This window comes from Pseudoalteromonas rubra, from assembly GCF_005887095.1.
GTDB classification, from domain to species: Bacteria; Pseudomonadota; Gammaproteobacteria; order Enterobacterales; family Alteromonadaceae; genus Pseudoalteromonas; species Pseudoalteromonas rubra_E.
In genome coordinates, this window is sequence record NZ_PNCI01000019.1 from 115344 (window position 1) to 173014 (window position 57671).

Genomic DNA, 57671 nt, shown 5'->3' on the forward strand with positions numbered 1-57671 from the left:
CCCCAGTGTTCATTCAGCGTATTTAATACTTTTTTGGCTGGGATCATAGCTTTCCAGTGTGTATCAATTTTGTGACGGTATCAGGTAAGAAAATTGTCATAATGTGTAACTACTCGTGGCACAGTGTGCTGCTAAGTGATAGACTCCGCGCCGAAAACGTTACCCTTCACAATTTTTACTTTTGATTACAGGTTGTTTACGCATATGGTCACGCCCATTATCCTAACCCTGATAGCGGTCGCTTTTGTGCTTATCGTTATAGAGGATATTATCCATGTAAACAAGGCCAAAACGACCCTTTTTTTTGGCACTTTATGTTGGATTATCCTATTTATCTCCCCACTTCATGGCGAAAGCTCAGAAACTATACAACATCAGCTCGACCACAACATTCTTGAAATCGCCACCTTGTGGTTATTCCTGATGGCTGCGATGACCTTTGTTGCCTATCTGAACTCTAAAGGTTTTATTCAAAACATCGTCCATCGGGTAATGCCAACCCAGATCAGTGAACGCAAAATGATGTTCCTGGTAGGTGGCTTTGCTTTCTTGTTTTCTTCGATTTCTGACAATATTACCGCAACGCTTATCTCGCTGGCGGTGGTGATGTCGCTGAAACTCGATCCGAAGAAGCTTATCAAGTATGCCACATTGATCATCTTTAGTGTTAACTCGGGCGGCGTGTCTTTGATCACCGGTGATGTGACCACACTGATGATTTTCCTGGCTGGTAAGGTGACCATTCCGGACTTACTATTGCTGGTAGCCCCTTCAATTGTCAGCGTACTCTTGCTTGCGACGCTGTTGTCAATGGGTATGAAAGACCAGCTGGTATTTGAAAAGCAAGCGCTGCGCCGGATCGAAAAAACAGACATCACGATTGCGGTGATCTTTATGACGACCGTACTCACCACGCTGTATCTGAGCGTGCAATATCAGGTTCCTCCTATGCTGACTTTCCTCTGTGGTCTGTCGGTGATGTTTTTGATGGCGCAGTTTTTGATGCGCAAGAAAGACGTCAATAAAAAGATCATCGATTATATTCGTGAAATTGAGTACGACACCTTGCTGTTCTTTGTGGGTGTACTCTTGCTGGTTGGGGCGCTAAAAGAGGTGGGTGTCCTGAATATGTTTACTCAATTGTATGAATTCATTGACCCTCAGTACGCCAGCTATCTTGTCGGCCTGATGAGTGCCGCGGTTGATAACGTGCCACTGACAGCCGCTTTGCTCAAAGCAGACATCGTTATGAGCCCGCAGCAATGGCTAACCTTTACTTATGCAACGGGTGTGGGCGGCTCTATGTTGATCATCGGCTCGGCGGCAGGGATCATAGCAATGAGTAAAGTAAAGGCTCTAACCTTTACGAGTTACTTAAGAATGAGCCTGTATTTGTTAATTGCCTATACGGCAGGTTATGCCGGTGCTTTCTTTATGGGGCAATTTATTTAATCTTTAATGACAGGGTCAATTTAGTACTTGACACCTAGACGTCTAAAAGATACCTTTTTCAAGCCCGCTCAAAATGCGGGCTTTTATTTTGCCGGGATTCAGTTAAATTCCGGCAAAATAAACAGAAGAGGCGCGATGCTTAGGTAGCTGATGTGAGGTGACGATAACCCGTGACCATCAGTGAGGGAGGTACTCGCCGAGGAAAACCATGCTACGTCGGCATGATTTTTCGGTCCTGGAGGTTGAATCCTCGGGACTGTCACCGTTTTCAGGTGGAGAGCTTCTGGCAGAGGTCATTTCTTTATGGTTAGTCCATCCTATTGCCAAGTTCTCCTTATTGATGTTGATCGCCGCGTGTGATCCCAAGGAGATAAAATGAATTCCCAGTATGTCGTTGCTAAATTTGGCGGCACCAGTGTTGCAAACTTCGAAGCCATGCAGCGATGCGCCGCAATTATCCATGACAACCCCGATGTTCGTGTGGTCGTCGTCAGTGCCAGTGCCGGTGTAACTAATCACCTGGTGACTCTGACACAACAAAAAGTCGATGCGGCTGAGCGCGAGGCGCTGTTTCAGTCTGTGATGGAGATCCAGCAGGACATTCTGGCATGCCTGACACTCGATACAGACCTGGAAGCGGGCTTTAACGACACAAAAGAGGCTTTTTATGCGTTGGCTCAATTGCCCGCACTGGATGCACAGCAATGTGACGAAATGTTGAGCTTTGGAGAGCGGTTTTCTTCCTATTTGTTCACTCAGGTTCTCAGAGATTTAGGCGTTACCAGCAGCCGCTTTGACGTACGCCAGGTGCTCAAAACTGATCGTCAGTTTGGGAAAGCCGTACCCGATGTGGCTGCAACACGCGACGCAGCCATGGCCCACCTGACACCGCAGCTTTCACAGCAGGTAGTCGTGACTCAGGGCTTCATAGGTAGTGACAACCAGGGCCAAACCACCACATTAGGGCGGGGCGGTTCAGATTACAGTGCAGCGCTACTGGCAGAGGCCATTGCGGCACATAGCGTACATATTTGGACGGATGTTGTGGGTATCTTCAGCACCGACCCGCGTCTTTGCCATAAAGCACGGCCGATTGCTCGGCTGAGTTTTGATGAGGCTGCCGAAATGGCCACCTTTGGCGCCAAAGTATTGCACCCGGCCACCATCTTGCCGGCCAGTCGCAGTGGCATTTCGGTGTTTGTTGGCTCGAGCAGAGATCCCCATGCCGGTGGCACCTGGATTGAAAAGAACAACCGCTCTGAGCCGGGTATTCGCGCGGTCACACAGCGCAAGAACCAAATCTTGCTGACCCTGAAAAGCCCCGAAATGTTGTTAGCCAGCGGTTTTCTGGCACGCATCTTCACTATTTTAAGTGCACACAATATCTCGGTTGACCTGGTTACTACCTCGGAGATTAGCGTTGCGTTGACGCTTGACAATGCTCCTAACGCCACGCGCCCGGAGCTGGCGCAGGCTTGTCTGGACGAGCTGGGTGAGTTTTGTCAGGTCAGTGTAGAGAACAACCTGACCCTGGTGGCCATGATTGGCTCTGAAATTCAGTTGCGCCATGGTGAAGCGAGCCTGATGCAGGTACTGGCTGATTTTAATATTCGCTTGATCTGCCATGGGGCGAGTCGCCATAACCTGTGCTTCCTGGTTGAGCAAAGCGAATCGGACGCCGTGGTTCAGGCTATCCATAGCCGTTTGCTTGAAGCCGCATAAACCTGGCGTATGCCAAGTCTGACTGGACACATTATCAGGAACGGGTAATACTCGCTCTGAGACCAAAATTACTTACTCACAGGTGTGTCCATGGAATATCAGGAAATTTATCAGTTCTGGTTTGTTGAATGTCAGGAGCAGGACTGGTGGCAAAAATCGACCCAGTTTGATAACAAAATTACAGCCAGATTTGCACAGTTACACCAGCAGGCCATGGCCGGGGAGCTGACCGAGTGGCGCAAAACGGCGGTCGGGGCGCTGTGCGAGATCATTGTACTGGATCAGTTTTCCCGCAATATGTTCCGTGATACACCCGCTGCCTTTGCCAGCGACCCGCTGGCACTGTGCCTGGCACAACATGCCATTGAAAAGGGCTTTGATCAACAGCTGGAGAAAACCCAGTGCACCTTTATGTATTTACCTTTCATGCACAGTGAGAGCCTTAAAGTACATCAGCAGGCAGATGCCTTGCTTAAGTCATTACCGAATTACGAGTTTGAGCTGGCGCACAAAAAAATCATTGAACAGTTTGGCCGTTACCCCCATCGCAACGCCATTTTAGGCAGGGAGTCGAGCCTCGAAGAATTGGCTTTTTTGCAAACGCCCGGTTCGAGTTTTTAAGCCAGGTTCTGAGGTGTTTATGGGTTTGCTACACCATGTCTGTAAGCACAATACCGTCCTGATTTGAGCGCGCAAATGCGCGCCATTTCTGGCTGTTCCGATTTGCTCTAACTGACACTCGCAATTTGTTTACAAGTGCGTATAATCGCCAGTCTACAACAATAATTAACTTGGCATTCGATTATGGCTCAAGTGCGTGAAGGTTTTCAAAGCCGTCTGGGCTTTGTGTTAGCGGCAGCCGGTGCGGCAGTCGGACTTGGTAATATTTGGGGGTTTCCCACTCAGGCAGCGAACCACGGTGGTGGGGCGTTTCTGCTGGTCTATTTTATCGTTATTTTCTTACTGGCATTACCGGCTTTGTACACCGAGTTGTATTTGGGCCATCAGGCACAAGCCAACCCGGTTAAAGCATTGAAACAAGCCTGGCAGGAAAAGCAGCCTAAAATTGGCGCATCTGCGGGTTACATCGGCCTTGCCGGTGCCATTGTGATGCTCAGTTTCTATTCTATTGTAGCCGGCTGGATGTTGGCACATTCGCTCGAGCCGCTTGCACGTTTAGTTGGCTGGGATGAAGCCAGTGCTTTTCTGTCCGGTGATTCGACCTTACGGAATTTTATCTTTACCCCACTGATGCTGTTGCTGACGGCCGGCATTATTTTACAGGGGGTGAAGTCGGGAATTGAAACCTGGTCACGTCGACTTATGCCAGTGCTACTTATGCTGTTGGTGGCGCTGATTGCGTATATGGGTACGTTAGAAGGTGCTGCTGCCGGGTTTAAAGCGTACCTTGTGCCTGATTTTAGCAAGATTGGCGATCCTGAATTGATCATTGCTGCCATGGGTCAGGCGTTTTTCTCATTGTCTCTGGGGGTTGGCTGTATGATGATTTATGGCTCTTACCTGAGACCAAATGAGAACCTACCAAAACTGACCTTTAGCGTTGCGATGTTGGATACTGGTGTTGCTTTCCTGGCAGGGCTTTTGATCATTCCAGCTTTGTTTATTGCCCAGAATAACGGTGTGGAAGTGTTCCAAAATGGCAAACTGGTCGGTGAGGGCAGGCTTATCTTTGCCATTTTGCCTGAGTTGTTTGCAACCATGGGCGAGATAGGTTTGTTCGTCGGACTGACGTTCTTTGTGCTGATGTCGATAGCCTCACTGACATCTACGATTTCATCCACCGAAATCCCGGTGTCATTCTTGGTTGAAAATCATGGCTTTAAGCGTGGCCAGGCAACCTGGCTGGTGACCTTTGTACTGTTGATAAGCTCAGGCGCTATTATTCTTAATTTCGACTGGCTGTTTGGCCTGGTGATCCAGATTTTAACCCATTATCAGTTACCACTGATGGGCTTGTTCTACTTTATCACTGTAGGCTGGGTATGGCGTCGTGGTAACCAGCTGGCACTGGAATGCAGTGGCAAGATGTACTGGTTTGCCCAGTATGTACGCTTTGTTTGTCCGGTGCTGATGACAGCCGTTTTTGCTAATGTGGCTTTCTTTAAGTAACAGCAGTTGTTTGAATACAAAAAAGCCTGGCGATGCCAGGCTTTTTTGTAGATGTAAATCAAACCTGATTTTCCAGCGCTTGTCCCGTGCGAATGGCGTTGAGGTTAGTCACTGTGGTGTGGGCAATCTCGGTTAAGGCTTCTTTGGTGAAAAAGCCTTGATGCCCTGTGATAAGTACATTCTGGAAGCTTGCCAGGCGCATAAAAACATCGTCCTGAATGACTTCATCGCTGCGGTTTTTAAAGAACAGTTCAGACTCCTGTTCATACACGTCCAGGCCAAGGTAGCCGAGCTTTCTGGATTTCAAGGCGCGAATACAGGCCTTGCTGTCTACCAGCGCACCGCGGCTGGTGTTGATCAGCATCACGCCCTGTTTCATTTTGTCAAATGCCGCGTCGTCAATCATGTGATGCGTGGCCTCTGTCAGTGGGCAGTGCAAGGTGACAATGTCACTTTGCTCAAGCAGCATATCCAGAGAAACCTGAGTATAAGAGCCTTCTCCGATATTTGGATCGTAAACCAGCACGTGGGCGCCAAAGCCATTGAGAATAGCAACCAGTGCCTGGCCTATTTTCCCGCAGCCAATGATACCGACAGTCTTATTGTGCAGGTTAAAACCCAGCAAACCGTTGAGATCAAAGTTATCTTCGCGGACCCGGTTGTAGGCTTTATGGGTTTTACGGCTCAGTGTCAGCATCAGGGCAATACAATGCTCGGCCACGGCTTCAGGGCTGTAGGCTGGCACACGTACGACTTTAATGCCCAAGGCGTGAGCCGCTTCGATATCGACATTGTTAAAGCCAGCGCAGCGCAGTGCGATACTCTGAACGCCCAGCTCAGCCAGTTCGGCCAGCACATTGGCATCAACCTGATCGTTCACAAACACACAAATGGCATCAAACCCTTGCGCCAGTGCAACGGTTTTATCGTTCAGTGCTTGCTCAAAAAACTCAAACTCAATATCAGGAAACTGGTTCAGTGCATGCTCAAAAAATGGCAGCTCATACTTTTGCGAACTGAATAGGGCGACTCTCATTGGACACTTGACTCTCTATTATCGATTTTAAGGTTTCGGGTTTTGTCCTGGGTGCATAGCGGGACAACAACACGCCCTCTGAGTTTACTAAAAACTTAGTAAAATTCCATTTAATCGCGCGGTTTTGCGCTATTCCTCGGGTGTTTACCTTGAGGTAATTAAAGAGTGGATGGGCATCTGGGCCATTGACCAGGACTTTCTCTGAAATATGAAAACTGAGATTAAAATGCGACTGGTAAAACTCTCTGAGCATTTCGTTTTCAAGCGGTTCATTGCGGCCAAATTGATGACAGGGAAAAGCAATGATTTCGAGTCCCATCGGATGGTACTTTTTATAGAGCTTTTCCAGCGCACTGAGTTGAGGGGCAAAGCTACACTTGCTGGCGATATTGACAATCAATACGGGTCTGCCTTGCAAGGACCTGAGTGTCAGCGTCTCGCCATTCAGTAGTTTCACGCTGAAACGATATATGTTCTCCATCCTGTCAGGCTCCTTGATGTTTTTTCTTTTTAATCAATTGATTCATAGCTGGTATTTTTCATTTGCCATGCTTAGATGGCTCAGGTATAACAACTCCATCTTTCTAGCTTAACAGCCAAATAGGACAAATTTATGTCAGTCAAAGTCGCATTCATCGGATTGGGGGTGATGGGATACCCCATGGCCGGTCACTTACAGCAGGCCGGTCATCAGGTCACTGTATACAACCGCACGACCGCTAAAGCACAGCGCTGGGCCGAGCATTATCAGGGAACATATGCCCCGACACCTAAGGAGGCCGTAGCTGGTGCTGAATTGGTTTTCATGTGTGTAGGTAATGACGACGATCTCAGATCTGTGGTGTACGGTGAAGAGGGCGTTTTGGCGGGGATGGCTGAAAATACAGTATTGATTGACCATACGACCACGTCTGCAAAAGTAGCGCGTGAGGTTGCCGAGCGTGCTGCTGCTCAAAACGTGGCGTTCCTGGATGCGCCTGTATCAGGTGGTCAGGCCGGGGCAGAAAATGGCGTACTGACGGTCATGGTGGGTGGTGAGCCAGAAGTCTTTGCGCGCGTGCAGCCTGTCATGGCGGCATTTAGCCGTTTTAGCCAGTTATTGGGTGAGGTGGGTTCTGGCCAGCTGTGTAAAATGGTCAATCAAATCTGTATTGCTGGTGTGGTGCAGGGGCTGGCTGAAGGGCTGCACTTTGCCAAACAGGCAGGACTGGATGGTGAAAAAGTGGTAGAGACCATTGCCAAGGGGGCAGCGGGGTCATGGCAGATGGAAAACCGCTATAAAACCATGCTTGCTGGCGAGTATGATTTTGGTTTTGCCGTCGACTGGATGCGTAAGGATTTAGGTATTGCACTGGACGAAGCGCGCAGCAATGGTGCATCACTGTCACTGACCGCTATGGTTGATCAGTATTATGCGGATGTACAGGCGCTGGGGGGCGGTCGCTTCGATACTTCCAGTTTGTTGACTCGCCTGGATGCAATTCACGATAAAAAATAGTTTGTTTATTGGACATTAAAAAAGGCAGGGCGCTCAGACGACCTGCCTTTTTTGTTTATGTGTTCAGTTAAGCTTTTTTAGACAGCTTTTCCAAATCCATGTTTTCTTCCAGATCTTTGGCGGCATCGGCGTCGTTAAACACTTTGATATCCAGCTCTCCTTCGGATTTAGCGACCACACAGGTGACCATACAGTCGCCGGTCACATTCACCGCGGTACGAGTCATATCCAGCAGTCGGTCTACGCCCATAATGATGGCAATCCCTTCTACTGGCAGGCCAACCTGGTTCAGAACCATGGCTAACATAATCAGACCTACGCCAGGCACGCCCGCGGTACCAACCGAGGCAAGTGTGGCAGTCAGAATAACCATCAGATAGTCGCTCAGAGTTAGATCAACAGCGAATACTTGTGCAATAAACACGGTTGCCACACCCTGCATAATAGCGGTGCCATCCATGTTGATGGTTGCGCCCAGTGGGACTGTGAAAGAGGCCACAGAGTTATGTGCACCAAGTTTTTTCGTCGCGGTTTCTAACGTTACTGGCATAGTGGCACTTGAACTTGAGGTACTGAATGCAAACATACACGCATCTTTCATCTTGGCCAGGAAAGTAAGCGGACTCAGACCGGTCAGCACTTTGAGCAAAATACTGTAGTTAACAAAGGCGTGGATCAGCAAGGCAGCAACCACCACCAGGAAGTACTTACCAAGTTCTACAATCAGGTCCATTTCAATGGTGGTGAACAACTTGGCCATCAGACAGAATACACCGTAAGGGGCCAGGTTCATCAGCAAGGTAACCAGCTTGAGTACCACAGTATTCAAATCTTCAAACACTTTGGCGCAACGTTTACCCGCATCGCCACTCAACGCCATGGCAATACCAAACAGCAGAGCAAATACAATCACCTGGAGCATCTTACCGCTGGCCATTGCATTGATAGGGTTGGTCGGGAACATGCTAATAATGACCTGTGCCAGCGTTGGTGCTTGCTGTGCATCGAAGGTCGCCGTAGTCGGAATTGCGACGCCTCCACCCGGGCTAACCAGCAGGGCAAGAGAAATAGCCACAGTAATTGCGATGGCAGTGGTAGAGAGGTAAAGCAAAATGGACTTACCACCCAGACGACCCAGCTTCTTAGGATCGCTCAGGCTACAGGTACCGACCACCAGAGAAATAAAGACCAAAGGAACAACTAGCATTTTCAAACTGGCGATAAAAATCTGCCCACCGATGTGGAACAGTCCGTCTACGAAAAAGCCTTTGATTGGCAAATCGAACAGGCCCAGAGGAATTGCAACTTCGGGCTTATCGCCCAGAATGGTTTGTATCAACAGACCCAGAATAACACCCAAAATCATGCCCAGCATGATACGGGTAGTTAGGCTCATTTTTTTGTTTTGTGACATAGCCTTTGACATCGTCCTAACACTTACATTTTACAAAATCGCTATAGCCTAACAGGATAGTTGAATATGAACAGAAAAAATCGATGACAGCCGCTAAAAATTTGTGATTTTACATCCACAATTGGGTTAACATGGTGAAAATAACTCAAAATTATTAGATTGCTAGGGAGAATCGAAAATGTCTCTGATGCGCTGGTTTAGTATTACTTTGCTCAGTTTGCTGATGATCGCCTGTGGTGGCGGTGGTTCGATTGAAAAAGACACCTCGGGAGGTGGCGGTACAAATACAGATTATGAACTGGTACTGAGTACAAGTTCAGCAAGTGGCGGAAGCCTCAGTATCAGTAACCCCATCACAATCACAGCAAAACTCACCAATGATGGTGCACCCGTTGCCAATAATCTGGTTAAATTTACTAATGACGAGTTTTCTGACTTCGCCTCTGTGAGTTCACAACTGACCGACAGCAATGGTGAAGCGAAAGTGACGATTATCGCCAATCGGTTAGGCGGGGCGGGTACCATTTCAGCCACTGCGGACGTGGGTGAAAATACCGTGAGTGGTTCAGTACCTTATGCCGCGACTGGTGATGGTGGTATTCAAATCGCGATGACGATTACCGGCTCAGATGGTCAGCCGATCAATGCGACTAATCCAATTAGCGGTACAGAGATTGCGACAGTCACCGCAGTCCTAACCGACAATGGCACGCCATTGAATGGACAGGTACTTGAGTTTTCTAAAGAGGCCGACAGCGAAGATCTACTTGTTACGAATGGCAACTCAAATGTACAGACTGACGCCAATGGTGCGGCACGTTTACTTGTCCAGGCAACGGACAAAGTGGGAGCAGGCTATGTTCAGGTTACCTATAACGAAGACATCAACGCCCGTATCGGATTCGAGTCAGCAGGTAACCCCTTTTACGATAAAGAGGTTTACGACCTGCGCGTGCAATTGGTTAACGCCGCTGAGCAAGCTTCCAGTGACTTGTCACTGGCTAATCCGTTGACGGCACAAATTCAGCTCACTTTGAATGAACAGCCCGTTGCAAACGCTGAAATCGCGGTTTCTGTTGAAGCCAGCGCGCGCTTTGCAAAGCCAACCGAGTCAGTCAGAACAGATGCGAATGGTCAGGCAGAAATTCAAATTTTCGCGACAGAAACAGCGACGGTTGATCAACAACTTGATGCGTTTACGGCAACTTACTCAGTGTCCGGTGATGAAGCAGCCAGAACCGTTGCCAGCTACGTTGGAGCGGGAGATGGTGGTCTGCAAATGACGGTCTCCGTGGTTGACTCTGCAGGAAATGCAATCACCAAAGAAAATCCCCTACTTACGGAAAGGGAGGGAAAAGTAGAAGTGAACCTCACACGAGATGGCGTGCCTGTCGCAAATGAGCTGGTTACTGTGGGAGAGTTAGTAAGATCAGTGATTGATGACGAAGCTGCACTTACTAATGACGACGGTGATGCGATTTTTAAACTCATTGTGAATAACTCCAAAGGTTGGGAAGAGTTTGATGTATCTTACGCCGGGCGAGCGTTAGCAACAGGCAGGTATTACTCTCAGGGCATTGTAGCGGGTGAAGGAATACAGCTTTTAGTCAGCGTCGTCGACGATGAGGACAATGCCATTAACCAGGAAAATCCTCTTAAGCCAGGTACGGTCACACGAGTGGTCGCAACTTTAACTAGAGACGGTAAAGCAATTGAAAACGAGTTGGTGACCATTTCCGGAGGGACTAAGGCGGTTACTTCCCCTTCTGATGGTGTGACGATCACTGATGGCAATGGCGAGGCCGTTGTTACGCTTATTCCAAATAAAATCATCGGGTGGGATCAGGTTTCTGCCTCCTACGGTAGTGGTGGTGCCGCTGTGACAGAAGTGGCGAGATACTACTCTGACGGTGACGAAGATTTTGGCGAAAGTGGTTACAAACTGCTTGTTTCAAGTTCGAATGCACAAGGCGCGTCAAATTCAGTGTCCGCTGCCTCACCTCTGACGCTGTCGGTTAACCTAACACTAGACAGTGATGCAGAAGAAAATGCGCGCATCCAGTTTACCGTTGATCAGTATGCTGACCTGGAAGACCCATTCTCAGGTGATATAGTAAAAACTTACTCGACACTTACAGATAATACCGGTAACACGAGTATCAGACTTGTTGATAACTCTACGTCTGGCGCGGGGTCAGTAACCGTGTCATTTATTGAAAACGATGCCGTGGTTGTGTCTAGTCGCCTTAACTTTATTAGTGCCGGTGATGGTGGTATCAAGCTGTCTGATATTTCTCTCGTTAACTCATCTGATCGTGATCAGAATATTGATGCAAGTACGCCGCTTAACGACCAAACAACAGGTATTGCAATTGTGACACTGACTCAAAATGGTGTGCCTCTGGCTAACAAGCCTGTGTTATTCACGACGGATAGCTTAGCAACCCTGAACCCAGCCAGCGGCTTAGTTCAGACTAACGCAAATGGTGTTGCAGAAATCACGGTATTGCCTACCGTAACATCTGGTTTGGGGCGTATAAATGTTGCCTATGAATTAAATGGGGTCACATATACAAGCGATGAGCCGAAATATTTTAACTCTGCCGGTGCGAGTAATCAAAATGAAGGGGATTACAACATTCAAGTCAGATTGCTGACTGGCTGTAATTCAAATTGGGATGAAGACAGAGAAACGGCGAAGTTGAACCCGTCTGAACCGTCAACAGGTTGTAATATCATTACTAACCTTGAGTCGACGGAAATTCCCGATATTTATGTCAGTATCACTGAGCGTCAGGATACTTCGAAAAACATTGCTAATGCGATCGTAGATATCACAACCAGCGTAGGCCAGGTGTTACCTTCTTCTGGCAGGGTATTAACTGATAGCCAAGGTGTTGCATTACTTAAGTTTCAACCGGGCAATGGTAGTGGTGCTGGCACCATTACTGCGTCGTATAGCGGAGAAACCGGCTCCCGTAACTTCTCTATTGGTCTGCAGAGTCTGTATTTAGACTTATCTGCGCCGCATGGTACTGATGAAGCCACGGCACTTAAATCCGGTGGCTCTATGGTCATTACCGCCAATGTTTATTCGGATGAAGCAAAGCAAAACCCGTATACGTTGCCTGTTGATGTAGAATTTAGTTCGACCTGTGCTGATGAAGGCACAGCAACAATTGATGCACAGGTGAGATCTATCAATGGCGTTGCCAGTTCAACGTTCAGGGCAAATGGTTGTAATGGTCTTGACACTGTGGTGGCGACGATCACATCTGGTGGTGGCGTAAATCAACCTGAGTCCGTTCAATTCAGAGTCTTGGAAGCTGAAGCGCAGGCTATTGCTTTTGTTTCCGCATCAAATGCGTTTATTGGTCTACCTCCTGGTATCGGGGGAGTACCAACAACTTCTGTACTAAAATTTAAGCTGACAGATACAGATAGTTTGCCATTAAAGCAAAAACGGATGGACTTTAAGGTCTCAGATCAATCCGGTGAAGCTTTGCTCGTAAACTATAGTAGCAGCACTGATAATGAAGGGGTTGCGCAAACTACTATCACATCAGGGATAGTGCCGGGGGCTCTGGTCGTTGAAGCCTGCTATGTCAAAGATGAGCTGTATAAAGACTTGCCGGACGGACAAAATGTAACGTGCTGGCAGTCGCAAATCGATCTTTGTGCCTCTCTCTCTGAATCTGAGCTCGACGAAGGAAAGTATGGCTGTGTCAAAGATGAAACATTAACCCTTATCCCAATTGCAGACCAAATCAATGCGGTGTCTTCTGGCGTTGTCTTGTCATCAGGTGTGCCTGATCAAAACAGTTTCGATGCCGCACCGACTAAAAATAATCTTAATGCATTGGACAACATCGGTGTAACAACGGATATCAATGTGTATTTTGGTGACCAGTTCAATCAGTTGTCGGGTGATAATATCGTTGCCAATGTGCTCGCAGAAGCGGGTGTAGTTGGTGCCATTGGCGGACCAGCAAGTAGCACCTATGAATGTCAGGCTGTTGACGGTTTGTGTGTTGTTCAATGGAGACGCCAGGGAGATATTCCGTTTAGTGACGGAAAATGGGGGAATACCCTCGATAGGGTTTGTGATACATATTTTGGACAGACTGCACCATGTATTGGCGGGTACCCCGCGAACAACTTAGATGGCAATCCGATAGTGCGAGGGGGTAGAGTATCTATTCTCGTTACTGCCAAGGGCCAGGAGAGCTTTGTTGATAAACCCAGTTCAGATGGAATAGAAAGAAGAAATGGTCGATTCGATCAGGGGGAATTCTATACCGCATTCGATTTGCCAGAAGCCTTTATTGATAATAATGAAGACGGCAAGTTCAGAAACTGTGACGAAAATGGGGAGAACTGCCAACCGGTGAGCTGTGACCTGCCTTCTCAAGATTGTGAACCCGGTAACAGCACTGGCGGGCATTTCGAAACCTTTAGTGATATCAACAACAACGGCGTATATGACAAAGCTGATGGTATTTATAACGGCCTGTTATGCTCTGAAGAGGCGATGAACGCTGATGGTGGTCCGTATTGTACAAGAGACTTAATAGAAGTACGTAAGACGTTTGAAATTGTCTTGTCGGGTAACATACCTTATGTCAGATTTGCGGTTCCCAAGACATATATGAATCCCGCCTACGCAACGGATCCGGTTGCTAACCCCGTCAGTTGTGATGGGACATCTGAGGCTTTGCTTATTGGGTTGGCGTCTCTCGAAGATTCGAATAGTGCTGATTACTGTGATATCGAACAAATAGACCTTACTCATGCTAACGTTGGTGCAACCACTTTTATTCCCGTACATATTTTCTATTCGGATATTAACGGCAACACGTTACCGGCTGGCACCACTATCACCATTACAACAAACAATGGTGAAGTCGGTGTGGGTAGCCTGACAGGCACTATTACCGACTCAACTGCAAGTGGTACGCTAGAGGCGGTCGTTTCGATTTCCAGAGAGGCAGCATCTAACAGCAGAACCGTCGGAAATATGACTGTCACCTTTACTATTCCATCAGCCAGTGATGATGGTGAATCTACAGTTCATACCAGAACGTTGAGCATTATAGACGCTGGCTAACAACGTCAAAACAAGGGCCAAATTATTGGCCCTTTTTCTTTAGCCCTTGAAATTCCTTTCATATCCGCTATATTCGCCCTTTCCATCAAGCAATCTATACGCCTGGGTAAATTAGCAACAACAATTGTTCATAAAATCACTGCTTGGCGAAAAGATCGAACGAAAAGCTTGTAACAATAGGTATTTGTGGATATACCTATATTTAATCGCGCCCAATGAAGGGCAACAACCAGACAGAAGTCAAATAGGCAGCTATGGGCAAATCGCTAGTAATCGTAGAGTCTCCCGCAAAGGCAAAAACTATCAATAAGTACCTGGGTAAAGACTACATTGTGAAATCCAGTGTTGGTCATATCCGTGATCTTCCAACCTCAGGCGCAGGTAAAACTAAAGGCCTGGCAACAAAATCTCCCGCTGAAGTGAGAAAGATGTCGCCAGAGGAAAAGGCTGAATATAGAAAGAAGAAAGATTACGCGAACCTGGTTGCCCGGATGGGAATAGACCCGGAAAAAGGCTGGGAGCCGCACTATGAAGTGCTACCTGGCAAAGAAAAAGTCGTACAAGAACTGGCTAAGCTCGCAGAAAATGCAGACACCATCTATCTCGCAACCGATTTGGATAGAGAGGGAGAGGCAATCGCGTGGCACCTTGAAGAAGTGATCGGTGCTGATGCAAGCAAATATAAACGTGTTGTATTTAACGAAATCACCAAAAATGCCATCACACAGGCGTTTGAGGCACCAGGGCAGCTAAACACTGACATGGTTTATGCGCAGCAGGCTAGGCGCTTCCTCGACCGCGTTGTGGGTTTTATGGTATCTCCTTTGTTGTGGCAAAAAGTCGCGCGCGGATTATCAGCCGGTCGTGTTCAGTCTGTGGCCGTTCGCTTACTGGTAGAACGTGAGCGTGAAATTAAAGCGTTTATTCCGGAAGAGTTTTGGGATATTCATGCGGACACAGCGTTAGCGGAACAAGACGTCCGCTTTGCCGTGACCAAGTATCAGGGTGAAGCTTTTAAACCACTGAACGAAACGCAAGCTAATAAAGCCGTTGCTGAGCTGCAAAAAGCACAGTATCAGGTTGTTAAGGTTGAAGAGAAACCCAGTAAGAGCCGTCCCAGTGCACCTTTTATTACCTCAACCATGCAGCAGGCGGCAAGCACCCGTCTGGGCTACGGGGTGAAAAAGACCATGATGCTGGCACAACGTTTGTACGAAGCGGGTTACATTACCTATATGCGTACAGACTCAACCAACCTGTCTAATGATGCGGTTGAAATGGCCCGTGGGTATATTCTGGATAACTTTGGCGACAAGTATTTACCTGGCGCGCCAATTAAATACAGTGCTAAGGACAATGCTCAGGAAGCGCACGAGGCGATCCGTCCTTCTGATGTTAAAATCCTTTCCGGACATGTTGAAGGCGTTGATGCCGATGCCAAGAAGCTCTATGAGCTTATCTGGCGCCAGTTTGTCGCTTGTCAGATGACACCAGCAGAATACGACCTGACCAATATTACTGTAGGGGCGGGCGATTACACGCTTAAAGCACGCGGTCGAGTGTTGCGTTTTGACGGTTGGACACGTGTGCAGCCAGCAGTACGTAAGAAAAACGAAGAGGAACAGGCACTGCCAGCTGTTGCGGTAGGTGATAGCGTGCAGTTGCAGGCGCTGGATCCAAAACAGCACTTTACTAAACCGCCGGCACGCTTTAGTGAGGCGAGCTTGGTTAAAGAGCTTGAAAAACGAGGCATTGGCCGCCCATCTACTTATGCGTCAATTATCTCGACCATTCAGGATCGTGGTTACGTGCGAGTGGAAAACCGCCGTTTCTATGCTGAGAAAATGGGGGAGATTGTCACCGACCGGTTGATAGAAAACTTCGACGAACTGATGGACTTTGATTTTACCGCCAAAATGGAAAATCGTCTGGACGAAATCGCTGAGGGTGATCGTGTTTGGACTCAGGTACTTGATAAATTCTACGCCGATTTCTCTAACCAGCTTGAACTGGCTGGTAAAGAGGAAGCCGAAGGCGGCATGCGTCAGAATGTCATGGTTGAGACCGACATCGATTGTCCAACCTGTGGTCGTAAGATGGGGATCCGCACGGCTTCTACCGGGGTATTCCTGGGTTGTACCGGTTACAACTTACCGCCAAAAGAGCGCTGTACAACGACCATGAACCTCATCCCGGGTGATGAAGCGGTTGATGCGGATGTAGAAGACGCAGAAACCGAAAGCCTGAGACAGATGAAGCGTTGTCCTAAGTGCGAAACCGCGATGGATTCTTATCTGATTGACGAAAAGCGTAAGCTACACGTCTGTGGTAATAACCCGGGTTGTAGTGGCTACGTGATTGAGGAAGGCAGCTTCAAGATTAAAGGCTATGACGGGCCGGTCATCGAGTGCGACAAGTGTGGCGCAGACATGCAGCTTAAGTCAGGCCGTTTCGGTAAGTACTTTGACTGTACCAGTGAAGCCTGCAAAAACACGCGTAAGCTGCTGAAAAGCGGTGAGCCTGCGCCGCCTAAAGAAGATCCGGTGCACTTACCTGAACTCCCGTGTGAGAAGTCAGAAGCTTATTTTGTGCTTCGTGACGGTGCATCGGGTATTTTCCTGGCTGCGCATACCTTCCCTAAATCCAGGGAAACGCGTGCGCCCAAAGTGGCTGAGCTTAAACGCTTCAGAGATCGCATTTCGCCTAAGTTCTATTATCTGGCGGATGCGCCAGAGCAGGATAGTGATGGTAATCTGGCCGTAGTAAGGTATTCTCGTAAAACCAAATCGCAATATGTGATGACGGAAGTCGAAGGAAAAGCCACAGGCTGGAAAGCGACCTACGAAAACGGTAAGTGGGTTGAGGAAGAGAAAAAGCGTAAGAGCGCTAAGTCCTAAATAACCAGTTTGATTACCCTATGATTGAAAACAAAAAGGCCAGCAAAAACTGGCCTTTTTTGATCTTTGAGTATTAGATGTCGACTTCTGTCACGGTCACGTAGCCGCTGGCAGATAGCTCCTCGTTAACACACTGCAAAACGTACTGACGTAGCGCATCGGTTGCAACTTCGTCATCCTGAGCCCATTCAACACACATTTGTGTCAGCTCTGCAACTAGGCTAGCTGGTGCACTTTGTAGTTGCGAGTCATCTGCAGCAACTGAGGTTGAAGTTAAAGTAGCGGCTAAAACGCAGCTCGCCAGGGCTGAAAATAGTTTCATTGATGTTTCCTTTTGTGTTTAGTGTAACGTTTCGTCACAGTGAATTTTTAAACTAAAACGCAAAAAAAGAACAACGAAATAAATCACTCTTAAAGATAAGTGAATGTGATTTGAAGATTAATCAGCTGTTTTTGATTAGGGAACTGCCGACATAACAATGATATACTCGAGTACATCTGACTTATAGAAGACCCGCCCGGGCACTGAAAAGGACGGTACAATGAAAAATAATCGCGGACGATTCCGCATGCTGCTCAGACACAGCCTGATTGCTGTTGGCCTGCTCAGTGGCACAGTCAGCCATGCCGACACAGCTGGCCTGACTCCTTGCTATGCCAAGGGACTTGCCGATCAGCTGCTGTGCGGCAGTGTGGAGCAGCCCTTATCGGAAAATAACAGTGAACAGATCAGCATACACTATGCAGTGATCCCAGCTATTAAACAGGTCCATCCAACAGAAGCCATTTTGGCATTCGCTGGCGGACCGGGACAATCCGCCATTGACGTTGCGGCCGTCTTTGCACGTGTCTTGCGTTATGCTCGCGAAGAGCGGGATATTATTTTGGTTGATCAACGTGGTACCGGTAAATCTAGTTTGCTTCAGTGTGACATGGATCCTCTTGAGGCGCAGTTTGCCTTTAATGACGATGCGCTGCCCATTTTTGAATATAGTCGTGAAGAAACCCAGAAGTGTAAAACTAAGCTTAATACTGATCTCAGCCACTTTACCACAGCTGCGGCAGTCAAGGATTTTGAAGCGGTACGCCTCGAGCTGGGATATAAAAAGCTTCACCTCTTTGGGGCGTCTTATGGTACGCGTATCGCACAAGAATATATGCGTCGCTACCCAGAGGCTGTGGCGAGTGCGACACTCGATGGCGTGGTACCTATGCAGCAAAGTCTGATTGCGATAGGCGAAGCCATAGATGACTCATTACAGGCGATATTCTCAGAATGTGCTGACAGCGCTGAATGTAACCGCCAGTATCCGCAGTTGGCGCAACAGTATCGGACGCTGCTTGACGCACTGATAGCGCAACCAGCGACGGTACAGGTACCACATCCCAGAATGCACAACCTCATTCCGCTGGTGTTGACACAAAATAAGGTACGTTCGGCCATTCGTATGGCGCTGTATAGCCATACAACACGTGCTCTGGTGCCGCTGGCCATCAGCGAGGCGGTAAAAGGCAATTATTTACCTTTGGTTGGACTGATGGGCAGTGATTCCGCATTTGGCTCGCTGGCGATGGGCATGCACAGTGCAATCGTTTGCGGCGAAGACTGGCCTGCACTCACCGCGCAAACTCGGTCGCGTTTTGCCAGCAGTTACTTTGGGCGTCTGATGATGGAGTCACTCGATGCCAGTTGTCCGATATGGCAGGTCAGCGCGGTCAAAAAAGACTTTTATCAGCCGCTCAGTACGGACATTCCAACCTTATTGTTGTCTGGCGGACTCGATCCCGCAACACCTCCAAGCTGGGCCGAGCTGGCCATGGTTAATATGACTAATGCACGTCATCTGATCGCTGATGAGGCAACGCATGGCGTGGCAGGGCAAAGTTGTGCCGATAAACTGGTTGCTGAATTCATCAGTCAGGGTGACCCCGACAAACTGGATGACAGCTGTTTAAAAAAGGCGACCGTCAGACGTTATTTTATGAATCCCAATGGCCCCGCAGTGGCAAGTCAGGAGCCGTAACATGATCAAAGTACACAATCTTAAAAAACAAATCGCCTCAGTGGACGCGATGGATGGTTTGAGCTTTAGTGCCGAAAACGGCCATATCACCGGGTTACTGGGTCCAAACGGGGCAGGTAAAACAACCTGTCTGAGAACCGTGTTTGGTTTGCTGCAAGCTGACGACGGGTACGCTGAGATCGATGGAATAAAGGTTCACGAAGATCCGATGGCTGCAAAACAACAGCTGGGTTTGTTTCCGGACCCATGCGGTCTCTATGAACGCCTGACACCCAGAGAATATATTGAGTTTTATGCGCAGTTGAGTGGCATGACGAAAACCGCGGCAAAAGCGGCGACTCAACGTGTTATCGAGCAGTTGAAAATGACAGACATTGCCGACAGGCGCTGCCAGGGCTTTTCTCAGGGTCAGCGAATGAAAACAGCACTGGCTCAGGCAATCGTACATCAGCCGCGCAACATCATCCTTGATGAACCGACTCGCGGGCTGGACGTAATGAGTACCCGTGTGCTCAGAGAGCTATTGCTGATGCTCAAAGAGCAGGGCCATTGTGTGCTGTTTTCAAGCCATGTAATGCAAGAGGTTGCAGCACTGTGTGACCATGTAGTGGTGATGGCAAAAGGTAAAGTGGTTGCACAGGGCACACCGGAACAGCTTTGTGAGCAAACTGGTAAGGCAAGTCTGGAAGAAGCGTTTATCGTGCTGATAGGCAGTGATGAGGGGATCGCGGCATGATGAGACAAGTCAATATCTTATTCAAAAAAGAACTGCTAGATGCGTATCGTGACAAACGTTCAGTGATGGCGGGGTTGTATTATGCGTTTGGTGCACCTATCGTAATGTGCCTGCTGTTCTCAATCTTGTTGCAACAAATGGCGTCGCCTGAAGCATTAAAAATTACCATCAAGGGAGCGGAACGTGCCCCGAATTTGGTTCAGTATCTGGATAGTGCTGAAATTAGTCACAGTGACGCGGACGATGTTAAGCCCATTCGCCTGGAGATAAGTGAAGACTATCAGCAGGATATGGCCCATGGCTGTAGTGCAACCGTAGTGATTGTTGCTGATAAGTCAGACAGTAAGCTGATCAAATCCGTGCGCAGGCTGGAAACCGCGCTATTGAGATATAACAGCGAAGTTGCGGGACTGCGTCTGGTCGCTCGCGGTATCGATCCTGGCCTGATGCGCGCACTGGACGTGCAGACGCACGACCAGGCTACCCCAGATGCTAAAGGAGGATTGTTTCTTGGCATCGTGACTTTGTCCATCATTATTGCAGTGTTTTACTCCGCAATGAATTTAGGCATAGACACCAGCGCGGGCGAGCGGGAACGTAATTCACTGGCGTTGCTGCTGAGTCATCCGTTAAGCAGTATGCAGATTGTATTGGCTAAAGTCGCCGCGATTGCCACTTTCTCTATTCTGGGATTAGCTCTGGTACTGGTGGTGTCTAAGTTCGCTTACGCTATGGTGGCCTGGGAGCAGCTGGGCTTTAGCATTACTCTGGATATTCGTTTTATTCTGGTGAGCTTGATCATCGGAATACCAATTGCCCTCATGTCGGCCAGTATGCTGATTTTTGTGTCCTTCATGGCTAAGTCATTTAAAGAGGCACAGTCATACGTCACTATGGTACTCATGGTGCCGGTTGGTCTGAGCATGATGACCAGTTACGATATCGCGACAGAAACTATCCAGTGGTTGCCGATTGCTGCGCAGCAATACGCTATGATTGAACTTATCAAAGGTAATGCGCTGCCATATGCGCCATTGGGCGTGGCGTCGGTTTTTACACTGGCATTGTTTGCGCTGTTTACTTACCTTAGTAGCAGAATGCTGAAAAGTGAAAAAGTGGTGTTTGGTTTATAACTCGCCCGAGCTGTTTGGCAATCATATCAAGCCGGCGAATATTAACCGGCTTGATATACAAGATAAAACACTGGCAGGCAGCTCAGTAGCCCGACAAAAAATATTTTGAAAAAGCCGTCTCGATTTTCAGTCAGGTGGGCAAGGCCAACGCTGTCTTGATCAGCCTGTTCGAACGGCTTGAAGTATCTGTATATCTTCATAATCAACAAACCAACAATAAACGGCACCACCACTACAGTAACCACCAACAACACTAAATACCAAGCTTCCGGTACTGTATTTCTCATGTTGTGTGCACCTTTACTATAAAAAAAGGTACGTTAGCAAAGATACATCTCTGTCTCAACCTACTTTCAGGTAATAAGTCGTAATGGCAAAAACGGCATTTTTAGACTCTACTGACCAAGGGGGCAATCAAGCGTCCGCATGCGCAGAGCAAATCAAGTTAAGGAGCAAGCAAATGTCACACGTCACACTAAAAAGAGTCAGGGGTTTAGGGGGAGAAACACTGTCTGAATATCGTACACGCCAGATGGAGGAGCAGCGCTGGAAATTTGTCAGGCAAGGTGTATCTGACGAAGATCTGAATAATAACTTTGAGTTTCTCAATGGTGCGGTACTTAATCGTGAGGCTAAAGAGCAACTACTACAGACGACTACCGGGCTGTTTGGCCCAATTCGTACTGGTACCATTGTACATTTAGACCCAAATGCCGATAACCTGGTGGTACCCAGTGAGCGGGCGCCATTGAATCCTGACGGCGACTTGATCACCCGACTGAACCAATATCATCATGACCGTACGGGTAAACCACCTGGGGCTGAAAACGCGCTTGCTGTCAGTGGCTTTTGGACAGCTGCAACTGATGGAGCAGGTATTGCTGGACTGGATGGCGCCTCTAACGTGTTCGGCAGTACGGGGCAACTGATTCTCAACCCAGCCTGCGCCGGAGAGTCGGTAGAACTCAAGTTTCCACTCTTACAGTTTGGTTCAACAGAACAGGAGCGCAACACTTATCTCGAAACGTTAGCGTATTATGGTGGAACCCTGCTTGAGCCGGGTGAAATGTTTGAATTGGGTTTTACCCAGGATTTATGGGGTATTCAGTACGATCAAAAACTACCAGAGTATGTCACGGAATATGAATTCAGCCCAATTAAAGGGGGTGGATTGTTTGTGGAACATCACCCTTTTCCACATATCTGGTTACCAGCAACAGGGGTCGATCCCGCGTTCAATGAGCCGACTGTGTCCAGAATATTACTTGGCCGCCGACTTGATAATACTCGGGAGGATGGATACTACCGAACAGTAACTACGGAGCAGTTCCATTTTACTGTATTTGAAGTACCGAATAATGGCAGTGCATTGGCAATTCGGCCTCAGTGTATTCACAACGATAGTTTTACGAAAGGCGCGCAGACAGTGTTCCTGGGGAATACCGCGGCAAATACTGTTGCGTTGCGCCAAAGTATGCCGGTAACTCAGATGGCTGTTGGTGGGACCCAAGTCGATAAACTGTCAGACTAGGCATATTTAACTGTCCCGGGTCTTTATACTGCGGTGTTTAACAGAAGCGGCTCACATATGTGGGCCGCTTTTCACTGGTGCTTGCATTGGGCTGTTGCCGAACAGACGCTGATAACAGCGCCGTGCATATTCGTCTGTCATGCCCGACAGATAGTCTGCCAGTACGCGCATTTGTGCAGTCTCGTCCTGTGCCAGTGCGTAGTGAGCCTGAGTGGTATGAGGCAGTAAGCGCAGGGGATCGCTCTGAAACGCCCCGAACAGGTCAATCAGCATATTTTGACCGCTGAATTCGATTTGCTGCATTTTCGGGTCGCGGATAAGCCTTGCAAAAACAAAGTGTTTGAGCACACCCAAAATGGCCTCAAACTCATCAGACAACTTGACGGTGTGGTGCAGTAACGGGTCATTGAAATTGCTGTTCTGAATACTGAGTTCACAGTTGACGATAAACAGGTTCACCAGCTCGCCAATTACGTCTTTACGCAGAGACTCATCGTGGGAGAACAAGCGTTCACTGATACTGTCGAGATGATTATCCAGCCAAGGAGAGGAGATTTTTCGCAATTCGGGCAGAGCATAACGCTGCCATTCTCGTTCACTCAGGGTCTCCGTGGCTATGGCATCTTCCAGGTCGTGTACGGCATAGGCAAAGTCATCAGCATATTCCATGATGGCACTGTCGAGTGACTTAAAGCGGGTTTTCGCTTTATATTCGTTGACCGGTACATGGCTTTGCAGCAAGTTCTTGTCATCCTGATTAAATGGCGCCAGGATCCAGTCCAGGACATCTTTGTCACAGTGGTAGATCCCTTTGGCAGGCAGCCATTGCTGGGTGTAAATAAAGCGCTGATTGGGGTCGGTATGTGGAATGGCCAGCCTTAACTCATCGATAATAGCAGGGTACTTAATAAAGCCGAGCAAAGTTCGGCGAGTGAGGTTCATACCATACCCTTTGGAGTAGGGTTCCAGTTTGGTGACTATTCGTAGCGTTTGTGCATTGCCTTCAAAGCCGCCATGATCACGCAGCAAATAGTTGAGAGCGATTTCTCCGCCATGACCAAAGGGAGGGTGCCCGATATCATGTGCCAGACAAATGGTTTCCATCAGGCTTGAAGACGGAAACCAGGCAAAATCAGGATGTTGTGCTCTCAGGTGGCGTAATAACCCCGTGCCTATTTGAGATACTTCAAGAGAATGCGTTAAGCGCGTCCGGTAAAAATCGTTGACGCCTATACTCATTATCTGTGTTTTTGACTGCAGACGTCGAAAAGCCGCGGCATGAATGATCCTGGAACGGTCAATCTGCCAGGCTGAGCGATTGTCATTTGGGCGGTACTTATTTTGGTCCAGCTGTCGTTGCTGCCATGGTGACTGGCTCATAGATGTCCTTCAATTACGCTAAGCTATACTCAGTATATCTTTGCTGTGTCTGGGGATAAACGAAAAAACCAAATTAAAGCTCTGAATGAATTTGGGTTTAGGAAGCCCTGTCGCCACGATGAAATGCAGAAATTCGCGTTTAGTGGTGAGTTTTGTTATCATTATCCGCTAATTTGAAAATGAAAGAGCAAAGTACAGCAGGGTCATTCTGTTAGGGATTTTCAGAAAACCTGCGTAGTTACGCCAATTTGAGGGTGTTTTCAGCACTTTGATTTGGTAGTTGGTACTAGTGTGAGGAGAATCATGCGTTTACTAGTTAAAGTTATTATTGCCGCGATTTCAATATTCGCGATCCTGTATCCATTTATCGCCAAGCCCCCAGTTTCCCCAGAACCCTCACCCGAGCCAGAAGTCGTCGTGACGGAACCTCTGGTTAAGGAAGTGGAAAAGCCTTTGCACAAGGTTAAGCTGCCGGAATTTGGCAAAATTCGTGATATTGCCACTAAGAAAAAACGGTTTTTTGATTTTATCAAGCCCCATGTTGAAGCGGAAAACGAGCTGATCTTACAGCAACGTGCCAGTATAGAAATTGCCCTGATGATGCTGCAGTTTGAAGAGCCACTCAGTGATATTCAACAACAAAGGATCGAGCAGGTGTTTAAGCTCTACAGGATAGAGGATGACACCATCTCCATTGAGAACCTAAAACGGGCACTGCGTCGGGTAGATATTATCCCTAAAGAATTGGCGTTAATGCAGGCGGCCAATGAGTCGGCCTGGGGCACCTCGCGGTTTGCGCGTATTGGCCTGAACTTTTTTGGTCAGTGGTGCTATCGCAAAGGCTGTGGAATGATCCCAAAACGCCGTAACGATGAAGCGGTGCATGAAGTCGCGGCCTTCCAGTCGGTGCGGGCGTCGGTCAAATCGTATTTTAGAAACATCAATACGCACGATGCGTATAAAGAGCTAAGGGCCACGCGTGCGCAGTTACGTGAGCAGAAAAAGCCCATTGAAGCCACGGCGTTGACCGCAGGACTCTTGTCATACTCAGAGCGGGGCGTGCATTATATTGAAGAACTTAACGATATGATCAGACACAACAAGGCTTATTTTGATGAAGAGTAGGATGTTAGCGCTTTTGCTGGGTATGGCAGGGGTTGCAACTGGCGCACAGGCTCAAGAAGAGTTTGTGGTTTCGTACGATGGCTTTTATGACCGTCTTAAGGTAGTTGAAAAGGGCGAGTTTGAATTTGCCAGGGTAAACTTTTATCTGGTAGATATTGCGTCACTGGCACCTTGTCAGCTCAAGGCTGGTAAAATTGTCACTGAAACCAGTGAGCAACCACTCAATTATACCCAAGAGGCCCAGCTGTTACTGCCGTTTAGTGAAAAGCTCGACAAAGACAAAGCTGTGATTGTTGCAAAGCCACTAAACGCTCAGCATGATTGTCAGATTAAATTTCAGATTGAATCTGAGTACTTTACTACTGCGCACTTGACCAGGCAGCGTTTGTATCAGCTGCATCATGAGTTTGACGAGCTGTTGTCGGATCTGTCCGGCTTCTTTGTCAGCAAACTGATGGGCTTTTTACTGCCACAGCAAAAGGGGGTAAAAGTGACGTTTGCCAGCGAACCTAATCTGTCATCACCCGGGGTCAGCTGTCATAAGCAGGTCTGCTATTTTGAAGTGATGGATGACTGGGAGAATGATGCCGCACGCTTTAATACGCTGAGTGAAGTCGTCTCGGTGACGCCCTGGATAGAAAAGTAATTGTTCGGTGATTGCGTAGCAATTTCACTTAATTACGCAAATTGGTATGACCCCAAAAGAGTCAAATAAAAAAGGCTTCGCATTGCGAAGCCTTTTTTCTCGTTATATTTAACGTAGCGCCTGAATACGTTGCTCCAGTGGCGGGTGAGAAGCGAACATCTCCGACAAACTCTTACCCGATGCGATACCAAAGGCCATCATAGACCCTTCGAGCTGGGACTCGTGGTTGTGGCGCAGACGCTCCAACGCAGCGCGCATTTTATGTGCGCCTACTAACTCGGCTGCGCCTTTGTCGGCTGCAAATTCACGTTGGCGGCTGAAGTAGGCAACAATCACCGAGGCCAGGATGCCAAACAGGACCTGGAAAATCATATCGAAAATGATATAAGTCCAGCTCACACCGTTGTTTTCTTCGTCACCGTTAAGAAAGCCGTCAACCAGATTCGCCAATACTTTAGCGATAAAGATCACAAAGGTATTCACTACGCCCTGAATGAGCGTGAGCGTGACCATATCGCCGTTGGCAACGTGAGAAACCTCGTGTGCCAGCACGGCTTCAGCTTCATCCTGAGTCATATTGTGTAGTAACCCGGTACTGACCGCAACCAGGCTGTTGTTTTTGCTGGGGCCCGTTGCAAAGGCATTGATTTCAGGACTGTCGTAAATGGCAACTTCGGGCATTTCAATACCCACTTGTTTCGCCTGATTAGCAACGGTTTGTACCAGCCAGTGCTCACTTTCATTGCGGGGTTGCTCAATGACATAGGCCCCGGTAGATTTCTTAGCGATCCATTTCGACATAAACAGCGAAATAAACGCACCACCAAAGCCGAACACTCCGGCAATGAGTAGCATGCCGCCATAACTGCGGTTAGACAGACCTAACACAGACATGACGATTGACAGAACAATCCCCAGCACCAGCATGACTGCCAGGTTGGTGATCAAAAATAGCACGATTCGTTTCATTTTAACCTCAAGCTTATACTCAACTTATTGTTTGCAGCCCACAAACTGGGATCAGCTTGTACAAAGTGGGCTATGTTACTTGCATACGTTTGCCTACACGCGCCAGGTGGGATCCATTTCCTTCAGCAAGGCGTTTTACCATAGGTTTAGTTGCAGTATTTTTAGCTTCCAAAGCACGCTTTGTATATGAAGGTAAATCACCATAATTACAAGTCACAGAGTAAAAAATTAGTGTGACAAAATTTGCACAGGGTACCGTGAGCGGGTGCCTCCCTTGCGTTCATCTGCGCAATTACCCACAATAGTAATTATCAGGGTCATATAACGGTCATTATGCAAATAGAACATTTTGAGATCATGCAGTTTTTGTCTGCACATCCCCCATTTAATGATTTACCCGAGCACGCACTTAAGCAGCTTGCTTCTGAGGTTGAGGTTGGCTACTACCGTGCTCGTAGCGAAATACTGCACTACGGGGAGTCAATCTCAAACTTGTATGTGGTACGGGCCGGATCCGTGGAGGTTTACCGCAGAAATGGTGAGCTGTATAACCGAATTTCAGAAGGCGGGCTGTTTGGTCAGCGTGGTCTGTTGATGAACCGCAAGGTGCGCTTTCCGGTAATGGCCCTGGAAGACACCTTAGTGTACTGCATTCCCGTGACCCTGTTTGAAGCATTTTGTGACGAGCATGAGGCATTTGCCGACTTTTTTGAGGCCGATGACAGCGGTGGACTGATCCAGGCGGTGTCAGATCAGGCAGATAACAACGACCTGACCACGGCCAAAGTCAAAACGTTGTTGCTCAGAGAGCTTGTATCGGTTGAGCTGACCTGCACTATTCGTGATGCCGCGAGACTGATGACCGAAGAACAAGTTTCAGCCTTGTTGATTTACGATCCGAGTAAACCGGTCAACGATGATCCCGAAGATGATGACGGTCAAATTGTGGGGATCCTGAGCGATAAAGACTTACGCATTAAAGTCGTGGCGCAAGGTTTAAACACAAATCAACCTGTCGCCAATATCATGACTCGGGAGCTCACCATAGTCGATTCTAATGCGTATGTCTTTGAGGCCATGATGATGATGCTCAGAGACAACCTGCATCATCTGCCTGTGGTTCATAAACGTCGGCCTATCGGTGTGATTGCCTTGTCGGACATCTTACGTTACGAGTCGCAGAGCAGCTTATTGTTTGTCAAAGGGATTATGGAGCAACAAAGCGTTGAGGACCTGGCACAATATGCGCAGTCGCTGGCCAGTGTATTTGTGCGCCTGGTGAACGAAGATGCTAACTCACACATGGTAGGCACGGCGATGTCGGTGATTGGCCGTACCATTAAACAGCGGTTACTGGAACTGGCCGAGGACACATTGGGTGAGCCCCCCGTGCCTTATTGCTTTATTGCATTGGGCTCAATGGCACGGGATGAGCAGCTTATCGTGACCGATCAGGACAATGCGCTGATCCTGGATGATGCGTTTGAGGCGGATAAACATGACAGCTACTTTGCCGCGCTGGCTAAGTTTGTCTGCGACGCTCTGGCACAATGTGGCTACAAATTGTGTGATGGTGGCATTATGGCAACAAACCCGCAGTGGCGCTTAACTGCCAGTGACTGGCAGGCTCAGTTTGAAGACTGGATGGATAACCCCAAACCCGAAGCCCTGCTACATAGCTCAATCTTTTTTGACCTGGATGGGGTGCATGGTCACACCCAGCTTGCCAGTCGCCTGAGTGAATTGGTGGCAAAAAAAGCAAAAAACACGCCGCGTTTTTTAGCCGCCATGGCAAGCAACTCTTTGCGCAGAACACCTCCGCTGGGCTTTTTTAAAGATTTTGTGCTCGAGCAAGATGGAGAGCACAAACACTCGCTGAATATTAAGCGCCGTGGCACTGCACCGCTGTCCGATTTGGTGCGTGTGCATGCCCTGGCCATCGGCTCGCGTAAGCAAAATTCGTTTGAGCGACTTGAAGACATAAAAGACGCCCAGTTGTTACCGCCGGGAAAAGTCGAAGATCTTGAAGCGGCGCTTGAATATATCGCGATGATCCGGATCCGCCACCAGGCAAGGCAAATAGAACAAGGAAAGCAGCCTGATAATAATATATTACCTAAGCGGCTGTCAGAGTTTGAGCAGCGAAACTTGAAAGAAGCGTTTGCGGTACTGGACAAAGCCCAGAGCTACCTCAAGATCCGCTACCAGAATAAAGCGATGCTAAAATAATGGCAGTACAAGGTGACATTTTATCCTGGCCAAACCGTTTTGCACATTTGGCCCGCCAGAGCAATGATGAACGTTTGAGAGCGTTTTACAACGCAGGCGTACAGGTACCTGAAACACCAGTGTCACAGGCGCGCTTTGTGGCACTGGATTTTGAGACCACCGGGTTGGATCATGAAACGGATGATATTGTCAGCGTAGGCCTGGTGCCATTCGATGCGCGGCGGATTTATTGTCGTGATGCAAAACACTGGATCATAAAACCTGCTACGCCACTGCATACCGAGTCTGTAGTGGTGCATCAAATCACGCATTCTCAGGTCAGTGACGCGCCTGATCTCGATGACATCCTCGAAGAGCTGCTTGCTTGTCTTGCCGGTCGAGTGATAGTGGTACATTATCGCCATATTGAACGGCTGTTTTTTAATCAGACTCTAATACAACGACTGGGAGAAGGGATAGAATTTCCATTGATTGACACCATGATGATCGAACACCAGGTTGAAACTGCCCGGCAAACTTTCTGGCAACGCTTCACGCGCCAGCCAATTTCTTCTATTCGTCTGGCTGACAGCCGAAAACGATATGGTTTGCCATATTATATTGCCCACCATGCGCTGAGTGATGCACTGGCGACTGCTGAATTATTACAGGCTCAGCTGCAACACCACTACACGCAAAACACAGAAATAAAATCGCTGTGGGTATAGCTGTTCTCCTAAGTTGAGTGTGTGACCAAGACAAAGAAAAATGGCATGTTATTAAACATGCCATTTTAGGATGTACTCTGGTCAGCGTTCAGCCAACTGTTTATGTGCTGGCTTTTTCTGTACGCAAGCCCAGGATAAGACTCAGGCACATCAGCAGGAGTACCACAGTAAAAGGCAGACCAGTTGAAATAGCGCCCGCCTGAAGTGCTTGTATTGCTTCTGTACCGCCGATCCACAATAGCGCCGCAGCGATAGCGCCTTCTACCGTGGCCCAGAACACCCGCTGCGGGATAGGGGCATCAATTTTACCGCCGGCCGTAATACTGTCTATGACCAGAGAGCCTGAATCCGACGAGGTGATAAAGAACACCAGCACCAGTACGATGGCGACAAATGACAAGAGATCGCCCAGAGGCAGTTGTTCAAACATTTCAAACATGGCCAGTGGCACCTGCGTCAGGCCATTTTCGCCCAGTGCGCCAATGCCAGATTTCACCTGATCAATGGCGATACCGCCGTATACCGACATCCACAAGGTAGTGACCAAAGTCGGGATCAGCAGCACAGCAATGATAAACTCACGAATGGTACGGCCTTCAGAGACGCGGGCAATGAACATACCAACAAACGGTGACCAGGAGATCCACCAGGCCCAGTAAAACACAGTCCAGCCCTGGAACCAGGCTTCATCGTCACGACCGTGCGGGTTACTTAATGGAATGATGTTCTCCACATAGGCCATTATGGTGGTGGGAATATTACCAAGCGCGACAGCAAAGCCGGCCAGCATGACAAACAGGAGCAGAGCAAAAGCGATCAGCATATTGGTGTTACTGAGCACTTTAACGCCCCCTTCAATGCCACGCACCACGGAAATGATGGCCAGCAAAGTGACGCCCACGATCACCATGATCTGTAATCCCAGACCTGCCTCTATGCCAAATACATGTTGGATCCCGGCACTGGCTTGCTGTGCGCCAAGGCCTAGCGAAGTGGCAAGACCAAATAAGGTGGCCAGCACTGCCAGAATATCGATAACGTGTCCGGGCCAGCCCCAAGCTCTGTCGCCTAACAGAGGATAGAAAATAGAGCGGATAGACAGCGGTAGCCCCTTATTATAAGCAAAGAAAGCCAGAGAGAGCGCGACAACGGCGTAAATCGCCCAGGGGTGCAAACCCCAGTGATACATAGTGGCACCCATGGCCAGCTCAGCAGCTTCAGGTGTGTTGGGGGTGACATTGAGCGGCGTTTTGAACCAGCCAGTGTAGTAGGCTACCGGTTCGGCAACGCCCCAAAACATCAGCCCTATACCCATACCTGCGGCGAACAGCATGGCCAGCCAGGAGAGGGTGGTGTACTGAGGTTTGGCCGAGTCGCCACCAAGACGGATTTTACCGTAGGGAGAGAGCACCAGCGCCAAACAAAATAGCACAAAGAAGTTGCCAGACCACATAAAGACCGCATCGAATGCGCCGATGATTTTCCACTTCAGGCCGTCCAGTGTTGCCTTTGCCGACTCGGCATCGCTTACTAAGATTGCAATAAGAAATAATAAGATCAGGCCGGCACTCACGCCAAAAACCGGGTTATGAACATCAAATCCCCATTTTTGTACGTTGTCCTGACCCACGGTATAGTCAGTGTTATCGATACTATACTTATCGTGATTGTCTGCCATTGTTACCTCATAGTTGAGAAATGAAATGGCAAGGTCTTAATACCCGGCTTTGATGCAAACTGCATGCGATGGGTTTATGTTAGTTACAGCGGTAATGGGCACGCCAATGGTTTGCCATTACGATCGTCTTTGTGTTTAACAGACGTTTCGATGTAATTAAGATAAACCAACCAAAACGGGGTATGTGTACCACCTTGCCGTAAAAGTCTTAGTTTATAAGTGTAAGCGCTAGAATATAAAAGTAAATGAATGGGCTATTAACTGAATAAAATCACACCAGTTAAGGGGTAAACAGGCAAAAAAAATCCCTCTTGCGAGGGATTTTGGGTAACTCAGCGCCTTTGGCACTGGGAATGAGGTCGGTACATAGTTGGTATTATAGTGTCAGACCGTGCTTGTTTAGCTGGCAAACTGCATTTCAGGAATGTCGCCATTTACAATAAGCTTACCTGCAGTTTTGCTGATAATTTCGTCTACACTAACACCCGGTGCGCGCTCTAGCAAATGGAACGCGCCATCTTTTACTTCAAGCACCGCTAAATCTGTGACGATTTTTTTCACACAGTTCACGCCGGTGAGCGGCAGAGTACAAGACTCCAGTAACTTTGAATCGCCGTGCTTGCTGGCATGGGTCATGGTTACCACGATATTCTGTGCGCCAGCAACCAAGTCCATTGCACCACCCATGCCTTTGATTAACTTCTTCGGGATCATCCACGAGGCAATATTGCCGTTCTGATCCACTTCAAATGCACCTAGTACAGTCAAGTCTACATGACCACCCCGGATCATGGCAAAGCTTTCGGCACTATTAAAAATAGCCGCACCTGTGGCTGCTGTCACGGTTTCTTTACCCGCATTGATCATGTCTGCGTCGACCTGGTCTTCTGTTGGGTATGGACCCATGCCCAGCAGACCGTTTTCGGACTGTAGCATGACTTCGATACCCTGAGGCACGTAGTTGGCGACCAGAGTTGGAATACCGATACCCAGGTTTACGTAATAGCCGTCCTGAAGCTCTTGCGCCACGCGCATTGCAATTTGTTCACGAGTTAAAGCCATGGTGATCTCCTTACTTACGGGTTGTGACACGTTCGATGCGTTTTTCAAAGTTGCCCTGAATAACGCGATTAACATAGATCCCCGGGGTGTGGATCTCACTTGGCTCCAGTTCGCCTGGCTCTACGATTTCTTCTACCTCAGCAACGGTAATTTTACCCGCCGTTGCAGCCATTGGGTTAAAGTTCATCGCGGTGTGGCGAAATACCAGATTGCCATAGCGGTCAGCTTTCCAGGCTTTAACGATGGCGAATTCGCCGGTGATAGACTCTTCAAGAATGTAAGGGCGACCATCGAATTCTTTGACTTCTTTGCCCTCGGCAATCGGAGTACCATAGCCAGTTGCCGTGTAAAAACCTGGAATACCCGCACCGCCAGCGCGCATTTTCTCTGCCAAAGTACCCTGAGGGGTCAATTCAACGTCGATAATACCGTCTAACAACTGTTGCTCGAACAGGGCATTTTCACCCACGTAAGAGGCAATAATCTTTTTGATTTGACGATCATGGAGCAAAATACCCAGACCAAAGTCGTCGACACCACAGTTGTTCGACACGACGGTCAGCTCTTTGGTTTGTTTGCGCTTGATTTCTGCAATTAACCCTTCTGGAATTCCACATAATCCAAAGCCACCTGCAATAATGGTATCGCCATCTTTCAGGCCCTCCATTGCTGCTTCATAGCTTGAAACTACTTTATCGAAACCGGCCATTAGCCCACTCCTAGTTGTTCGTTGTTTTTCAGTTGTTATGACTGACAGCTGTTTTTCAGCGCCAGAGACACCTTGCTTACTGGCGCCTTATCCAGCGCCTCACAAATCTGCCAGCCCGCTTTTGCCAGTCTTTCTAAATCAATTCCACTGTCAATGCCAAGTCCTTGCAGCAAGTAAACAACATCCTCAGTGGCAACATTTCCTGACGCACCCTTAGCATAGGGACAACCACCCAGTCCGGCAACGGCGGAATCTATGGTCGCAATGCCCAGCTCCAGTGCGGTATGTATGTTTGCCAAAGCCTGACCATAGGTATCATGAAAGTGCACGGCAAGGCGCTCGGCTGGGATATGTGACAGTAATAACGTTAGCAGCTGCCTGACCTGATTGGCTGTACCCACACCTATGGTATCGCCAAGACTGATCTCGTAGCAGCCCAATGCCAATAATTGTTTACACACCGCCAGAACCTGCTCTGGTTCGACCTCTCCCTGATACGGGCAGCCAACCACACAGCTTACGTAGCCCCTGACTTTGATGTTGTTTTTTTGTGCAAGCTCAACCACAGGGCGGAAGCGCTCAATACTCTCTTCAATGGAGCAGTTGATGTTCTTTTGTGTAAAGGCTTCGCTGGCAGCGGTAAAAATCGCAAACTCGTCGACCTCGTTGGCAAGCGCCAGCTCGGCACCTTTGAGGTTTGGCGTAAGGGCGCTGATCTCTACACCATCACGACGCACAAAGCCCTGGATGACGTCACTGGAGTCGGCCATTTGTGGCACCCATTTTGGCGAGACAAATGCCCCAGCCTCAATGTGTTTCAAACCGGCGTCGGCCAGTGCATTGACCAGCGCAATTTTCGCGCCGGTCGATACACTGGACTCATTTTGCAGGCCATCACGTGCACCAACTTCAACTATTTTGACCTGAGCAGGATAGTTCGCCATTTCAGGCCTCCTCAACAATCGCAAGCATTGCGCCGTGGCTGACCAGCTCGCCTTCGTCGAAGCAATAGCTGGTGAGCGTACCATCAAACGGCGCATTCAGGGTGTATTCCATTTTCATTGCCTCGATGACAACCACTGGATCGCCTTTGCTTACCTGAGCGCCAACACTTTGCAGGTGTTTCACGACCGTGCCGTTAAGTGGCGCGGCCAGTGGTGCTTCCTGATGTTCATGCTCGCTGATGTAGTGCTTAGATTTAAGCGCCACATCAAACTGGTAAGGACCAAACATAACTGTGATTTGCTCTTTGGTGATCACCACATCTGCCAGCAAGCGCTTGCCATCCAGGTTGGCGACCAGGCTGTGACCATCCAGGCGTACGTCCATCGTATGGTCGAGATCCTGATAAAATACCTGCCACTGATTGCCACTGGCTTCGGCTACCACCAGGTGGTCGGCAAATGGCAGTACCTGACGACGCGGCTGGTTGAGCTTAAAGCCCGACAGCTGCCACGGCGAGGTGACTTTCTCTGCCTGCTGATGCGCCAGATAGGCCGCACTGGCCAGACAAACCAATAAGTCATTGGGCGCCTGAGATGCCGTCAGCGTTTCGGTCTGGGTGTCAATAAAGTGGGTATCCGGTGCTGTGGTACTGAATGCAGGGTGGCCTGCCAGGTGGTGTAAGAAAGCAATATTGCTCTTCAGACCTGCCAGATGTACTTCAGCCAGTGCACTGCGTAATTTTAATAGTGCAGTGCGGCGATCTCGACCATGCACTATCAGCTTAGCGATCATCGGATCGTAAAAGGGGCTGATCTCATCACCTTGTTGCACACCGGTATCGATACGCACACCGTCTTTGGCTTGTGGGAAGCCCAGATGGGACAATACGCCAGAGCAGGGCATAAAGTTTTCCTGCGGATCTTCGGCGTATATGCGCGCTTCAAAGCTGTGGCCGCTGAGTCGGATCTCATCCTGGGTCAGTGGCAGTACTTCATTGTTGGCGACGCGGATTTGCCACTCAACCAAATCCTGATCGGTCACCATCTCCGTCACCGGGTGCTCTACTTGCAGGCGCGTGTTCATTTCCATAAAGAAGAACTCGTCACCACAGAGCAAGAACTCGACGGTACCGGCACCGCGGTAGTTGATAGCCTGGGCACAGCGCACAGCGGCTTCACCCATTTCACGGCGCAGCTCTGCACTCAGATCCGGGGCAGGAGCTTCTTCTATGACTTTTTGATGGCGGCGCTGCAATGAGCAGTCGCGGTCGCCCAGATACACGCAATTACCATGGCTGTCGGCAAATACTTGCACTTCAACATGGCGCGGCTTATCGACAAAACGCTCCAGCAGCACCAGATCGTTACCAAAACTGGCTGCGGCCTCACGCTTTGCACCTTCAAGAGCATTGATAAATTCGCTGGCTTCGCGCACTACGCGCATACCTTTACCACCGCCACCGTAAGCCGCTTTTATAAGCACCGGATAGCCCACTTTCTCGGCTTCCTGAGCCAGGAAATCTGTATCTTGCTGCTTGCCGTAGTAGCCGGGCACTAAGGGTACATTGGCCTCGGCCATGATCTCTTTGGCGCGAGTTTTTGACCCCATGGCTTCAATTGAGCTAGCCAGCGGACCAATAAAGGCGATATCGGCCTGCTCACAGGCCTGAGCAAAGGCTTCGTTTTCAGACAAGAATCCGTAACCGGGATGGATACAATCCGCACCGGCACGCTTAGCAACGTCCAGAATGCGCTCAGCAACCAGGTAGGAATCTTTACTTGGCGCCGGACCTATGTGATAGGCTTCATCCGCCTGTTGTACGTGCATGGCATTGGCGTCTGCATCGGAGTAAACCGCTACGGTGCTCAGACCCAGGCGCTTGGCGCTGCGTATCACGCGACAGGCGATTTCGCCACGGTTGGCTATCAGAATTTTCTTTAACATAGTGTACTCCTTACTTGCTGGCCGCGTTTTGCCAGCCGGGGGCACGTTTGTCGAAAAAGGCGCTCAGACCTTCTTGTCCTTCCTCGCTTACTCGGATCTCAGCGATCCGTTTTGCGGTGTGTGCAATCAATGTGTCATCGATGGTATGGCCAGCCACTTCGTCTATCAGTGCCTTGGCACTTTTGACCGCCACCGGACCATTGTTCAGCAGGGTTTCTATAAAGTGAGATTCGGCACCGGCTAAGTCTTCGGCTATTTCGTGGATAAGACCCATGCTCAGTGCTTTGTCTGCAGTAAAGATCTCAGCACTGAGGAAATAGCGACGTGCCTGACGCTCGCCAATGGCGCGGATCACATAGGGGCTGATCACGGCGGGGATAAGCCCCAGCTTGACTTCGCTCAGACAGAACTTAGCATCCGGGGTCGCAACGGCGATGTCACAGCAGGCGATGAGGCCCAGTGCACCACCAAATGCAGCGCCCTGAACCAGACAAACCGTTGGGTGTGGGCTGTTTGCCAGCACTTTCATCAGTTTGGCCAGCTCCATAGAATCAGCGACATTCTCGTCGTAGTTATTACCAGCCATGGATTTCATCCAGGCCAGGTCGGCGCCTGCAGAGAAGTGCTTGCCATTGGTTTTTAATACCAGTGCACGAATATTCAGCTCGTTGGCGTATTCAATGCTTTTGATTAATTCGGCAATGACCTCGGCGTTGAAGGCATTGTGTTTTTCCGGGCGGCTAAGCTCCAAAATGGCGACTTTGCTCTTGGTGATATTTAAGGTTACTGACATAGGGCCTCCTTACATCCGGAAAATGCCGAATTTTGAATCCTGCTCAGGTGCATTGACAGCCGCTTCAAGCGCCAGACCAAGAACCGTGCGTGTGTCGGCAGGATCGATAATGCCATCGTCCCACAAGCGCGCACTGGCGTAGTAGGGGTGGCCTTGCTTTTCGTATTGCTCGACAATTGGCTTTTTGAACTCAGCCACTTCTTCGTCGCTCATCGACTGGCCTTTGCGTGCCAGACCGTCCTGACGGACTTGCGTCAGTACACCGGCAGCCTGCTCGCCACCCATGACCGAGATACGGGCATTGGGCCACATCCACATCATGGTGGGTTCATAGGCTCGGCCGCACATGCCGTAGTTACCGGCACCATATGAGCCACCGATCAGCACGGTAAATTTTGGCACGTCTGCACAAGACACAGCGGTAACCATTTTAGCGCCGTGTTTGGCAATACCTTCTGCTTCGTATTTTTGACCTACCATAAAGCCTGTGATGTTCTGCAAGAACAGCAGCGGAATGTTGCGCTGGGCACAGAGCTGAATAAAGTGCGCGCCTTTTTGCGCCGATTCTGAGAATAAAATCCCATTATTAGCGACTATCCCAACCGGATGACCATAGATTTCGGCAAAGCCGGTAACCAGGGTTTCACCAAAGTAGCGTTTAAACTCGTCAAACTGTGAGTCGTCCACGATACGGGCGATGACTTCGCGTACGTCAAACGGCTTTTTAAGGTCCGTCCCGACGATGCCGTATATCTCACGGATATCGTATCGAGGCGCTTTAAAGTCTTTCAGAACTGGGCGAACAGGACGTTGGTGGTTGAGGCGGGAGACACATTGGCGGGCGATAGACAGCGCGTGCTCATCGTTTTCCGCATAATGGTCAGCAACCCCGGATACTTTACAGTGCACATCGGCACCACCGAGGTCTTCGGCGCTTACTTCCTCACCGGTTGCCGCTTTTACCAGTGGCGGACCCGCGAGGAAAATCGTCCCTTGTTCTTTTACTATGATACTTTCATCGGCCATCGCTGGCACGTATGCACCACCGGCGGTACACAGGCCCATCACCACGGCAATTTGCGGGATGCCTTTGGCAGACATACGCGCCTGGTTATAGAAAATACGGCCAAAGTGCAGTTTATCCGGGAATACTTCATCCTGCTCCGGCAGGTTTGCACCGCCTGAGTCAACTAAATAAATGCAGGGCAGGTGGCAACGTTCTGCAATTTCTTGTGCGCGCAGGTGCTTTTTCACCGTCAGCGGGAAATAGGTGCCCCCTTTAACAGTCGCGTCGTTCGCCACTATCATGCACTCCACGCCTTTTACCCGGCCAATACCGGCCACGACACCGGCGCAGGGAATATCCTGTTCATACACACCATAGGCGGCGAACTGAGAGATCTCTAAAAACGGAGAGCCCTCGTCAAGCAGGTGCTCAATGCGGTCACGGACAAATAACTTGCCGCGACTCTGGTGGCGAGCGATCAGTGCTTCACCGCCGCCCATAGACAATGTGGCGACCTTATCATTGAGGTCGGCAACCAGAGACGCCATAGCGTCCTGGTTTGCCTTAAACTGCGGATCATGACTATTAACAGTCGAGTTTAGTACTGTCATGCTGCCTCCTTAGCGGCTTTCGGTGAACAGCTCACGACCGATCAGCATACGGCGGATCTCAGACGTGCCGGCGCCTATTTCATACAGTTTGGCATCACGCAGTAAGCGTCCGGTAGGATACTCATTGATATAACCGTTACCGCCCAGCAACTGAATTGCATCAAGCGCCATTTTGGTTGCCAGCTCGGCGGCATACAGAATTGCACCTGCGGCATCTTTACGGGTGGTCTCACCGCGGTCACAGGCTTTAGCCACTGTGTAAACGTAAGAGCGCGCCGCATTCATTTGCGTATACATGTCGGCGATTTTGCCCTGTACAAGCTGGAATTCGCCGATAGACTGGTTGAACTGCTTACGCTCGTGGATGTAAGGCACAACCACATCCATACAAGCCTGCATGATCCCAAGTGGGCCACCGGCCAGAACCACACGTTCATAATCCAGACCACTCATCAGGACCTTAACGCCTTCATTATAGTTACCCAGAATATTCTCTTCAGGCACTTCACAGTTTTCAAACACCAGCTCACAAGTGTTGGAGCCGCGCATGCCCAGTTTGTCCAGCTTTTGTGCGGTAGAGAAGCCCGGGAAGTTTTTCTCAACGATGAATGCCGTGATACCACGCGGACCGGCTTCTAAATCGGTTTTTGCATAGATCACAAAGACGTCGGCATCCGGACCATTGGTGATCCACATTTTATTGCCGTTGAGAATAAACTTATCGCCTTTTTTCTCGGCTTTGAGTTTCATAGATACTACATCTGAGCCCGAGTTTGGTTCACTCATCGCCAGTGCGCCGATGTGCTCGCCGGAGACCAGTTTAGGCAGGTACTTTTCTTTTTGTGCCCGGTTGCCATTGCGGTTGATCTGGTTGACACATAAGTTTGAGTGCGCACCGTAACTCAAGCCGATAGAGGCGCTGGCACGGCTGATCTCTTCCATCGCAATAACATGCTCGAGATAGCCCATGTTTGCGCCACCGAACTCTTCTGGTACTGTGATGCCCAGCAGACCCATGTCACCAAACTTTGGCCACATTTCATTTGGGAAAGCGTTTTCTTCGTCGGTTTTTTCTGCCAGTGGAGCGATTTCGCTGCTGGCAAAGCTATTGACGTGGTCACGGATCATGTCCGCGGTTTCGCCCAGGCCAAAGTTAAGTTCTTTATAAAGTGATACTGTGCTCATCTGTAGTTATCCTGTGTGAGAGTTATTCTTGATTAAGCACTCGCCGCGACTCGCATTAAGTGCTACATTATTGCTCAATCACTATTCATCTAAATTCTTTAATGTATCCAGACAGCGACGTTCTGCTGTCACCAGCTCCATCAGGACGACTTTAATATCGTCCATTTGCTGACTCAGATCGGCCTTTTTTTCTTCGATCAGTTGCAGCATAGTATGAAGCTGTTTGGCGCTTGATTTGTCAGCGTCGTAAAGCTCAAACAATCTACCGGTTTCTGCCAGGGTAAAGCCCAATCGCTTGCCACGCAGAATGAGTTTCAGGCGCACTTTATCGCGCTTAGAATAAATGCGGGTCTGGCCATGGCGTTCAGGTGAAAGTAATCCCTGATCTTCATAAAACCGAATACTTCGGGTGGTAATATCAAACTCCTTGGCGAGTTCGCTGATTGAATAAGTTGGTTCTTTGTTGTCTTGCATCGTTTACGCACTTACATCAAAACTGATTTGTCCAATATAAGTGAAGTTTACGTAAAGGTAAAGTATGGCGTTTGTTTCATCCTATAGTCGCATATCGCAACCGCTCATACTGGTCTACTTTAGGTATTCGTTTTGCTTACAGAAGACCCGCTGAGGCACTCCAGATGGTACGTCACAATGCAGTATAGTCGCGTTATTCGAGACTGACTGGCGAGGAGGACGACACATCGTAAGTCACACCAGTGGCAACCTCGATGTGCAACTTAACTTTACACTTTCAGAGATCGCAATTTGCTTGATTTTAGATTTACGTTGGCGTAAACGTAAATATTAGGTATGCTCGACGTAAGAGATTACTAAAAGCAAGCAACTTGCTTGTAAACAGGAGTTTTTTTAATGAGTAACGAAGCTGTTGTCATTGTTGCTGCCAAACGTACCCCTATGGGTGGATTTATGGGCAGTCTTTCTGGTGCCAGTGCAACTGACCTGGGTGCCACCGCAATTAAAGCTGTGATGGCTGATACTGGGCTGTCTGATGCCAGTATAGACGAAGTGATCATGGGCTGTGTATTGCCAGCTGGCTTAGGTCAGGCGCCAGCGCGTCAGGCGATGTTACATGCCGGCCTGGCTCGTTCAACGGGCGCAACCACTATCAATAAAGTCTGTGGCTCAGGCTTGAAAGCGGCTATGTTCGCTCACGACCTGATCAAAGCAGGCAGCATTAGTACAGCGGTCGCTGGTGGTATGGAGAGCATGACGAATGCTCCTTACTTCATTCCTAAAGCGCGTGGTGGCATGCGCATGGGCCATGGCGAAATTAAAGATCACATGATGGCGGATGGCCTCGAAGATGCTTACGACAATAAAGCTATGGGCTGCTTCGCACAAGATACGGCCGATGAATACGGCATTACCCGTGACAATATGGACGAGTTTGCGCTGAGCTCACTGAGTAAAGCCAATGCTGCTATTGAAAACGGTAGCTTTAACAACGAAATTGCCGCACATACCATTTCTACCCGTAAAGGTGATGTGGAAGTGGCGATTGATGAGCAGCCTGGTAATGCGCGCCCGGACAAGATCCCGTCACTGCGCCCGGCGTTCAAAAAAGATGGCACTATCACTGCGGCTAACTCGTCTTCTATCTCTGACGGCGCAGCAGCGCTGGTATTGATGAGCGAATCAGAAGCGAAACGTCACGGTCTAACACCACTGTGTAAGATTGCAGGTCACACCACACATTCTCAGGCGCCTGCCGAGTTCACTGTGGCACCTGTTGGTGCAATGAACAAGTTGCTTGAGCAAACTGGCTGGTCTAAAGACGACGTCGATTTGTGGGAGATCAACGAAGCATTCGCTATGGTCACTATGTTGGCGATCAGCGAGCTTAGCCTGGATCAGAGCAAAGTAAACGTGAATGGTGGTGCGTGTGCATTGGGTCACCCAATCGGTGCCAGTGGCGCGCGTATTCTGGTAACGCTTATTCATGCACTGCGCAATCGCGGTTTATCAAAAGGCATTGCCTCACTGTGTATCGGTGGTGGTGAAGCGGTGGCATTAGCCGTCGAAGTTTAAGTTAAGTATAGCGCCGCAACGACAATAATTAAGCGGCGCTTTTTCGTTTTAATTGGGGGAGGAGTGCACATGCACCAGGTACCATTATACATCAACGGTGAATTTACCCAGTCTCAGTCTGACAAGTGGCTAGATGTCGTCAATCCGGCGAATCAGGAAGTTTTGGCGAAGGTGCCATGCGCGACACAGGATGAAGTACAGGCCGCTATTTCGTCTGCACAAGAAGCATTTAAAACCTGGCGTAATGTCCCGGTAACAGAGCGTGCTCGTATCATGATGCGCTATGCGGCACTGTTAAAAGAGCACCAGGAAGAGATTGCGACTATTATCTGCCATGAGCTTGGCAAGACCTTTGAAGATGCCAAGGGCGATGTATGGCGTGGTATTGAAGTGGTTGAGCAGGCGGCCAATGCGCCGGCGCTAATGATGGGCGAAACGGTTGAGAACGTTGCCCGTAATATCGACACTTATTCTTATATTCAACCGCTGGGCGTGTGTGCGGGTATCACCCCGTTTAACTTCCCGGCGATGATTCCATTGTGGATGTTCCCAATGGCGATTGTGTGTGGTAACACCTTCGTATTAAAGCCTTCTGAGCAAGACCCTCTGACGCCAATGCGTTTGGTTGAGCTATTCGAAGAAGCTGGCGCACCAAAAGGGGTTCTGCAAGTAGTACATGGTGCAAAAGAGCAGGTTGACCAAATCCTGACAGCGCCTGAAGTACGCGCGATTTCTTTTGTTGGCTCATGCGGTGTAGGGTCTTATATCTACAGCAAAGGCACTGAGAACCTGAAACGTGTTCAGGCCTGCGTAGGCGCGAAAAACCATATGGTGATCATGCCAGATGCCAGCCGCGAGCAAACCATCAATAACCTGGTCGGTTCATCTGTGGGCGCAGCAGGTCAGCGTTGTATGGGTATCTCGGTTGCGGTGTTTGTTGGCAAGTCTAAAGAGTGGATCGACGATTTAAAAGCCGGCCTTGAAAAAGTACGCCCGGGTGTGTGGAACGACCCAGAAGCGGCCTATGGCCCGCAAACCTCGGCTCAGGCAAAAGCACGTATTCTGTCGCTGATAGAAAGCGGTAAACAACAAGGTGCAACTTGTCTGCTGGATGGCTCAGACTTTACGGTTGAAGGCTACGAAAACGGCAACTGGGTTGGTCCAACGCTGTTTACAGACGTCACGCCAGACATGGACATCTACAAGCAGGAGATCTTTGGCCCCGTACTGAACTGCGTATGTGTTGATACTCTGGAAGAGGCCATTGAACTGGTTAATAACAGCCCTTATGGTAACGGTACGTCTCTGTTCACGGCAAGCGGCGCAGCAGCACGTAAGTTCCAGAATGAAATCGAAGTAGGTCAGGTGGGCATCAATATTCCGATTCCTGTGCCACTGCCGTTCTTCTCATTCACCGGCTGGAAAAACTCTTTCTATGGCGACCAACACACCTATGGTAAACAGGGTGTGCGTTTCTACACAGAAACCAAGACCATTACTTCACGTTGGTTTGCCGATGAGGCCGTAACAGGCCCGAATATGAGCATCAACCTGCGATAACGCCAGTCAGTTAACCTATCAGGCCCGGCACTTGCCCGGGCCGCAAGTAGTAATCCCTGAAACTCAGGTACATAAGAATAACGCCGGGCAGAATCATCACTTCGCCCGCTATGACAACAAGTGAGGTCTTTATGGACTTTAATCTCAACGAAGATCAACAGGCTTTTGCCGAAACCGCCTATCAGTTTGCCATGAGCGAACTGGCGCCCCATGCCGCTGAATGGGATCAGAAACATATTTTCCCTAAAGACGTGATTAAAAAAGCCGGTGAGCTGGGCTTTTGTGGCCTATATACGCCGGAAGAAGCGGGCGGCCTGGGTCTGTCGCGTCTTGATTCAAGCATTATCTTTGAACAATTGTCGATGGGCTGTACGGCCACAACGGCGATGCTGACCATACACAATATGGCCACCTGGATGATTGCCAGCTTCGCCACTCAGGCGGTAAAGGATCAGTACATGGACCAACTAGTGATGGGTGAGCTACTGGCATCTTACTGCCTGACCGAACCAGGCTCAGGCTCTGATGCGGCATCACTGAAAACCAAAGCGGTACTCGAAGGCGATGAGTATGTCCTGAATGGGTCAAAAATGTTTATCTCGGGCGCGGGTGAAACCGATGTGCTGGTGGTAATGGCACGTACCGGAGAAGACGGTCCTAAAGGCATTTCTGCCTTTGTTGTGCCGGCTGATGCCGAGGGCGTTATCTATGGTAAAGCCGAAGAGAAAATGGGCTGGAATGCGCAGCCAACCCGCCTGGTGACATTCGAAAATGTTCGTATTCCGGCGGCTAACCTGATGGGCAAAGAAGGTGAAGGCTTTAAATTTGCCATGCAGGGCCTGGATGGCGGACGTATTAACATTGCAACTTGTTCAATTGGTACTGCACAACAGGCGCTGAACACAGCAAAAGAATATATGCAGGAGCGCCAGCAGTTTGGTAAGCCCCTCGCGGCATTCCAGGCACTTCAGTTTAAGATTGCCGATATGAACACGGAACTGGTTGCCGCGCGTCAGATGGTCCGTCTGGCTGCGTTCAAACTGGACAGCAACGACAGTGAAAAAACCACTTACTGTGCCATGGCTAAACGCTTTGCGACTGACGTCGGTACTAAGGTTTGTGATGATGCATTACAGATCCACGGTGGTTATGGCTACATCAAAGAATACCCACTTGAGCGCCACCTGCGTGATGTACGCGTTCACCAAATCCTGGAAGGCACCAATGAGATCATGCGGGTGATCATTGCACGCCGAATTCTAGCCGAAGGCGCAGCTAGCGTACTGTAGAGGAGCATCATTATGTCAGCACAATTGAAACTCGAAAAACAAGGTCATATTGCGGTTGTGACTATGTCCAACCCACCAGCAAACACCTGGACTCGCGATACTTTGGTTGGTCTGAAGGAGCTGGTAACAGAGCTTAATGCCGATAAAAACATTTACTCTTTGGTGATCACTGGGGAAGGTGAAAAGTTCTTCTCAGCGGGCGCTGATCTGAATGTATTTGCCGATGGTGACAAAGGCGTTGCGGCGGACATGTCTCGCGTATTTGGTGAAGCGTTTGAAACCCTGAGTGATTTCCGTGGTGTGTCTATTGCAGCCATTAATGGCTTCGCAATGGGCGGTGGTCTGGAAGTCGCGCTGGCCTGTGATATTCGTATTGCAGAAGCACAGGCTCAAATGGCTCTGCCAGAAGCCAAAGTTGGCCTGTTACCTTGTGCAGGTGGCACACAAAACCTGTCATGGCTGGTCGGTGAAGGCTGGGCGAAGCGTATGATCTTATGTGGTGAGCGCCTTAAAGCCGACAAAGCTCAGCAGATTGGACTGGTTGAAGAAGTGGTTGAGCAAGGCAAAGCGCTGGAAGCTGCACTTGAGCTGGCTAAGAAAGTTGAAGATCAAAGCCCGGTGGCTGTGACCGCTTGTAAAGCCCTGATCCAAAAAGGTCGCTCAGGTACTATCAACAGCGCATTGCCGCTTGAGCGCGAGCTGTTCGTGACTTTGTTCGACACGCAAGATCAAAAAGAGGGCGTCAATGCCTTCTTGGAAAAACGTAAAGCAAACTGGGTGAATGGCTAATGGTTGAATTACAGTTACTGAACCAGGCAGATGCCCCAGTGGTATTTGAGTTGGCGCACTGTAATAACGGCATGAAGGTGGCGGTTGCCACCCTCAATGCGCCAAAAGCACTCAATGCACTGAACTTGGGAATGATCCGCTTATTGGATCCACAGCTTAAGGCCTGGGCTGAAGACGAGCAGATAGCTATGGTGCTGCTCAAAGGCGCAGGTGAAAAAGCCTTTTGTGCCGGTGGTGATGTGGTTAGTCTGTACAACGCGATGGCTGCCGAAGATGGCAATAATCATCTGGAAGTTTTCTTTTCCGAGGAATATCGCCTCGATTACCACATCCACAATTATGATAAACCGATCCTGCTTTGGGGCAATGGTATCATCATGGGTGGCGGTCTTGGTCTGATGGCCGGTGCCAGTCATCGTGTGGTGACCGAGTCATCACGTATTGCGATGCCCGAAATCACCATTGGCTTGTATCCGGATGTTGGCGGCAGCTACTTCCTGAACAAGATGCCTGCGGGTGTTGGTTTATTCCTTGGCCTTACGGGTGCTTCCATCAATGCCACCGATGCCAAATTTGTTGGCCTGGCCGATCATTATATGGATGGCGAGCGCCTGGATATGCTGCTGCATAACCTCAGTGAAGTAAACTGGGGCAAAACCAATGTGCTTAATCATGAGAAGCTGACTCAGTTACTGATTTCGCTTGATGAAGCATCGCACATTCCGCCGCGCAGCGAAATTAAGCCGCTGGCTGACTCGTTCGCTCAACTTGCCGAGTTTGACACCCTGGAAGCCCAGGTTGAGCATATTCTGGCGCTCGACAGCACAGAGAACAAATGGCTAAGCAAAGCACAAAAAGCCCTCAAGCATGGCTCTCCACTCAGTGCCGTGTTAATCCAGGCACAATTAAATCGTGCTGAAGGCTTGTCACTCAAAGATTGTTTTCAACGCGAGCTGGCAATGTCGGTGCGTTGCGGTGAAGTGGGCGAGTTCCGTGAAGGTGTGCGTGCACTGCTGATTGACAAAGACGGACAGCCACAGTGGCAGTTTAAGACCATTGCGGATGTCGACAGCGCTGTGATCGACAGCTTTTTTGCCCCGCGCTGGGAAGAAAGTGAACATCCTCTGGCTGATCTATAAGGAATAAACACATGGCAAAGATTGGATTTATAGGTTTAGGAAACATGGGCGGCCCGATGGCGGCCAATTTAGTAAAAGCTGGTCATCAGGTGACGGTATTTGATCTAAGCGCAGAGGCAGTGAATCACCTTGTTTCACTGGGTGCTCATGCCGCAGACAAAGTGTCTGACGTGTGTTCAGGTGCCGATTTTGTTGTCAGCATGCTGCCAGCCAGCAAGCACGTTCGTATGATTTATACTGGCGAAGATGGGTTAATCAACTATCTTGAAAAGTCGACGCTGGTGATTGACTGCTCGACAATCGATGCCGAATCCGCGCAGTTTGTTGGTAATACACTGGCTGACGCGGGTATTGCGTTTGTTGATGCGCCCGTTTCAGGCGGTGTTGCCGGGGCTGCGGCAGGTACTTTAACCTTTATCGTGGGTGGCAGTGACGCTGATTTTAACAAAGCACAGACTGTCCTGAACGATATGGGTAAGAATATTTTCCATGCCGGGGCGGTGGGTGCAGGTCAGGTCGCTAAGATCTGTAATAATATGCTGCTATCAATACTCATGGCAGGCACCAGTGAAGCACTGCAAATGGGCGTTGACCACGGCCTTGATCCAAAAGTATTGAGTGAAATCATGCTCAACAGCTCGGGTCGCAACTGGACATTGGAGTTATACAACCCGTGTCCGGACGTATTAGAGAATGTGCCTTCGTCAAATGGGTATAAACCAGGTTTTATGGTTGACTTGATGGCCAAAGACTTAGGGTTGGCGATGCAGGCGGCACAGCAAACAAACTCGGCTACGCCGATGGGGGCACTGGCAAAAAATCTCTACAACCTGATGCAGAATCAGGGCAGTGGCAGTGAAGATTTTAGTGCTATTTTTAAACTCTATTCACAAAAGCAGTAACAGAAGCAGGGTTGAAATATCATGGATATAAAGAACAAAACGGTGGTGATCACCGGTGGTGCGCAGGGCCTGGGCTTTGCGATGGCAACGGAAATGGCCAAAATGGGTGCCAAGCTGGCATTGATAGATATGCAGGAAGAGCAGCTGCAAAGTGCAGCCTCTGAGCTCAGAACATTGGATGTTGAAGTAAAAACTTATGTGGCGAATGTGAGCCTGGAGAGCGATGTTGAACAGGTATTCAGCGCCATAGTGGCAGACCTGGGTAATATCGCGGTATTGGTTAATAACGCCGGTATTCTGCGCGATGGCCTGCTGTTGAAAGCCAAAGACGGTGAAGTGACCGATAAAATGTCACTACAGCAGTTCCAGTCCGTACTGGATGTTAACCTGACCGGGGTATTCCTCTGTGGCCGTGAAGCGGCAACTAAGATGGTAGAGGGCCAGAAAGGGGGCGTTATCATCAATATGTCGAGCGTGGCACGTGCGGGCAATATGGGTCAAACCAACTACTCGGCAGCCAAAGCCGGTGTTGTTGCCATGACCACATCCTGGGCGAAAGAGCTGGGCCGTTACGGTATTCGTGTTGGTGCCATCGCACCGGGCGTGATCCGCACACAGATGACCGACGCAATGAAGCCAGAAGCCAAAGAGCGTCTGCTGAAAATGAAACCTGTTGGACGTCTGGGTGAAGCTGGCGAGATTGCCCACACGGCAAAATACATTATCGAGAATGATTTCTTCACCGGTCGTGTTGTAGAAATTGACGGCGGGATCAGACTCTGATAAATTAATACTTAAGTATCGGTTTGCTTTTATTTTTGACCTAAAACCAATACGAAAGAATTCGCATACTTATGTTCCTTTATCTTCGCAAGAAGAAAGTGTGTTGAATCAAGCGGCAGGCCACGCATACCTGCCGCTTTTTAGTTTCTGGCGCACAAGTGTTTGGCGTATTGGCTTATCTACTTCTTTTCTGAGCATGCCCTTTGCGCTTTGAATATTATTGAAAAATTACATATTCTTTTAACTAATCCATTGCTAAAGTAGCGCCTTACTCACTATTTATCCTTAACGAACAAGGGACGACTTTGATTGATTTTGTAGCCACCTTTATCTTCTTCTTTGCGGTTATCGACCCCATAGGCACGATCCCCGTATTTATTGCGGTTACGCGTGGCTATGATGCCGCAGCGAAACGCAAAATTGCCGTGATTGCGAGTCTGGTTGCTGCGGCTTTGCTGGTGTTTTTTGCTGTGGCGGGTGAGATTCTGCTGACTGCGATGGGGATCCCGCTGGCAGCTTTTCAGATTGCCGGTGGCATTGTGCTGTTCTTATTTGCATTGTCGATGATCTTTGGTGAGAGTAAGCCAGAAGAAGAGGTCCGGTTAATTAAAGACCACCGTGAAACTGCGATATTCCCGTTGGCGGTCCCATCGATCGCTAGCCCAGGTGCAATGCTTGCGTGTGTTTTGTTAACTGAGAATGCGCGTTTTAATATTTTCGAGCAAGTGCAGACGGTGGCTATGATGCTCGTGGTGATTTTACTGACGTTACTACTGATGCTGGTAGCAAGTAGTGTTCATAAGGTCATCGGTAATGCCGGTGCCAGTGTTATCAGTCGGGTAATGGGATTGATATTGGCATCTGTGGCGGTGACCAATGCATTAGCGGGTTTTGTGAGTTACTTCGATAAGTAAAGATTAGCTGGAAAAGCAGCCTGAGGGCTCGGGAAGGGTGGAAAAGCAGCCCAAGGGCTGCTAAACCATAAAGAGGTCGGGTTAGCTGGATTGCTGATTACGTTCTGCCCAAGCTTTGTTAACAGAGCGACGCCATAAGAAGTCAATAACGAAAAAGCCTAGAATCGCAGCCATGCAGGCGCAGATCAACGAGCCGAGCATAAAAGCGGGGCCGATAGTCGACAGGCTCTCTACCAGCCAGCTCCAGCTGGCTTCAAAATGAAACGGTTGCTCCTCCTGACCGAGTGCAAACGCACCCACCTGATAGGATGCATAGAAAATGGGAGGCATAGTTAGTGGGTTAGTGATCCACACCAGCGCGATTGACAAGGGGAGATTAACACGAAAAGGAATAGCCAGGGCGGCTGCAAGAACCATTTGAAAAGGAACAGGGATGAACGCAAAGAACAGGCCAACGGAAAAGGCCCCACGCGCCGAGCGGCGATTTAAATGCCAAAGATTTGCATCATGTAACAAACTACCGAATATTTTCAGCGATTTTTGCTGTTTGATCTTATTGTGATCGGGTAGAAACCGTTGGATCGTCTTCTTTGGCATGTTAAGCAACCATTTACATCGATATTGATCTGCTGCGGCCTGATCAGCGGGTGCCTGATCTCAGTATTTTATCTGGGTCAGTGGCAGTGGTTAGTCTGCTCAGGCGTGCTCCTTTTTCTCTGCGGGTATTTTAAGACTTTTTCGAGTGTTTTGGCAGGTTTTATTTTAGGTATTTTTGTGACGATTTGTCACTATTGGCTGGTTTATGCGCCGCCGCTTGCTGAAAAAGGCTTAGAGCAGGACATTGAGGTGGTCGGTACTGTGAGCAAAGTCATTGGTACAGGTGCAAACCCTTATGTCACCCTTGAGCTGGCAAGCATAGGCCAATATACGGTGCCCTGGTATCGCCGTGTTCGTGCAAATGTATCACTAAGTGGCGCGTTGCCCGATGACTTACAAGGCGCAACACTGGCAGGCATGGTGACACTTAAACCATTTCGCAGTCGAAAGAACTTCTCGGTATTTGACGCTGAGCTTTATGCCTTTCGTCATCAGATATTCTACAAAGGCCGCATGTCTGTGGAGGATGTAAGGTACGAACATAGCGAACGCTTGCGGACGACCTATCGCACTTGGGTGTCACAGGCGCTGGATGGGTTGCATTTTAGCTGGTTTTACTATGTGATACTGACGGGAGATAAGAGCGCGGTACCGCAAGCCGATAAAGCTTACTTTCAATCGCTGGGTCTCAGTCATTTGCTGGCCATTTCCGGCCTGCATGTGGCCATTGTATTTGCGCTGAGCTTTGCTCTGTGCAAACTTGTCCTGGCTTTAATATGGTCGCGTTTGGCTCAGCATCATAATTATCAGCTGGGCTATTTTACCTTTGCGCTGCTCTTAAGCGGGGTCTATGTCTGGCTCAGTGGTATGCAGGTGTCGGCGCAGCGCGCCTGGTTAATGGCCTTGCTGGGCGCATGTTGTTTTTTGTTTGCCCGGCACCTGAGCCCTGCGCGAACCCTAATCTATGCTCTGACGGTGATCTTAATTGCCAATCCCTTTGCCGTGCTCAACCTGGGGCTGTATTTTTCGTTCTTTGCGGTGGCCACTATTTTTATGGTGTTTCGCAGCACAGCGCGTGACTCAGAGCGCCTGTCCCGAGTTAAGCTGCTGTTATATTTACAATGTGCCTTATTTGCAGCTCTGTTACCGCTTACCCTTTATTCCTATCATGGCTTTAGCATGAGCAGCATACCGATCAACCTGGTGGTCATTCCATTGTTGTCGGTAGTGATTTTTCCGCTGCTGTTGATGCATCTGCTCATCGTAATGGCCACGGGCTGGGCCGTTTTAGCTGTACCAGATGCCATGCTCAACTCGGCCTATCAGTGGCTAAACGCTTTTCCTTACCACTGGTGGCATACTGGCGCGATAGCACCAGAGCTGGTGATACTAAGCTACTTAGCATTACTACTGTGTCTTAGCACCTTAACCCGGCCATTTGCCTGGGTCCCTGTGTCTGCCGCCCTGATGGTCAACCTCACCGAGCGTACACCCGACTGGCAGGTGGACGTTTTTGATGTTGGACATGGCACAGCGGTACTGGTATCTGCTCAGGGCAATGGCGTGCTGATAGACCTCGGCGCCAGTTATTTTTCGCGCTATTCGTTGTTTGAAAATGTGATCAAGCCTTATTTGCAGGCGCATCGCATCACCCTTGTGCATACTGTGATCAGCCATGATGACAGTGATCATAATGGCGGGCTCGCTGATCTGTATCGTTACGATGGTGGCCGTTCACTTGAGCAGTTTCATCAGGGAGACGGTAAGGCGTTGTGCAGTTTAAAAGCTGTCATTATGGAGAATCTAACCATAGAGTCGCTCTGGCCGGTAGAGCCGATGAACAGCGACAATAACAATTCCTGTGTGGTGAGGATAAGTGATGGCACGACCCGGTTGTTATTGCCCGGAGACATAGAGCAGGTGGCAGAACATGCACTGTTGGTACGACAACGGGAAAAGATGCCAGCAGATATACTGATTGCCCCGCATCATGGCAGTAACACGTCGTCCAGCATGGCGTTTGTCTCTGCCGTTGCTCCGAGGTGGGTCGTGTTTTCACGGGGATACTACTCGCCATGGCGTTTGCCGCACGAGGACGTTGTTGAGCGATACCAGTCAATCTACAGTCGTATGCTGGATACGGCCGAAGAAGGTCAGATCCGATTCAAAATAACCGGGACAGAAGTTCAACTGGAAACCGCCCGGGACAGGAAAAGTTTTTGGTTCTTAAGATAATGCATTCAGTTTTGCCATCAGTACAGCTACAATACGCGGGTTATGACGTACCAGAGAGACACTATGCAACAATCCGCCAAGCAGATCTACAAGCGGCTTCTGAGTTACACCTTCGACTTTAAAGTGCCGGCCCTGTTTGCCATTATTGGCATGCTCGGTTACGCCGCTATGGATGCGCTGTTCGTTCAGTTAATGCAGCCGTTTATTGACGATGGTCTGACAGAGCGCAACGCCGAAGTGTTAAAAATGGCGCCCATCGTGGTGGTGTTGCTGGTTATTGGGCGCGGTATTTTCAATTATATGGCGTCGTATTGTCTGAGCTACGTGGGCTCTCAGGTGGTGAGAAAACTACGTCAGTCTTTGTTTGAGCACATGCTGTTTTTGCCGGTGAGCTTTCACGATCAACATTCTAACGGCGAAATGATCTCAAAAATCACCTTTGATACTGAACAAGTGCAACAGGCTATAACCCGTGCCTTACAGGTAATGATCCGTGAAGGGGCCTTTGTACTATTTTTGCTGGTGGTGATGTTCAACGCCAGTTGGCAGTTGTCTTTGATATTCTTAGTGGTGATCCCTATCGTCGGCGTGATAGTGAATCTGGTTTCCAAGCGTTTTCGGAAAATTTCAAAGAATATTCAGGATGCCATGGGGGAGGTGACTCGCAGTTCAGAGCAAATGCTGGCCGGGCATAAAGTGATCCATGGCTTCGGTGGTCAGGACAAAGAGATAAGTCATTTTGCCGATGTGAACAACCGCAATCGTCAGCAACGTGTAAAGATGGATGCAACGCGCGCACTGAGCGTGTCGGTGATCCAAATTATTGCAGCCAGCGCCATGGCATTGATCCTGGCCATCATCGCGATGCCAGAAATGATAGACACCATCTCCTCGGGCACCTTTGTGTCGCTGACGACCTCTATGATGATGATGCTCAGACCGCTTAAACAGCTGGCGAATGTGAACAGTGATTTGCAGCGCGGTATTGCTGCAGCGACCAGTATTTTTGAAATTCTGGATAAAGAGCAGGAAAAGAACACTGGTAAGCTTGAGGCGGACAGCGTTAAGGGTGAAATTGCAGTTTCAGGCGTGACCTTCCGTTACCCGGGCAAAGACGAAGCCGTCATTAAATCTTTATCATTACAAATTCAGGCTGGCCAGAGTATCGCGCTGGTGGGCCGCAGTGGTTCAGGTAAGTCGACTTTATCGAACCTGCTGCCGCGCTTTTACGACTGGGATGAAGGAGAGATCACCCTCGATGGAGTGAAACTCCAGGACTACACGCTGTCTTCGCTGCGTAAACAGTTTGCACTTGTGTCGCAGCAGGTAGTGCTGTTTAACGACACTATTGCCAATAACATCATGTATGGACTGGAGCGCGCTTATTCTCAGGAGGAGTTAGAAGAAGTGGCGAAACAGGCCCATGTCTGGGAGTTTGTTAAAGACTTGCCTGAGGGTTTGAATACTATGGTGGGTGAAAACGGTGTCATGCTTTCCGGCGGGCAGCGTCAGCGCATTGCCATCGCCCGCGCGATTGTTAAAAACGCACCTATTTTGATTCTCGATGAAGCGACTTCGGCACTGGATACCGAGTCGGAACGGTTGATCCAGCAAGCGCTCGACAACCTGATGAAAGATAAAACCTCCATTGTGATAGCACATCGCCTGTCTACCATTGAACAGTCAGACTGTATCTATGTGCTCGACCAGGGTCGTATTGTCGAGCAGGGTAAACACCAGGCACTGCTTGAGCAAAAGGGCATTTATGCCGCGTTATGCCAGATGCAATACGGTGAGCAGGCATGAATCGCTTAGAGCGCAGCTGGTATCAGCCATTAGGGCTGTTAAATATCTTACTGCTGCCTTTGTCAGGTCTATTTTGGTTACTGAGCTCACTGCGCAGGGGGCTGTTTAAGCTGGGCCTCAAGCGTGTCTATAAAGCGCCAGTGCCGGTGATCATCGTTGGTAATATCGGCATAGGTGGCAACGGTAAAACACCGTTCGTGTTGTGGCTGGTGCCATACCTTGAGTCTTTGGGCCTGAAAGTAGCCGTGATCAGCCGGGGCTATGGTGCAAAGCCTCCCAGTCTGCCATATCGGGTGGCAGATAACAGCTGCGCCGTAGAAGCAGGCGATGAGCCGTTATTGATATACAAGCGGCTGGGTTGCCCGGTGATGATAGGTGGCGACCGCCAGGCCAGCATTGAAATGCTTATGCGTGAAGACAAGCCGGATATTATCGTCAGCGATGATGGCCTGCAGCATTACCAGCTGGCGCGGGATATCGAGATTTGTATTGTTGATGCACAACGCCGTTTTGGCAACGGTCTGCTGCTACCGGCCGGTCCTTTACGCGAAACATCAGGGCGTCTCAAGCACACAGATCTGGTTGTCTATAATGGAGAATCAGACGGGGTTGGTTATGAGCTGGCTCGCAGTGGCTATTTCAGCGTGAAAGACAATCAGGCGGTTGCGCAAACCGCCGGGCAGGGCGTTGCCGTAAGCGCCATTGGTAACCCGCAGCGATTTGAACAGTCCTTGCGCTCAGATGGCATTGAACTGACCGCTACACTGCATTTTGCCGATCACCATGCTTACAGCGCAGCCGACTTTGCCACGTGCGAAGATCAGGCTGTCTTTATGACCGAAAAAGACGCCGTAAAATGCCAGTCATTCGGCAAAGAAAATTGGTATTATTTAAAAGTAGAAGCCCAGCCCAGTGCTGCGCTTACACAACAACTGAATTCGTTATTAAAACAAAAAGGGATAGTCAACCATGGCCTTTGACACTAAATTACTCGAGATTATTGCTTGTCCGGTTTGCAAAGGAAAACTGAGATTTGACAAAGACAATCAGGAGCTGATCAGCACGGCTGCTAAGCTGGCTTACCCTGTCAGAAACGACATTCCAGTGCTACTGGAAAACGAAGCGCGTGAATTATCCCTTGATGAGGTTGAAAAGTGGAATTCATAGTCGTTATTCCGGCGCGTTACGCCTCAACTCGCCTGCCTGGTAAACCGCTTGCTGACATTTGTGGTAAACCCATGATCCAGCATGTGTTCGAGCAGGCGCAAAAGTCTGGCGCCAAAGCCGTTTACATCGCGACCGACAACACTCAGGTGTTTGAGCGCGCTAAAGCCTTTACAGAGAACGTACTGATGACCCGAGAAGATCATCAGTCGGGGACTGAGCGCCTTGCAGAGGTGGTTGATCAGCTTGGCCTGGCCGACGATACCCTAGTGGTTAATGTGCAGGGCGATGAGCCCTTGTTAGCGCCGGAAAACATCACCCAGGTGGCGACCTTACTGCATAAAGCTCAGGAAGCGCCGATGGCTACGCTGAGCGTTGATGTAACGGATGTGCAGGAAGTACTGAATCCCAATGCCGTTAAAGTGGTCCAGGATGCCCATCACAATGCGTTGTACTTTTCACGCGCTTCCATCCCGTTTCAGCGTGACAGCATGATGGAACTGGATGAGAGCAAAATTCCACTGGCACATTTTCAACGTCATGTGGGTATTTATGCCTATCGCGCCGGTTTCATTAAAACCTATCTGGCCTTACCTGTTTCTCCGCTGGAAGGGCAGGAATCGCTTGAGCAATTGCGTGTGCTATACCACGGTTATCGTATTAAAATTGCCAAGGCTTGCCGCCCGGTTTATGCCGGGGTTGATACACCGGAAGATTTAAAAAGAGTCGTAGAGTACCTCAATGGTTCCCTTTGAGGTGATTGCCAGTCACCCGGATTTTGTGGTGGCACATAAGCCCGCTGGGGTGAGTTTTCACAGTGAAGAGGAAAGCGGCTTTGTTGCTTTATTGGCTGAGCAGCTGGGTGAGCAGCTTTACCCGGTTCACCGACTCGATAAGGTAACGTCCGGTTTACTGGTGCTGGCTCGCTCAAGTCATGCCGCTGCCAGGCTGACTGAGTTGTTTACCAATCGCGCCGTGGATAAGTTCTATCTGGCGCTGATTGATAGCAAACCGAAAAAGAAGCAAGGCTGGGTTAAAGGCGACATGGCCAAATCCCGACGCGGCACGTATAAGTTGTTAACCAGTCAGGACAACCCGGCAGTTACGCGCTTTTACAGTGCCAGCATAGCACCGGGTCTCAGAGCCTGTTTACTCAAGCCATACAGCGGCAAAACACATCAGTTACGGGTTGCGCTAAAAAGCTTGTCAGCGCCTATCCTCGGCGATGTCAGCTATGGTGGCAACGAGGCCGACAGAGTTTATCTGCACGCTTACTGCTTGAGCTTTGAGTGGGGCAACGAAAGAATGACATTTTATGCTTTGCCACAGGGCGGAGCACAGTTTGCTGAGCTGGCAGACACAGAAGTAATGCAAAGCTGGGCACAGCCCAGAGAGTTAGAGTGGTAATATGACGCAAGATACATCCTTAAGATTTGGTGGCATCGGCCGCTTGTATGGAGATACAGAGCTAACCTGGCTTGGCGAAGCCAGCTTCTGTGTTATAGGCATTGGCGGCGTGGGTAGCTGGGTTGCAGAGGCTCTGGCGCGTACCGGCATAGGTAAAATTACCCTGATTGATCTGGATGATATCTGTGTCACTAATATCAATCGCCAGCTGCATGCAAAAACTGAAACGATAGGCCAGCCAAAGGTCGAAGCCATGCAGGCGCGTTGTCAGTCAATCAATCCGGATTGTCAGGTTGAGGTGATAGATGATTTTATCACCCTGGATAATATCAAAGAGCATATTCAGGGTTTTGACTATGTCATCGACTGTATTGATGCAGTCAAAGAAAAGGCGGCGCTGATCGCCCACTGTAAACGGCAAAAAATTCCGGTGATCACCACAGGTGGCGCGGGTGGTCAGACAGATCCTAGTCAGATCTGCTATGGGGATGTGGCTAAAACCACCCATGATCCTTTGCTTGCAAAAGTCCGATACCTGCTGCGTAAGCAATACAACTTCACGACCAATCCGAAGCGTAAGTTTGCTGTCGATTGTGTGTATTCGACCGAGCAATTGGTTTATCCAACCGGTGACGGCAGTGTCTGCAAAGCCAAACAAATGGCTGATGGCAGTAAGAATATGGACTGTGCGACCGGATTTGGCTCTGCAACTATGGTAACGGGCAGTTTTGGCTTTTTTGCTGCAGCAAAAGCTATCCGTAAATACTTAGACAAGCGCGCGCGAGAAGCGGGCTAATTCGCGACATGTATCTCAGGTGCTATTGCAGCACCTGAAGCTGTTGATGAATACGCTCTACGATAGCGCGCACCCCATTGCCGCGAGAGGGGCTCAGGTGCTTAATCAGCCCCAGCTTGTCAAACAGCTCATAGGCATCAAGCTTACCTGCTTCTTGCGGTAACTGGTTGTTATAACATGCAAGAATAATTGCCAGTAAACCTTTAACAATGCGGGTGTCAGAATCTGCAATAATGACCAGGTGTTGCTGTTGCTCATCCAGGTCAAGATGTAACCAGACTTTGCTCTCACAACCTTTCACCAACGCAGCATCCGTTTTAAGCGCATCCGGCATGGCCGGAAGTGTCTTGCCCAGTAGCATGATTTCGCGATACTTGCCTTGCCAGGCGCCGTGCTGAGCCAGAGTGTGCTCTATGTGTGATAAGTCCATAATTACTCTTCTAATAAACTGATGGTGTCTTTCAGTGCCACAATAAATCGGCTGATGTCTTGCTGGTTGTTGTAAAACGCCAGGCTGGCACGAATGGTGCCTTCAATGCCCAGATGCGCCATCAGCGGTTGTGTGCAGTGGT

General features: G+C 49.3%; 50 protein-coding genes and 1 riboswitch (2 of these 51 cut by a window edge). Of the genes, 30 read left to right on the plus strand and 20 right to left on the minus strand.

All coding sequences use genetic code 11. The features are described 5' to 3' along the window. Window positions 1-47: the 5' end (the start) of a hypothetical protein gene (locus CWB99_RS09960; protein ID WP_138551295.1), read on the minus strand. It extends 1210 nt beyond the left edge of the window; only the first 47 of its 1257 coding nucleotides appear in the window; it begins with the start codon at window positions 45-47; the stop codon falls past the left edge of the window. 157 nt (window positions 48-204) lie between these two features. Here CWB99_RS09960 and nhaD point away from each other — a divergent pair, with 157 nt between their 5' ends. The 4 genes from nhaD to CWB99_RS09980 all read left to right on the plus strand — a co-directional run bounded on the left by nhaD (window position 205) and on the right by CWB99_RS09980 (window position 5304). Further along, a complete protein-coding gene (gene nhaD / locus CWB99_RS09965) occupies window positions 205-1452 on the plus strand; it encodes a sodium:proton antiporter NhaD (protein WP_138551294.1) in 1248 nt (415 codons plus the stop codon). Window positions 1453-1569: 117 nt separating this feature from the next. Beyond that, window positions 1570-1743: riboswitch (Lysine riboswitch) on the plus strand. An 84-nt stretch (window positions 1744-1827) separates the two neighbouring features. Then, complete coding sequence (lysC, locus tag CWB99_RS09970) at window positions 1828-3174, plus strand: lysine-sensitive aspartokinase 3 (protein WP_138551293.1); 1347 nt, start codon at window positions 1828-1830, stop codon at window positions 3172-3174. Between the two features lie 90 nt (window positions 3175-3264). Beyond that, window positions 3265-3795 carry a DUF924 family protein gene (locus CWB99_RS09975; RefSeq protein ID WP_138551292.1) on the plus strand — a complete coding sequence of 177 codons (531 nt, stop codon included), beginning with the start codon at window positions 3265-3267 and terminating at the stop codon, window positions 3793-3795. Window positions 3796-3978: 183 nt separating this feature from the next. Then, complete coding sequence (locus CWB99_RS09980; RefSeq protein WP_138546787.1) at window positions 3979-5304, plus strand: sodium-dependent transporter; 1326 nt, start codon at window positions 3979-3981, stop codon at window positions 5302-5304. 58 nt (window positions 5305-5362) lie between these two features. Here the strand turns inward: CWB99_RS09980 and CWB99_RS09985 are convergent, their stop codons facing one another. Both CWB99_RS09985 and CWB99_RS09990 read right to left on the minus strand, forming a co-directional pair. Then, entirely contained in the window at window positions 5363-6340 is a 978-nt protein-coding gene (locus CWB99_RS09985) for a 2-hydroxyacid dehydrogenase (protein ID WP_138551291.1), read from the minus strand. Further along, window positions 6306-6821 carry a glutathione peroxidase gene (locus tag CWB99_RS09990; protein ID WP_138546785.1) on the minus strand — a complete coding sequence of 172 codons (516 nt, stop codon included), beginning with the start codon at window positions 6819-6821 and terminating at the stop codon, window positions 6306-6308. The genes CWB99_RS09985 and CWB99_RS09990 overlap by 35 nt, the downstream gene beginning before the upstream one ends. A 132-nt stretch (window positions 6822-6953) precedes the next feature. On the opposite strand from CWB99_RS09990, the gene CWB99_RS09995 reads away from it, so the two are divergent. Continuing rightward, on the plus strand, window positions 6954-7838 hold the full coding sequence (locus CWB99_RS09995; protein ID WP_138551290.1) for an NAD(P)-dependent oxidoreductase: 885 nt from the start codon (window positions 6954-6956) through the stop codon (window positions 7836-7838). Window positions 7839-7905: 67 nt separating this feature from the next. On the opposite strand, the gene CWB99_RS10000 is transcribed toward CWB99_RS09995, so the two are convergent. Further along, window positions 7906-9252, minus strand: coding sequence for a dicarboxylate/amino acid:cation symporter (locus CWB99_RS10000; protein WP_138551289.1), 1347 nt, complete (start codon window positions 9250-9252; stop codon window positions 7906-7908). A 178-nt stretch (window positions 9253-9430) separates the two neighbouring features. Here CWB99_RS10000 and CWB99_RS10005 point away from each other — a divergent pair, with 178 nt between their 5' ends. After that, a complete protein-coding gene (locus tag CWB99_RS10005) occupies window positions 9431-14359 on the plus strand; it encodes an Ig-like domain-containing protein (protein WP_138551288.1) in 4929 nt (1642 codons plus the stop codon). Between the two features lie 254 nt (window positions 14360-14613). Further along, complete coding sequence (gene topA, locus CWB99_RS10010; RefSeq protein ID WP_138551287.1) at window positions 14614-17256, plus strand: type I DNA topoisomerase; 2643 nt, start codon at window positions 14614-14616, stop codon at window positions 17254-17256. Window positions 17257-17329: 73 nt separating this feature from the next. Here the strand turns inward: topA and CWB99_RS10015 are convergent, their stop codons facing one another. Next, window positions 17330-17578, minus strand: a complete 249-nt coding sequence (locus CWB99_RS10015; RefSeq protein WP_138551286.1) for a hypothetical protein — start codon at window positions 17576-17578, stop codon at window positions 17330-17332. Window positions 17579-17798: 220 nt separating this feature from the next. On the opposite strand from CWB99_RS10015, the gene CWB99_RS10020 reads away from it, so the two are divergent. The 3 genes from CWB99_RS10020 to CWB99_RS10030 are packed head-to-tail and all read left to right on the plus strand — an operon-like array spanning window position 17799 to window position 21149. Then, complete coding sequence (locus CWB99_RS10020) at window positions 17799-19280, plus strand: alpha/beta hydrolase (protein ID WP_138551285.1); 1482 nt, start codon at window positions 17799-17801, stop codon at window positions 19278-19280. 1 nt (window position 19281) lies between these two features. After that, window positions 19282-20016 carry an ABC transporter ATP-binding protein gene (locus CWB99_RS10025; protein ID WP_138551284.1) on the plus strand — a complete coding sequence of 245 codons (735 nt, stop codon included), beginning with the start codon at window positions 19282-19284 and terminating at the stop codon, window positions 20014-20016. Continuing rightward, the gene (locus CWB99_RS10030; protein WP_138551283.1) at window positions 20013-21149 is read left to right on the plus strand and encodes an ABC transporter permease; all 1137 of its coding nucleotides are present in this window, start codon (window positions 20013-20015) and stop codon (window positions 21147-21149) included. The genes CWB99_RS10025 and CWB99_RS10030 overlap by 4 nt, the downstream gene beginning before the upstream one ends. 41 nt (window positions 21150-21190) lie before the next feature. Here the strand turns inward: CWB99_RS10030 and CWB99_RS10035 are convergent, their stop codons facing one another. Continuing rightward, window positions 21191-21436: a hypothetical protein gene (locus CWB99_RS10035; RefSeq protein ID WP_138551282.1), complete on the minus strand. Its 246-nt coding sequence runs from the start codon at window positions 21434-21436 to the stop codon at window positions 21191-21193. 173 nt (window positions 21437-21609) lie between these two features. Between CWB99_RS10035 and CWB99_RS10040 the strand changes: the two genes are divergently transcribed. Then, window positions 21610-22680 carry a hypothetical protein gene (locus CWB99_RS10040; RefSeq protein WP_138551281.1) on the plus strand — a complete coding sequence of 357 codons (1071 nt, stop codon included), beginning with the start codon at window positions 21610-21612 and terminating at the stop codon, window positions 22678-22680. A 51-nt stretch (window positions 22681-22731) separates the two neighbouring features. Here the strand turns inward: CWB99_RS10040 and CWB99_RS10045 are convergent, their stop codons facing one another. Next, window positions 22732-24060: an anti-phage deoxyguanosine triphosphatase gene (locus CWB99_RS10045; RefSeq protein WP_138551280.1), complete on the minus strand. Its 1329-nt coding sequence runs from the start codon at window positions 24058-24060 to the stop codon at window positions 22732-22734. Window positions 24061-24363: 303 nt separating this feature from the next. On the opposite strand from CWB99_RS10045, the gene CWB99_RS10050 reads away from it, so the two are divergent. Then, a complete protein-coding gene (locus tag CWB99_RS10050) occupies window positions 24364-25185 on the plus strand; it encodes a glucosaminidase domain-containing protein (RefSeq protein WP_432760828.1) in 822 nt (273 codons plus the stop codon). Between the two features lies 1 nt (window position 25186). Then, window positions 25187-25831, plus strand: coding sequence for a DUF2987 domain-containing protein (locus tag CWB99_RS10055; RefSeq protein ID WP_249331815.1), 645 nt, complete (start codon window positions 25187-25189; stop codon window positions 25829-25831). 108 nt (window positions 25832-25939) lie between these two features. Here CWB99_RS10055 and htpX read toward each other — a convergent pair whose 3' ends face one another. Continuing rightward, complete coding sequence (gene htpX / locus CWB99_RS10060) at window positions 25940-26800, minus strand: protease HtpX (protein ID WP_138551278.1); 861 nt, start codon at window positions 26798-26800, stop codon at window positions 25940-25942. Window positions 26801-27133: 333 nt separating this feature from the next. On the opposite strand from htpX, the gene CWB99_RS10065 reads away from it, so the two are divergent. Together CWB99_RS10065 and CWB99_RS10070 are read left to right on the plus strand one after the other, a co-directional pair. Further along, complete coding sequence (locus tag CWB99_RS10065; protein WP_138551277.1) at window positions 27134-29029, plus strand: DUF294 nucleotidyltransferase-like domain-containing protein; 1896 nt, start codon at window positions 27134-27136, stop codon at window positions 29027-29029. Further along, on the plus strand, window positions 29029-29736 hold the full coding sequence (locus CWB99_RS10070) for a 3'-5' exonuclease (protein WP_138551276.1): 708 nt from the start codon (window positions 29029-29031) through the stop codon (window positions 29734-29736). Before CWB99_RS10065 ends, CWB99_RS10070 begins: the two co-directional genes overlap by 1 nt. Before the next feature lie 100 nt (window positions 29737-29836). Here the strand turns inward: CWB99_RS10070 and CWB99_RS10075 are convergent, their stop codons facing one another. The 9 genes from CWB99_RS10075 to CWB99_RS10115 form a co-directional block, all read right to left on the minus strand. Further along, complete coding sequence (locus tag CWB99_RS10075; RefSeq protein WP_138551275.1) at window positions 29837-31414, minus strand: BCCT family transporter; 1578 nt, start codon at window positions 31412-31414, stop codon at window positions 29837-29839. A 399-nt stretch (window positions 31415-31813) separates the two neighbouring features. Then, window positions 31814-32476, minus strand: a complete 663-nt coding sequence (locus CWB99_RS10080) for a CoA transferase subunit B (RefSeq protein WP_010381523.1) — start codon at window positions 32474-32476, stop codon at window positions 31814-31816. Window positions 32477-32486: 10 nt separating this feature from the next. Beyond that, window positions 32487-33185: a CoA transferase subunit A gene (locus CWB99_RS10085; RefSeq protein WP_054016864.1), complete on the minus strand. Its 699-nt coding sequence runs from the start codon at window positions 33183-33185 to the stop codon at window positions 32487-32489. A 35-nt stretch (window positions 33186-33220) separates the two neighbouring features. Continuing rightward, window positions 33221-34129 (minus strand): hydroxymethylglutaryl-CoA lyase, encoded by a 909-nt coding sequence (locus CWB99_RS10090; protein WP_138546768.1) that lies wholly within the window; start codon window positions 34127-34129, stop codon window positions 33221-33223. 1 nt (window position 34130) lies between these two features. Continuing rightward, window positions 34131-36074, minus strand: a complete 1944-nt coding sequence (locus CWB99_RS10095; RefSeq protein WP_138551274.1) for an acetyl/propionyl/methylcrotonyl-CoA carboxylase subunit alpha — start codon at window positions 36072-36074, stop codon at window positions 34131-34133. Window positions 36075-36084: 10 nt separating this feature from the next. Further along, complete coding sequence (locus tag CWB99_RS10100) at window positions 36085-36867, minus strand: enoyl-CoA hydratase/isomerase family protein (RefSeq protein WP_138551273.1); 783 nt, start codon at window positions 36865-36867, stop codon at window positions 36085-36087. Between the two features lie 9 nt (window positions 36868-36876). Beyond that, a complete protein-coding gene (locus CWB99_RS10105; RefSeq protein WP_138551272.1) occupies window positions 36877-38484 on the minus strand; it encodes a carboxyl transferase domain-containing protein in 1608 nt (535 codons plus the stop codon). Between the two features lie 9 nt (window positions 38485-38493). Next, on the minus strand, window positions 38494-39669 hold the full coding sequence (locus tag CWB99_RS10110) for an isovaleryl-CoA dehydrogenase (protein WP_138551271.1): 1176 nt from the start codon (window positions 39667-39669) through the stop codon (window positions 38494-38496). A gap of 81 nt (window positions 39670-39750) precedes the next feature. Next, on the minus strand, window positions 39751-40143 hold the full coding sequence (locus CWB99_RS10115; protein WP_054016870.1) for a MerR family transcriptional regulator: 393 nt from the start codon (window positions 40141-40143) through the stop codon (window positions 39751-39753). A 396-nt stretch (window positions 40144-40539) separates the two neighbouring features. Here CWB99_RS10115 and CWB99_RS10120 point away from each other — a divergent pair, with 396 nt between their 5' ends. From CWB99_RS10120 to CWB99_RS10155, 8 genes are all read left to right on the plus strand, one after another. Then, window positions 40540-41718, plus strand: coding sequence for an acetyl-CoA C-acyltransferase (locus CWB99_RS10120; RefSeq protein ID WP_138551270.1), 1179 nt, complete (start codon window positions 40540-40542; stop codon window positions 41716-41718). A gap of 69 nt (window positions 41719-41787) precedes the next feature. Beyond that, window positions 41788-43278, plus strand: coding sequence for a CoA-acylating methylmalonate-semialdehyde dehydrogenase (locus CWB99_RS10125; protein ID WP_138551269.1), 1491 nt, complete (start codon window positions 41788-41790; stop codon window positions 43276-43278). Window positions 43279-43409: 131 nt separating this feature from the next. Then, on the plus strand, window positions 43410-44567 hold the full coding sequence (locus CWB99_RS10130) for an acyl-CoA dehydrogenase family protein (RefSeq protein WP_046003797.1): 1158 nt from the start codon (window positions 43410-43412) through the stop codon (window positions 44565-44567). 12 nt (window positions 44568-44579) lie between these two features. Next, entirely contained in the window at window positions 44580-45356 is a 777-nt protein-coding gene (locus tag CWB99_RS10135; protein WP_138551268.1) for an enoyl-CoA hydratase, read from the plus strand. Further along, a complete protein-coding gene (locus CWB99_RS10140) occupies window positions 45356-46495 on the plus strand; it encodes an enoyl-CoA hydratase/isomerase family protein (protein ID WP_138551267.1) in 1140 nt (379 codons plus the stop codon). Before CWB99_RS10135 ends, CWB99_RS10140 begins: the two co-directional genes overlap by 1 nt. 11 nt (window positions 46496-46506) lie before the next feature. Further along, complete coding sequence (gene mmsB, locus CWB99_RS10145) at window positions 46507-47397, plus strand: 3-hydroxyisobutyrate dehydrogenase (protein ID WP_138551266.1); 891 nt, start codon at window positions 46507-46509, stop codon at window positions 47395-47397. A gap of 21 nt (window positions 47398-47418) precedes the next feature. Continuing rightward, window positions 47419-48180 carry an SDR family oxidoreductase gene (locus tag CWB99_RS10150; RefSeq protein ID WP_138551265.1) on the plus strand — a complete coding sequence of 254 codons (762 nt, stop codon included), beginning with the start codon at window positions 47419-47421 and terminating at the stop codon, window positions 48178-48180. A 305-nt stretch (window positions 48181-48485) separates the two neighbouring features. Next, on the plus strand, window positions 48486-49094 hold the full coding sequence (locus CWB99_RS10155; RefSeq protein WP_138551264.1) for a MarC family protein: 609 nt from the start codon (window positions 48486-48488) through the stop codon (window positions 49092-49094). Window positions 49095-49175: 81 nt separating this feature from the next. Here the strand turns inward: CWB99_RS10155 and CWB99_RS10160 are convergent, their stop codons facing one another. Then, entirely contained in the window at window positions 49176-49691 is a 516-nt protein-coding gene (locus CWB99_RS10160) for a DUF2062 domain-containing protein (RefSeq protein ID WP_054016879.1), read from the minus strand. Between the two features lie 24 nt (window positions 49692-49715). Between CWB99_RS10160 and CWB99_RS10165 the strand changes: the two genes are divergently transcribed. From CWB99_RS10165 to tcdA, 7 genes are all read left to right on the plus strand, one after another. Further along, window positions 49716-51926, plus strand: coding sequence for a DNA internalization-related competence protein ComEC/Rec2 (locus CWB99_RS10165; RefSeq protein WP_283235359.1), 2211 nt, complete (start codon window positions 49716-49718; stop codon window positions 51924-51926). 63 nt (window positions 51927-51989) lie between these two features. Then, the gene (gene msbA / locus CWB99_RS10170; protein WP_138551262.1) at window positions 51990-53732 is read left to right on the plus strand and encodes a lipid A export permease/ATP-binding protein MsbA; all 1743 of its coding nucleotides are present in this window, start codon (window positions 51990-51992) and stop codon (window positions 53730-53732) included. Further along, complete coding sequence (gene lpxK, locus CWB99_RS10175; protein WP_138551261.1) at window positions 53729-54712, plus strand: tetraacyldisaccharide 4'-kinase; 984 nt, start codon at window positions 53729-53731, stop codon at window positions 54710-54712. The genes msbA and lpxK overlap by 4 nt, the downstream gene beginning before the upstream one ends. Further along, the gene (locus CWB99_RS10180) at window positions 54702-54899 is read left to right on the plus strand and encodes a Trm112 family protein (RefSeq protein ID WP_138551260.1); all 198 of its coding nucleotides are present in this window, start codon (window positions 54702-54704) and stop codon (window positions 54897-54899) included. The genes lpxK and CWB99_RS10180 overlap by 11 nt, the downstream gene beginning before the upstream one ends. Continuing rightward, window positions 54887-55651: a 3-deoxy-manno-octulosonate cytidylyltransferase gene (kdsB, locus tag CWB99_RS10185; RefSeq protein WP_138551259.1), complete on the plus strand. Its 765-nt coding sequence runs from the start codon at window positions 54887-54889 to the stop codon at window positions 55649-55651. The genes CWB99_RS10180 and kdsB overlap by 13 nt, the downstream gene beginning before the upstream one ends. Then, window positions 55638-56303, plus strand: a complete 666-nt coding sequence (locus CWB99_RS10190; RefSeq protein ID WP_138551258.1) for a TIGR01621 family pseudouridine synthase — start codon at window positions 55638-55640, stop codon at window positions 56301-56303. The genes kdsB and CWB99_RS10190 overlap by 14 nt, the downstream gene beginning before the upstream one ends. A gap of 1 nt (window position 56304) precedes the next feature. Next, the gene (gene tcdA, locus CWB99_RS10195; protein WP_138551257.1) at window positions 56305-57099 is read left to right on the plus strand and encodes a tRNA cyclic N6-threonylcarbamoyladenosine(37) synthase TcdA; all 795 of its coding nucleotides are present in this window, start codon (window positions 56305-56307) and stop codon (window positions 57097-57099) included. Between the two features lie 22 nt (window positions 57100-57121). Here the strand turns inward: tcdA and CWB99_RS10200 are convergent, their stop codons facing one another. Together CWB99_RS10200 and CWB99_RS10205 are read right to left on the minus strand one after the other, a co-directional pair. Further along, window positions 57122-57529, minus strand: a complete 408-nt coding sequence (locus CWB99_RS10200) for a SufE family protein (protein ID WP_138551256.1) — start codon at window positions 57527-57529, stop codon at window positions 57122-57124. Between the two features lie 2 nt (window positions 57530-57531). After that, window positions 57532-57671, minus strand: the final stretch of a protein-coding gene (locus CWB99_RS10205; RefSeq protein WP_138551255.1) for an aminotransferase class V-fold PLP-dependent enzyme. It continues 1084 nt past the right edge of the window; the window shows 140 of its 1224 coding nt (coding positions 1085-1224); its start codon lies beyond the right edge, outside the window — the gene reads right to left on this strand; it ends in the stop codon at window positions 57532-57534.

Bases quoted from the DNA above. Each gene is read 5' to 3' on its own strand.
- CWB99_RS10125 (WP_138551269.1), top strand. From the start codon at position 41,788: ATGCACCAGGTACCATTATACATCAACGGTGAATTTACCCAGTCTCAG.
- mmsB (WP_138551266.1), top strand. From the start codon at position 46,507: ATGGCAAAGATTGGATTTATAGGTTTAGGAAACATGGGCGGCCCGATG.
- CWB99_RS09985 (WP_138551291.1), bottom strand. From the start codon at position 6,340: ATGAGAGTCGCCCTATTCAGTTCGCAAAAGTATGAGCTGCCATTTTTT.
- CWB99_RS10160 (WP_054016879.1), bottom strand. From the start codon at position 49,691: ATGCCAAAGAAGACGATCCAACGGTTTCTACCCGATCACAATAAGATC.
- CWB99_RS10070 (WP_138551276.1), top strand. From the start codon at position 29,029: ATGGCAGTACAAGGTGACATTTTATCCTGGCCAAACCGTTTTGCACAT.
- CWB99_RS10110 (WP_138551271.1), bottom strand. From the start codon at position 39,669: ATGAGCACAGTATCACTTTATAAAGAACTTAACTTTGGCCTGGGCGAA.
- CWB99_RS10130 (WP_046003797.1), top strand. From the start codon at position 43,410: ATGGACTTTAATCTCAACGAAGATCAACAGGCTTTTGCCGAAACCGCC.
- CWB99_RS10080 (WP_010381523.1), bottom strand. From the start codon at position 32,476: ATGGCTTTAACTCGTGAACAAATTGCAATGCGCGTGGCGCAAGAGCTT.
- CWB99_RS10045 (WP_138551280.1), bottom strand. From the start codon at position 24,060: ATGAGCCAGTCACCATGGCAGCAACGACAGCTGGACCAAAATAAGTAC.
- CWB99_RS10005 (WP_138551288.1), top strand. From the start codon at position 9,431: ATGTCTCTGATGCGCTGGTTTAGTATTACTTTGCTCAGTTTGCTGATG.
- CWB99_RS10135 (WP_138551268.1), top strand. From the start codon at position 44,580: ATGTCAGCACAATTGAAACTCGAAAAACAAGGTCATATTGCGGTTGTG.
- CWB99_RS10015 (WP_138551286.1), bottom strand. From the start codon at position 17,578: ATGAAACTATTTTCAGCCCTGGCGAGCTGCGTTTTAGCCGCTACTTTA.
- CWB99_RS10150 (WP_138551265.1), top strand. From the start codon at position 47,419: ATGGATATAAAGAACAAAACGGTGGTGATCACCGGTGGTGCGCAGGGC.
- topA (WP_138551287.1), top strand. From the start codon at position 14,614: ATGGGCAAATCGCTAGTAATCGTAGAGTCTCCCGCAAAGGCAAAAACT.
- CWB99_RS10090 (WP_138546768.1), bottom strand. From the start codon at position 34,129: ATGGCGAACTATCCTGCTCAGGTCAAAATAGTTGAAGTTGGTGCACGT.
- CWB99_RS10115 (WP_054016870.1), bottom strand. From the start codon at position 40,143: ATGCAAGACAACAAAGAACCAACTTATTCAATCAGCGAACTCGCCAAG.
- CWB99_RS10100 (WP_138551273.1), bottom strand. From the start codon at position 36,867: ATGTCAGTAACCTTAAATATCACCAAGAGCAAAGTCGCCATTTTGGAG.
- CWB99_RS10105 (WP_138551272.1), bottom strand. From the start codon at position 38,484: ATGACAGTACTAAACTCGACTGTTAATAGTCATGATCCGCAGTTTAAG.
- CWB99_RS10055 (WP_249331815.1), top strand. From the start codon at position 25,187: ATGTTAGCGCTTTTGCTGGGTATGGCAGGGGTTGCAACTGGCGCACAG.
- CWB99_RS10180 (WP_138551260.1), top strand. From the start codon at position 54,702: ATGGCCTTTGACACTAAATTACTCGAGATTATTGCTTGTCCGGTTTGC.
- htpX (WP_138551278.1), bottom strand. From the start codon at position 26,800: ATGAAACGAATCGTGCTATTTTTGATCACCAACCTGGCAGTCATGCTG.
- CWB99_RS10030 (WP_138551283.1), top strand. From the start codon at position 20,013: ATGATGAGACAAGTCAATATCTTATTCAAAAAAGAACTGCTAGATGCG.
- CWB99_RS10095 (WP_138551274.1), bottom strand. From the start codon at position 36,074: ATGTTAAAGAAAATTCTGATAGCCAACCGTGGCGAAATCGCCTGTCGC.
- CWB99_RS10190 (WP_138551258.1), top strand. From the start codon at position 55,638: ATGGTTCCCTTTGAGGTGATTGCCAGTCACCCGGATTTTGTGGTGGCA.
- CWB99_RS10020 (WP_138551285.1), top strand. From the start codon at position 17,799: ATGAAAAATAATCGCGGACGATTCCGCATGCTGCTCAGACACAGCCTG.
- lysC (WP_138551293.1), top strand. From the start codon at position 1,828: ATGAATTCCCAGTATGTCGTTGCTAAATTTGGCGGCACCAGTGTTGCA.
- CWB99_RS10120 (WP_138551270.1), top strand. From the start codon at position 40,540: ATGAGTAACGAAGCTGTTGTCATTGTTGCTGCCAAACGTACCCCTATG.
- CWB99_RS10050 (WP_432760828.1), top strand. From the start codon at position 24,364: ATGCGTTTACTAGTTAAAGTTATTATTGCCGCGATTTCAATATTCGCG.
- CWB99_RS10000 (WP_138551289.1), bottom strand. From the start codon at position 9,252: ATGTCACAAAACAAAAAAATGAGCCTAACTACCCGTATCATGCTGGGC.
- CWB99_RS10200 (WP_138551256.1), bottom strand. From the start codon at position 57,529: ATGGACTTATCACACATAGAGCACACTCTGGCTCAGCACGGCGCCTGG.
- lpxK (WP_138551261.1), top strand. From the start codon at position 53,729: ATGAATCGCTTAGAGCGCAGCTGGTATCAGCCATTAGGGCTGTTAAAT.
- CWB99_RS09975 (WP_138551292.1), top strand. From the start codon at position 3,265: ATGGAATATCAGGAAATTTATCAGTTCTGGTTTGTTGAATGTCAGGAG.
- CWB99_RS09995 (WP_138551290.1), top strand. From the start codon at position 6,954: ATGTCAGTCAAAGTCGCATTCATCGGATTGGGGGTGATGGGATACCCC.
- CWB99_RS10065 (WP_138551277.1), top strand. From the start codon at position 27,134: ATGCAAATAGAACATTTTGAGATCATGCAGTTTTTGTCTGCACATCCC.
- CWB99_RS10040 (WP_138551281.1), top strand. From the start codon at position 21,610: ATGTCACACGTCACACTAAAAAGAGTCAGGGGTTTAGGGGGAGAAACA.
- tcdA (WP_138551257.1), top strand. From the start codon at position 56,305: ATGACGCAAGATACATCCTTAAGATTTGGTGGCATCGGCCGCTTGTAT.
- msbA (WP_138551262.1), top strand. From the start codon at position 51,990: ATGCAACAATCCGCCAAGCAGATCTACAAGCGGCTTCTGAGTTACACC.
- nhaD (WP_138551294.1), top strand. From the start codon at position 205: ATGGTCACGCCCATTATCCTAACCCTGATAGCGGTCGCTTTTGTGCTT.
- CWB99_RS09990 (WP_138546785.1), bottom strand. From the start codon at position 6,821: ATGGAGAACATATATCGTTTCAGCGTGAAACTACTGAATGGCGAGACG.
- CWB99_RS09980 (WP_138546787.1), top strand. From the start codon at position 3,979: ATGGCTCAAGTGCGTGAAGGTTTTCAAAGCCGTCTGGGCTTTGTGTTA.
- CWB99_RS10085 (WP_054016864.1), bottom strand. From the start codon at position 33,185: ATGGCCGGTTTCGATAAAGTAGTTTCAAGCTATGAAGCAGCAATGGAG.
- CWB99_RS10075 (WP_138551275.1), bottom strand. From the start codon at position 31,414: ATGGCAGACAATCACGATAAGTATAGTATCGATAACACTGACTATACC.
- CWB99_RS10140 (WP_138551267.1), top strand. From the start codon at position 45,356: ATGGTTGAATTACAGTTACTGAACCAGGCAGATGCCCCAGTGGTATTT.
- CWB99_RS10025 (WP_138551284.1), top strand. From the start codon at position 19,282: ATGATCAAAGTACACAATCTTAAAAAACAAATCGCCTCAGTGGACGCG.
- CWB99_RS10035 (WP_138551282.1), bottom strand. From the start codon at position 21,436: ATGAGAAATACAGTACCGGAAGCTTGGTATTTAGTGTTGTTGGTGGTT.